51 protein-coding genes (2 of these 51 only partly in view) are annotated in these 56971 nt (G+C 70.0%); 31 read left to right on the top strand and 20 right to left on the bottom strand.

Annotated features, from left to right (window positions below; genetic code table 11):
- The 10 genes from ACGFSB_RS28140 to ACGFSB_RS28095 form a co-directional block, all read left to right on the top strand.
- A protein-coding gene (locus ACGFSB_RS28140) for a HAMP domain-containing protein (protein WP_393404861.1) crosses the window boundary here: on the top strand, positions 1-2141 show its 3' portion. 3376 nt of this gene lie to the left of the window's left edge; the window shows 2141 of its 5517 coding nt (coding positions 3377-5517); the start codon falls outside the window, past its left edge; it ends in the stop codon at positions 2139-2141.
- A gap of 244 nt (positions 2142-2385) precedes the next feature.
- Positions 2386-3069, top strand: coding sequence for a two-component system response regulator (locus ACGFSB_RS28135; protein WP_393404859.1), 684 nt, complete (start codon positions 2386-2388; stop codon positions 3067-3069).
- A 147-nt stretch (positions 3070-3216) separates the two neighbouring features.
- Positions 3217-5991, top strand: coding sequence for a DNA translocase FtsK (locus tag ACGFSB_RS28130; protein ID WP_393404857.1), 2775 nt, complete (start codon positions 3217-3219; stop codon positions 5989-5991).
- A 188-nt stretch (positions 5992-6179) separates the two neighbouring features.
- On the top strand, positions 6180-7067 hold the full coding sequence (locus ACGFSB_RS28125; protein WP_393404905.1) for a helix-turn-helix domain-containing protein: 888 nt from the start codon (positions 6180-6182) through the stop codon (positions 7065-7067).
- Positions 7068-7134: 67 nt separating this feature from the next.
- Positions 7135-8628 (top strand): 30S ribosomal protein S12 methylthiotransferase RimO, encoded by a 1494-nt coding sequence (gene rimO / locus ACGFSB_RS28120; RefSeq protein ID WP_393404855.1) that lies wholly within the window; start codon positions 7135-7137, stop codon positions 8626-8628.
- Positions 8625-9341: a CDP-diacylglycerol--glycerol-3-phosphate 3-phosphatidyltransferase gene (gene pgsA, locus ACGFSB_RS28115; RefSeq protein WP_393404852.1), complete on the top strand. Its 717-nt coding sequence runs from the start codon at positions 8625-8627 to the stop codon at positions 9339-9341. The genes rimO and pgsA overlap by 4 nt, the downstream gene beginning before the upstream one ends.
- A complete protein-coding gene (locus ACGFSB_RS28110; protein WP_393404850.1) occupies positions 9341-9901 on the top strand; it encodes a CinA family protein in 561 nt (186 codons plus the stop codon). Before pgsA ends, ACGFSB_RS28110 begins: the two co-directional genes overlap by 1 nt.
- Before the next feature lie 109 nt (positions 9902-10010).
- A complete protein-coding gene (locus ACGFSB_RS28105) occupies positions 10011-10385 on the top strand; it encodes a helix-turn-helix domain-containing protein (RefSeq protein ID WP_160507571.1) in 375 nt (124 codons plus the stop codon).
- 171 nt (positions 10386-10556) lie between these two features.
- Positions 10557-11027, top strand: a complete 471-nt coding sequence (locus ACGFSB_RS28100; protein WP_393404847.1) for a Dps family protein — start codon at positions 10557-10559, stop codon at positions 11025-11027.
- A gap of 185 nt (positions 11028-11212) precedes the next feature.
- On the top strand, positions 11213-11548 hold the full coding sequence (locus ACGFSB_RS28095; RefSeq protein ID WP_393404845.1) for a hypothetical protein: 336 nt from the start codon (positions 11213-11215) through the stop codon (positions 11546-11548).
- Here ACGFSB_RS28095 and ACGFSB_RS28090 read toward each other — a convergent pair.
- The 3 genes from ACGFSB_RS28090 to ACGFSB_RS28080 all read right to left on the bottom strand — a co-directional run bounded on the left by ACGFSB_RS28090 (position 11496) and on the right by ACGFSB_RS28080 (position 17973).
- The gene (locus ACGFSB_RS28090) at positions 11496-12317 is read right to left on the bottom strand and encodes an SDR family NAD(P)-dependent oxidoreductase (protein WP_393404843.1); all 822 of its coding nucleotides are present in this window, start codon (positions 12315-12317) and stop codon (positions 11496-11498) included. The genes ACGFSB_RS28095 and ACGFSB_RS28090 overlap by 53 nt on opposite strands.
- A gap of 56 nt (positions 12318-12373) precedes the next feature.
- Positions 12374-13174 (bottom strand): Fpg/Nei family DNA glycosylase, encoded by an 801-nt coding sequence (locus ACGFSB_RS28085; RefSeq protein ID WP_393404840.1) that lies wholly within the window; start codon positions 13172-13174, stop codon positions 12374-12376.
- A 101-nt stretch (positions 13175-13275) separates the two neighbouring features.
- Positions 13276-17973: an ATP-dependent helicase gene (locus ACGFSB_RS28080; RefSeq protein WP_393404837.1), complete on the bottom strand. Its 4698-nt coding sequence runs from the start codon at positions 17971-17973 to the stop codon at positions 13276-13278.
- A 79-nt stretch (positions 17974-18052) separates the two neighbouring features.
- Here ACGFSB_RS28080 and ACGFSB_RS28075 point away from each other — a divergent pair, with 79 nt between their 5' ends.
- Genes ACGFSB_RS28075 through ACGFSB_RS28065 form a run of 3 tightly spaced genes read left to right on the top strand, consistent with a single transcriptional unit; the run spans position 18053 to position 20174 of the window.
- Complete coding sequence (locus ACGFSB_RS28075; protein ID WP_393404835.1) at positions 18053-18994, top strand: AraC family transcriptional regulator; 942 nt, start codon at positions 18053-18055, stop codon at positions 18992-18994.
- Positions 18970-19869, top strand: coding sequence for an AzlC family ABC transporter permease (locus ACGFSB_RS28070; RefSeq protein ID WP_393404832.1), 900 nt, complete (start codon positions 18970-18972; stop codon positions 19867-19869). The genes ACGFSB_RS28075 and ACGFSB_RS28070 overlap by 25 nt, the downstream gene beginning before the upstream one ends.
- Positions 19866-20174, top strand: a complete 309-nt coding sequence (locus tag ACGFSB_RS28065) for an AzlD domain-containing protein (protein WP_393404830.1) — start codon at positions 19866-19868, stop codon at positions 20172-20174. The genes ACGFSB_RS28070 and ACGFSB_RS28065 overlap by 4 nt, the downstream gene beginning before the upstream one ends.
- Here ACGFSB_RS28065 and ACGFSB_RS28060 read toward each other — a convergent pair.
- Together ACGFSB_RS28060 and ACGFSB_RS28055 are read right to left on the bottom strand one after the other, a co-directional pair.
- Complete coding sequence (locus ACGFSB_RS28060) at positions 20164-21483, bottom strand: MFS transporter (RefSeq protein ID WP_393404827.1); 1320 nt, start codon at positions 21481-21483, stop codon at positions 20164-20166. The two genes, ACGFSB_RS28065 and ACGFSB_RS28060, sit on opposite strands and share 11 nt — an antisense overlap.
- Entirely contained in the window at positions 21480-22859 is a 1380-nt protein-coding gene (locus tag ACGFSB_RS28055; RefSeq protein WP_393404824.1) for an alkyl sulfatase dimerization domain-containing protein, read from the bottom strand. The genes ACGFSB_RS28060 and ACGFSB_RS28055 overlap by 4 nt, the downstream gene beginning before the upstream one ends.
- A 154-nt stretch (positions 22860-23013) precedes the next feature.
- On the opposite strand from ACGFSB_RS28055, the gene ACGFSB_RS28050 reads away from it, so the two are divergent.
- The gene (locus tag ACGFSB_RS28050; protein WP_393404821.1) at positions 23014-24213 is read left to right on the top strand and encodes a PucR family transcriptional regulator; all 1200 of its coding nucleotides are present in this window, start codon (positions 23014-23016) and stop codon (positions 24211-24213) included.
- Here the strand turns inward: ACGFSB_RS28050 and ACGFSB_RS28045 are convergent.
- Positions 24184-25140 carry a hypothetical protein gene (locus tag ACGFSB_RS28045; RefSeq protein ID WP_393404819.1) on the bottom strand — a complete coding sequence of 319 codons (957 nt, stop codon included), beginning with the start codon at positions 25138-25140 and terminating at the stop codon, positions 24184-24186. The two genes, ACGFSB_RS28050 and ACGFSB_RS28045, sit on opposite strands and share 30 nt — an antisense overlap.
- A 79-nt stretch (positions 25141-25219) precedes the next feature.
- On the opposite strand from ACGFSB_RS28045, the gene ACGFSB_RS28040 reads away from it, so the two are divergent.
- Positions 25220-25414, top strand: coding sequence for a DUF3046 domain-containing protein (locus ACGFSB_RS28040; RefSeq protein WP_393404817.1), 195 nt, complete (start codon positions 25220-25222; stop codon positions 25412-25414).
- Between the two features lie 104 nt (positions 25415-25518).
- Positions 25519-26826, top strand: a complete 1308-nt coding sequence (locus ACGFSB_RS28035) for an AI-2E family transporter (RefSeq protein ID WP_393404814.1) — start codon at positions 25519-25521, stop codon at positions 26824-26826.
- On the opposite strand, the gene ACGFSB_RS28030 is transcribed toward ACGFSB_RS28035, so the two are convergent.
- Complete coding sequence (locus tag ACGFSB_RS28030; protein ID WP_393404902.1) at positions 26820-27584, bottom strand: hypothetical protein; 765 nt, start codon at positions 27582-27584, stop codon at positions 26820-26822. The two genes, ACGFSB_RS28035 and ACGFSB_RS28030, sit on opposite strands and share 7 nt — an antisense overlap.
- A gap of 484 nt (positions 27585-28068) precedes the next feature.
- Here ACGFSB_RS28030 and recA point away from each other — a divergent pair, with 484 nt between their 5' ends.
- The 4 genes from recA to ACGFSB_RS28010 all read left to right on the top strand — a co-directional run bounded on the left by recA (position 28069) and on the right by ACGFSB_RS28010 (position 33407).
- On the top strand, positions 28069-29202 hold the full coding sequence (gene recA, locus ACGFSB_RS28025; protein ID WP_393404811.1) for a recombinase RecA: 1134 nt from the start codon (positions 28069-28071) through the stop codon (positions 29200-29202).
- A gap of 3 nt (positions 29203-29205) precedes the next feature.
- On the top strand, positions 29206-29958 hold the full coding sequence (gene recX, locus ACGFSB_RS28020; RefSeq protein ID WP_393404808.1) for a recombination regulator RecX: 753 nt from the start codon (positions 29206-29208) through the stop codon (positions 29956-29958).
- Positions 29959-30189: 231 nt separating this feature from the next.
- Complete coding sequence (locus ACGFSB_RS28015; RefSeq protein WP_393404806.1) at positions 30190-30867, top strand: helix-turn-helix domain-containing protein; 678 nt, start codon at positions 30190-30192, stop codon at positions 30865-30867.
- Complete coding sequence (locus tag ACGFSB_RS28010) at positions 30864-33407, top strand: FtsX-like permease family protein (protein WP_393404803.1); 2544 nt, start codon at positions 30864-30866, stop codon at positions 33405-33407. The genes ACGFSB_RS28015 and ACGFSB_RS28010 overlap by 4 nt, the downstream gene beginning before the upstream one ends.
- Before the next feature lie 9 nt (positions 33408-33416).
- Here the strand turns inward: ACGFSB_RS28010 and ACGFSB_RS28005 are convergent, their stop codons facing one another.
- From ACGFSB_RS28005 to ACGFSB_RS27970, 8 genes are all read right to left on the bottom strand, one after another.
- Positions 33417-33860 carry a rhodanese-like domain-containing protein gene (locus tag ACGFSB_RS28005; protein ID WP_393404800.1) on the bottom strand — a complete coding sequence of 148 codons (444 nt, stop codon included), beginning with the start codon at positions 33858-33860 and terminating at the stop codon, positions 33417-33419.
- Positions 33857-34354 (bottom strand): cysteine dioxygenase, encoded by a 498-nt coding sequence (locus tag ACGFSB_RS28000; RefSeq protein ID WP_393404798.1) that lies wholly within the window; start codon positions 34352-34354, stop codon positions 33857-33859. Before ACGFSB_RS28000 ends, ACGFSB_RS28005 begins: the two co-directional genes overlap by 4 nt.
- 127 nt (positions 34355-34481) lie before the next feature.
- Positions 34482-34553 (bottom strand): putative leader peptide, encoded by a 72-nt coding sequence (locus ACGFSB_RS27995; RefSeq protein WP_309544753.1) that lies wholly within the window; start codon positions 34551-34553, stop codon positions 34482-34484.
- 58 nt (positions 34554-34611) lie between these two features.
- Complete coding sequence (locus ACGFSB_RS27990; protein WP_393404796.1) at positions 34612-36264, bottom strand: FAD-dependent monooxygenase; 1653 nt, start codon at positions 36262-36264, stop codon at positions 34612-34614.
- Positions 36265-36533: 269 nt separating this feature from the next.
- Positions 36534-37454, bottom strand: coding sequence for an amino acid ABC transporter permease (locus ACGFSB_RS27985; protein ID WP_393404794.1), 921 nt, complete (start codon positions 37452-37454; stop codon positions 36534-36536).
- Positions 37451-38119 (bottom strand): amino acid ABC transporter permease, encoded by a 669-nt coding sequence (locus ACGFSB_RS27980; RefSeq protein WP_393404792.1) that lies wholly within the window; start codon positions 38117-38119, stop codon positions 37451-37453. Before ACGFSB_RS27980 ends, ACGFSB_RS27985 begins: the two co-directional genes overlap by 4 nt.
- Positions 38120-38231: 112 nt before the next feature.
- Positions 38232-39065 carry a glutamate ABC transporter substrate-binding protein gene (locus ACGFSB_RS27975; RefSeq protein WP_393404790.1) on the bottom strand — a complete coding sequence of 278 codons (834 nt, stop codon included), beginning with the start codon at positions 39063-39065 and terminating at the stop codon, positions 38232-38234.
- A 56-nt stretch (positions 39066-39121) separates the two neighbouring features.
- Positions 39122-39901, bottom strand: a complete 780-nt coding sequence (locus ACGFSB_RS27970; protein ID WP_160507590.1) for an amino acid ABC transporter ATP-binding protein — start codon at positions 39899-39901, stop codon at positions 39122-39124.
- 287 nt (positions 39902-40188) lie between these two features.
- Here ACGFSB_RS27970 and ACGFSB_RS27965 point away from each other — a divergent pair, with 287 nt between their 5' ends.
- Both ACGFSB_RS27965 and ACGFSB_RS27960 read left to right on the top strand, forming a co-directional pair.
- Entirely contained in the window at positions 40189-40878 is a 690-nt protein-coding gene (locus ACGFSB_RS27965; protein ID WP_393404786.1) for a response regulator transcription factor, read from the top strand.
- A gap of 16 nt (positions 40879-40894) precedes the next feature.
- Positions 40895-42310: an ATP-binding protein gene (locus ACGFSB_RS27960; RefSeq protein ID WP_393404784.1), complete on the top strand. Its 1416-nt coding sequence runs from the start codon at positions 40895-40897 to the stop codon at positions 42308-42310.
- A 15-nt stretch (positions 42311-42325) separates the two neighbouring features.
- Here ACGFSB_RS27960 and ACGFSB_RS27955 read toward each other — a convergent pair whose 3' ends face one another.
- Positions 42326-43321: a TAXI family TRAP transporter solute-binding subunit gene (locus tag ACGFSB_RS27955; protein WP_393404782.1), complete on the bottom strand. Its 996-nt coding sequence runs from the start codon at positions 43319-43321 to the stop codon at positions 42326-42328.
- 86 nt (positions 43322-43407) lie between these two features.
- On the opposite strand from ACGFSB_RS27955, the gene miaB reads away from it, so the two are divergent.
- The 3 genes from miaB (at position 43408) to ACGFSB_RS27940 (ending at position 46049) form a co-directional block, all read left to right on the top strand.
- Positions 43408-44928 (top strand): tRNA (N6-isopentenyl adenosine(37)-C2)-methylthiotransferase MiaB, encoded by a 1521-nt coding sequence (miaB, locus tag ACGFSB_RS27950; protein ID WP_393404780.1) that lies wholly within the window; start codon positions 43408-43410, stop codon positions 44926-44928.
- Between the two features lie 61 nt (positions 44929-44989).
- On the top strand, positions 44990-45274 hold the full coding sequence (locus ACGFSB_RS27945) for a hypothetical protein (protein WP_393404778.1): 285 nt from the start codon (positions 44990-44992) through the stop codon (positions 45272-45274).
- Between the two features lie 28 nt (positions 45275-45302).
- Complete coding sequence (locus tag ACGFSB_RS27940) at positions 45303-46049, top strand: class III extradiol dioxygenase subunit B-like domain-containing protein (protein WP_393404776.1); 747 nt, start codon at positions 45303-45305, stop codon at positions 46047-46049.
- A 135-nt stretch (positions 46050-46184) separates the two neighbouring features.
- Here ACGFSB_RS27940 and ACGFSB_RS27935 read toward each other — a convergent pair whose 3' ends face one another.
- Together ACGFSB_RS27935 and ACGFSB_RS27930 are read right to left on the bottom strand one after the other, a co-directional pair.
- Positions 46185-46454 carry an antitoxin gene (locus tag ACGFSB_RS27935; RefSeq protein WP_393404774.1) on the bottom strand — a complete coding sequence of 90 codons (270 nt, stop codon included), beginning with the start codon at positions 46452-46454 and terminating at the stop codon, positions 46185-46187.
- A 25-nt stretch (positions 46455-46479) separates the two neighbouring features.
- Positions 46480-46824, bottom strand: a complete 345-nt coding sequence (locus tag ACGFSB_RS27930) for a hypothetical protein (RefSeq protein ID WP_393404772.1) — start codon at positions 46822-46824, stop codon at positions 46480-46482.
- Positions 46825-47006: 182 nt separating this feature from the next.
- Here ACGFSB_RS27930 and miaA point away from each other — a divergent pair, with 182 nt between their 5' ends.
- The 6 genes from miaA (at position 47007) to hflX (ending at position 54977) form a co-directional block, all read left to right on the top strand.
- Entirely contained in the window at positions 47007-47945 is a 939-nt protein-coding gene (miaA, locus tag ACGFSB_RS27925; protein ID WP_393404770.1) for a tRNA (adenosine(37)-N6)-dimethylallyltransferase MiaA, read from the top strand.
- A gap of 101 nt (positions 47946-48046) precedes the next feature.
- Positions 48047-48508, top strand: coding sequence for a hypothetical protein (locus ACGFSB_RS27920; protein ID WP_393404768.1), 462 nt, complete (start codon positions 48047-48049; stop codon positions 48506-48508).
- 75 nt (positions 48509-48583) lie between these two features.
- A complete protein-coding gene (dapF, locus tag ACGFSB_RS27915; RefSeq protein ID WP_393404766.1) occupies positions 48584-49462 on the top strand; it encodes a diaminopimelate epimerase in 879 nt (292 codons plus the stop codon).
- A gap of 142 nt (positions 49463-49604) precedes the next feature.
- A complete protein-coding gene (locus tag ACGFSB_RS27910) occupies positions 49605-51755 on the top strand; it encodes a RelA/SpoT family protein (RefSeq protein ID WP_393404764.1) in 2151 nt (716 codons plus the stop codon).
- A 110-nt stretch (positions 51756-51865) separates the two neighbouring features.
- A complete protein-coding gene (locus ACGFSB_RS27905) occupies positions 51866-53353 on the top strand; it encodes a M1 family metallopeptidase (protein ID WP_393404762.1) in 1488 nt (495 codons plus the stop codon).
- A 124-nt stretch (positions 53354-53477) separates the two neighbouring features.
- Positions 53478-54977 carry a GTPase HflX gene (hflX, locus tag ACGFSB_RS27900; RefSeq protein ID WP_393404760.1) on the top strand — a complete coding sequence of 500 codons (1500 nt, stop codon included), beginning with the start codon at positions 53478-53480 and terminating at the stop codon, positions 54975-54977.
- A gap of 112 nt (positions 54978-55089) precedes the next feature.
- Here the strand turns inward: hflX and ACGFSB_RS27895 are convergent, their stop codons facing one another.
- The gene (locus tag ACGFSB_RS27895) at positions 55090-56301 is read right to left on the bottom strand and encodes a trypsin-like serine peptidase (RefSeq protein WP_393404758.1); all 1212 of its coding nucleotides are present in this window, start codon (positions 56299-56301) and stop codon (positions 55090-55092) included.
- Positions 56302-56535: 234 nt separating this feature from the next.
- Positions 56536-56971, bottom strand: partial view of a trypsin-like serine peptidase gene (locus tag ACGFSB_RS27890; RefSeq protein ID WP_393404756.1) — the end only. It continues 797 nt past the right edge of the window; 436 of the gene's 1233 nt are visible here — the last part of the coding sequence; the start codon falls outside the window, past its right edge; its stop codon occupies positions 56536-56538.

The raw sequence follows: 56971 nt of genomic DNA, 5'->3' as shown, positions 1-56971 counted from the left end.
TGCAGGGCCGCCGGGACCTGGCGGACGTCGCCTCTCTGATCATGAGCGAGCTGACGCCGGTGGTCTCCGCGCAGCACGGTGCCTTCTTCCTCGCGCTGCCCACGGACGACAGCGCGGAGCCGGGCGCCGAGCAGGGGGACGCGTACGAACTGCGCATGATGGGCAGTTACGGCTACTCCATGGGCTCCATGCCGACGTCCTTCCGGCCCGGCGAGACGCTCATCGGCACGGCGGCGCAGGAGCGGCGCACGATCCTCGTGGAGAACGCACCGTCCGGCTATCTGCGGATCGCGTCCGGGCTCGGCGAGGCGCCGCCCGCGCAAGTGATCGTGCTCCCGGTGCTCTTCGAAGGGACCGTCCTCGGAGTGATCGAGCTGGCCGCCTTCCAGGCGTTCACGCAGATCCAGAAGGACTTCCTCAGCCAGATCGCCGAGATGATCGCGACGAGCGTCAACACCATCAGCGTCAACACGAAGACCGAGGTGCTGCTGAGGCAGTCGCAGGAGCTCACCGAGCAACTGCGTGAACGGTCGGCGGAGTTGGAGAACCGGCAGAAGGCGCTGCAGGACTCCAACGCCGAACTGGAGGAGAAGGCCGAGCTGCTCGCCCAGCAGAACCGCGACATCGAGGTCAAGAACACCGAGATCGAAGAGGCCAGGCAGGTCCTGGAGGAGCGTGCCGAACAGCTCGCTGTCTCGATGCGCTACAAGTCCGAGTTCCTCGCGAACATGTCGCACGAGCTGCGTACGCCGCTCAACTCCCTGCTGATTCTGGCCAAGTTGCTGGCCGACAACGCAGACGCGAACCTCACCCCGAAGCAGGTGGAGTTCGCCGAGACGATCCACGGGGCGGGTTCGGACCTGCTGCAGCTCATCAACGACATCCTCGATCTGTCGAAGGTCGAGGCGGGCAAGATGGACGTCTCCCCGACGCGCATCGCCCTCGTCCAGCTCGTGGACTACGTAGAGGCCACTTTCCGTCCGCTGACCGCGGAGAAGGGGCTCGACTTCTCCGTACGTGTGTCTCCGGAGCTGCCCGCGACCCTCCACACGGACGAGCAGCGGCTCCTTCAGGTCCTGCGCAACCTCCTGTCCAACGCGGTGAAGTTCACCGACTCCGGAGCGGTCGAGCTGGTGATCCGGCATGCGAACGCCGATGTGCCCAACGCCATCCGCGAGCAGCTCCTGGAGGCGGGCTCTTTGCGGGACGCGGACGCGGATCTGATCGCCTTCTCGGTGAGTGACACCGGCATCGGGATCGCGGGCAGCAAGATGCGGGTCATCTTCGAGGCGTTCAAGCAGGCCGACGGAACGACGAGCAGGAAGTACGGCGGTACGGGTCTCGGGCTCTCCATCAGCCGGGAGATCGCGCGTCTCCTCGGCGGTGAGATCCACGCGGCGAGCGAGCCGGGCCGCGGCTCGACGTTCACGCTCTATTTGCCGCTGCACCCGAGCGAACTGCCGCCCCAGGGCTACGCGACGCTGACCCCGCTACCGGGAACGGCCTCACGGGCCGCCCTGGAGGAGGGCGCGTCCACGGCCGAGCAGCCGCCGCAGGGCGAGGAGACCACGCCGCCGCAGCTCGACGCGGCGCCGGGGCCGAGCACGCTCTTCCGGCGTCGCCGCCGCTCCCTGCCGGCTTCCTCCGGGCAGTCGGCAGCGCTGCCGGGGCAGAGCGCCGCGGGGTCCAAGGAGCAGCGGTCCCAGGAGCAGTGGCCGACCGTGGGGCAGCAGGAGGCGGCCGAGGCACGTCCCGGCTTCCAGTTCGGCGGCGAGAAGGTGCTCATCGTCGACGACGACATCCGGAACGTGTTCGCGCTCACCAGCGTCCTGGAGCAGCACGGGCTCTCGGTCCTGTACGCGGAGAACGGCCGTGAAGGCATCGAAGTCCTGGAGCAGCACGATGATGTGACGGTCGTGCTCATGGACATCATGATGCCGGAGATGGACGGGTACGCGACGACGACGGCGATCCGCAGGATGCCGCAGTTCGCCGGGCTCCCGATCATCGCGCTCACCGCCAAGGCCATGAAGGGCGACCGGGAGAAGGCCCTCGACTCCGGGGCTTCCGATTACGTTACGAAGCCGGTCGACCCGGATCATCTGCTCTCGGTGATGGAGCAGTGGATGCGCGGGGAGTGACCGAGAAGAGACTCCATTACGCGGAGTTGCTGACAGAGTGTGGCCGTAGCCGTGTAGAAGCGCGGTATTCGGGGAACCTTCTGGTCTCCCACCGCGTTTCTGCTACGTGCACGGTGACATCGCGGTGACAGGGTGTGGCGACAGGCGGGGTGCGGCTACCATGACCGGCACAAGGACGGACGGCGTAAGGGAGTCGTCCCCTGGGGCGGCGCCCGGTGTACCGCCGGGGCGAGGAGGGCGGGCCATGGTGCAGAAGGCCAAGATCCTCCTGGTCGATGACCGGCCGGAGAATCTGCTGGCGCTGGAGGCCATCCTCTCTGCGCTCGATCAGACCCTGGTGCGGGCATCGTCCGGGGAGGAAGCGCTCAAAGCACTACTCACGGACGACTTCGCGGTCATTCTGCTGGACGTCCAGATGCCAGGCATGGACGGTTTCGAAACCGCCGCGCACATCAAGCGGCGAGAACGGACCCGGGACATCCCGATCATCTTCCTCACCGCGATCAACCACGGCCCGCATCACACGTTCCGCGGTTACGCGGCGGGTGCGGTGGACTACATCTCCAAGCCGTTCGATCCGTGGGTGCTGCGCGCGAAGGTCTCGGTGTTCGTCGAGCTGTACATGAAGAACTGTCAACTGCGGGAGCAGGCGGCACTGCTGCGGCTCCAGCTCGAGGGCGGTGGCAAGTCCGCGGCGGGTGAAGCCAAGGAGCCCGCCGGGCTCCTCGCCGAGCTCTCCGCGCGCCTCGCGGCCGTCGAGGAACAGGCGGAAGCGCTGTCGAAGCAGCTGGACGACGACTCGGCGGACGCCGCAGCTGTCGCTACCGCTGCCCATCTCGAACGCAAACTCACCGGCCTGCGGCGGGCTCTTGACGCCCTGGAGCCGGGCACCGGCAGCGGTGCGCCCTCGGTGTCCTCGCAGAACTGAGCCTGCTGAGTCCGCGAGGGATGCCGAGCGGAGCCGGACCGGAGGCGGTGAACATCCGTCAGTTCACCGCCCCCACAAGGGCGACACAAAAGGGTGAAGCCGTAGGCACACGTGTCCGCAGTCGCCTCCACCGGTAACCTCAGACACATGGCCTCACGTCCGTCCGCAGCCAAGAAGACGCCCGCGAAGAAGGCGGCCGCGCCCACAAAGGCTCCGGCGAAGAAGGCCGCTGCCAAGAAACCGCCCGGCAAGAAGGCGCCGGCGAAGAGGGCACCCGCCAAGAAGGCCGCGGCGAAGAAGCCCGCGCCCAAGCCGGCCCCCAACCCTACAAACGGTGTGTACCGCCTCGTGCGGGCCCTCTGGCTCGGTGTCGCGCACAGCGTGGGCGCGCTGTTCCGCGGCATAGGGCGAGGCGCCAAGGGGCTCGACCCGGCGCATCGCAAGGACGGTCTCGCGCTGCTGCTGCTCGGTGTCGCGCTGATCGTCGCCGCGGGTACGTGGTCGAATCTGCGCGGTCCCGTGGGCGATCTCGTCGAGATGCTGGTGACCGGCGCGTTCGGCCGCCTCGATCTGCTGCTTCCGATACTGCTCGCGGTCATCGGCGTACGCCTGATCCGGCATCCCGAGAAGCCCGATGCGAACGGCCGCATCGTGATCGGCCTGTCCGCGCTCGTCATCGGTGTGCTCGGCCAGGTCCATATCGCCTGCGGTTCGCCCGCCCGTGACGACGGCATGGCGGCCATAAGGGACGCGGGCGGGCTCATCGGCTGGGGTGTGTCCACACCGCTGATCTTCACGATGGGCGAGATCCTCGCCGTACCGCTCCTTGCCCTCCTCACCGTCTTCGGGCTGCTCGTGGTCACGGCGACGCCCGTCAACGCCATCCCGCAGCGGCTGCGGCTGCTCGGCACCAAGCTCGGCATCGTCCAGGCGGAGCCCGAAGCGGCCGACGGCGAGTTCTCGGACGACGAGCGGTACGACGAGCAGTGGCGTGAGGCCCTGCCCGCCCGCTCACGCAGGCGCGCGGACGACGACGAGCAGTACGACCCGGATCAGGCCGAGGAGATGGCGCTCTCCAAGCGGCGCAGGCCCCGCAGGGCGTCCACACAGCCCGCTCTGCACCGACCGATGGACGCGGTGGACGTGGCGGCCGCCGCTGCCGCCGCCCTGGACGGCGCTGTCCTGCACGGGATGCCGCCGTCGCCACTGGTCGCCGACCTGACCCAGGGGGTCACCGGGGAGCGCGACGAGCAGCCCGCGGCGGCGACCGGCTCGGAGAGCTCCGTTCCGCTGCCGAGCGCACGCGGGACGGACAGCCCGCCGCCCGGCGTGCTGCGCAAGAAGCCCGGGGGTTCCGCCGACTCGGCCGTTCCGGACCTGACCAAGGGAGCCCCGGACAGGCCGCGGGACCTCCCGCCGCGGGCCGAGCAGCTCCAGCTCGCCGGGGACATCACGTACTCCCTGCCCGCGCTCGATCTGCTCGAGCGCGGCGGCCCCGGCAAGACCCGCAGCGCCGCCAACGACGCGGTCGTCGCCTCGCTCAGCACCGTCTTCACGGAGTTCAAGGTCGACGCGGCCGTCACCGGCTTCACCCGGGGCCCGACGGTCACGCGGTACGAGATCGAGCTCGGCCCCGCCGTGAAGGTCGAGAAGATCACGGCCCTGGCCAAGAACATCGCGTACGCGGTCGCCAGCCCCGACGTCCGCATCATCAGCCCCATCCCCGGCAAGTCCGCGGTCGGTATCGAGATCCCGAACACCGACCGCGAGATGGTCAACGTGGGCGACGTGCTGCGCCTCGCGGACGCGGCCGAGGACGACCACCCCATGCTGGTCGCGCTCGGCAAGGACGTCGAGGGCGGCTACGTCATGGCCAACATGGCGAAGATGCCGCACATCCTGGTCGCCGGAGCCACCGGTTCCGGCAAGTCGTCCTGCATCAACTGTCTGATCACGTCGATCATGATGCGGGCGACCCCCGAGGACGTACGGATGGTCCTCGTCGACCCCAAGCGTGTCGAGCTCACCGCGTACGAGGGCATCCCGCACCTGATCACGCCGATCATCACCAACCCGAAGCGGGCCGCCGAGGCGCTCCAGTGGGTCGTACGCGAGATGGATCTGCGCTACGACGACCTGGCGGCGTTCGGCTACCGGCACATCGACGACTTCAACAAGGCGATCCGCGACGGCAAGCTCAAGACGCCCGAGGGCAGCGAGCGGGAGCTCACCCCGTACCCGTATCTACTGGTGATCGTCGACGAGCTCGCCGACCTGATGATGGTCGCCCCGCGCGACGTCGAGGACTCGATCGTGCGCATCACGCAGCTCGCGCGCGCGGCGGGCATCCACCTGGTGCTTGCCACGCAGCGTCCTTCCGTGGACGTCGTGACCGGTCTGATCAAGGCGAACGTGCCCTCACGGCTCGCCTTCGCGACCTCCTCACTCGCCGACAGCCGCGTCATCCTCGACCAGCCGGGCGCCGAGAAGCTGATCGGCAAGGGCGACGGGCTCTTTCTGCCGATGGGCGCGAACAAGCCCACCCGAATGCAGGGCGCCTTCGTCACCGAGGACGAGATCCACGCGGTCGTCCAGCACTGCAAGGACCAGATGGCGCCCGTCTTCCGGGAGGACGTCACCGTCGGGACCAAGCAGAAGAAGGAGATCGACGAGGACATCGGCGATGACCTCGACCTGCTGTGCCAGGCCGCTGAGCTGGTGGTTTCCACACAGTTCGGGTCCACATCGATGCTCCAGCGCAAGCTGCGCGTCGGCTTCGCGAAGGCCGGAAGGCTCATGGACCTGATGGAATCGCGCGGCATCGTGGGCCCCAGCGAGGGGTCGAAGGCTCGTGACGTTCTTGTGCAGGGCGACGAACTGGATGGCGTGCTTGCCGTGATCCGCGGGGAGGCTCACCCATAAGGGAGCGGCAGGCAACCGTTTCCCTTCGGCATACGTCAAGTTGAGGGGAGGGACGGCACCATGGTCCACGATCAGGATGTCCGGCCATTCCGATGGCGTACAAAGTCCGTCGCCCAGTTGCCCCACCTTTTCTGAACCCCCCTAGACTGAACATCCAGCAGGTGGCTACACGCTCGAAAGGCGCCCCCGTGTCCATCGGCAACTCCCCTGAAGACGACCGCCCTTCAGACGACCGCCCTACAGAAGACCGGCGCGCCGACGACGGCCCGGCAGCTGAGCGTCCGGCGGACGACCGGCCCTCGATCGGCCGTGCGCTGCAGCAGGCGCGTGTCGACGCGGGCCTGACCGTCGACGAGATCAGTACGTCCACTCGGGTCCGCATCCCGATCGTGCACGCGATCGAGCAGGACGACTTCTCCCGATGTGGCGGCGATGTGTACGCCCGCGGTCACATCCGGACGCTCGCACGTGCCGTGGGCCTCGATCCCGCCCTCCTGCTGGCCCAGTACGACGAGGCGCACGGCGGCCGTCCGCCGGCGCCCACCCCGGCGGCGCCGCTCTTCGAGGCCGAGCGGATCAGGTCCGACCCGCGCCGGCCGAACTGGACCGCGGCCATGGTCGCCGCGATCGTCGCCGTGATCGGATTCGTCGGCTTCACCGCGTTCAGCGGCGGGGACGACGGGGACGGGTCGACGTCGCAGGTCGCCGAGGGCTCCACGCCCAGTGCCAGCAAGTCCGTCACCAAGCCGGCACCGGACAAGCCCGCCGACCCCAAGCCGGATCCGTCGGACAGCGCGATCGCGGGCGCCCCCAAGGACAAGGTCACGGTCAAGGTCAGCGCCCCGGACGGACGCAGCTGGATCTCGGCCAAGGATCACAACGGCCAGACCCTCTACGACGGCGTCCTCGAAGAGGGCAAGTCGAAGACCTTCCAGGACCAGCAGAAGATCGACCTGGTCCTCGGCGATGCGGGCGCGATCAAGCTGTTCGTGAACGGCAAGCCGGTCGACAACAAGTTCGAGCCCGGCCAGGTCGAGCGACTCACGTACACCAAGGGCGACCCCGAGGTCGGATAACCCTTGCGGCCACAGGCCCGGACCCTCGCGGCAGGGGCCCGGGCAGGGACGAAGTAGTCTTGAGACCATGCCCGAACGCCGTACCGTCGCCCTTGTCACTCTTGGCTGCGCCCGTAACGAGGTGGACTCGGAGGAGCTCGCAGGCCGCCTGGAGGCGGACGGCTGGCAGCTCGTCGAGGCCGCCGAAGACGCGGATGTCGCCGTAGTCAACACCTGTGGATTCGTCGAAGCCGCCAAGAAGGACTCCGTCGACGCCCTCCTGGAAGCCAATGACCTCAAGGGGCATGGCAAGACCCAGGCCGTCGTCGCCGTCGGCTGCATGGCCGAGCGGTACGGCAAGGAGCTCGCCGACGCCCTCCCCGAAGCCGATGGTGTCCTCGGCTTCGACGACTACTCCGACATCTCCAGCCGCCTGCAGACCATCCTCGGTGGCGGCAGTGTCGAGGCCCACACCCCGCGTGACCGGCGCAAGCTCCTGCCGATCAGCCCCGCCGAGCGGCAGGAGGCGGGCTCCGACGTCGCGCTTCCCGGGCACGCGCCCGTGGACCTGCCCGACGGCCTCGCGCCCGCCTCAGGGCCGCGTGCCCCGCTGCGCAGGCGCCTGGGCAACAACCCGGTCGCCTCGGTGAAACTGGCCTCCGGCTGCGACCGCCGCTGCTCGTTCTGCGCCATTCCCTCCTTCCGCGGGTCCTTCATCTCGCGGCGCCCCTCGGACGTCCTCGGTGAGACGCGCTGGCTGGCCGAACAGGGTGTCAAGGAGGTCATGCTCGTCTCCGAGAACAACACCTCGTACGGCAAGGACCTCGGTGACATCCGTCTCCTGGAGACGCTGCTTCCCGAGCTGGCCGCCGTCGACGGGATCGAGCGGGTGCGCGTCAGCTACCTGCAGCCCGCCGAGATGCGCCCCGGACTCATCGACGTACTGACGTCTACGGAGAAGGTCGCTCCGTACTTCGACCTGTCGTTCCAGCACTCCGCCCCCGGTGTGCTGCGGGCGATGCGGCGCTTCGGGGACACCGACCGGTTCCTCGAGCTTTTGGACACCATCCGTACGAAGGCTCCGCAGGCCGGTGTGCGGTCGAACTTCATCGTGGGCTTCCCGGGCGAGACCGACGCCGACGTGGACGAGCTCGAGCGGTTCCTCACGGGTGCGCGGCTGGACGCCATCGGCGTCTTCGGGTACTCCGACGAGGAGGGCACGGAAGCGGCGACGTACGACAAGAAGCTGGACCAGGACGTCGTCGACGAGCGGCTCGCGCGCATCTCACGGCTCGCCGAGGAACTGACCTCACAGCGCGCCGACGAGCGTCTCGGTGAGACCGTCGAGGTGCTTGTGGAGGCCGTGGACGAGGAGGACGGCGCGATCGGCCGGGCGGCTCACCAGGCGCCCGAGACGGACGGCCAGATCCGCTTCACGGGTGCCACGGGTGGGGACGGACCGCAGGTCGGTCGTATGGTCGTGGCAAAGGTGGTCGGCACGGAAGGCGTGGACCTGGTGGCTGAGTACAGCGAAATTCTGGAGGGCTCGCCCCGGATCCCGGCCGAGGAGGCGCGCAGATGACCGGTGTCCCGGCATCCGCGGCGGGCGGCTCCGGCGCGCAGGGCGCCAAGCCGGTGCGCGGCGGAAAGTTGGGCGCTGCGGCCGTCAATCAGGCCAGCGTGTGGAACGTCGCCAACCTGCTGACAGTCATCCGGCTGCTGCTCGTGCCGGGCTTCGTGATGCTGCTGCTGGCCGACGGCGGGTACGACCCGGCGTGGCGTGCGTGGGCCTGGGCGGCCTTCGCCGTCGCCATGATCACCGACCTCTTCGACGGGCATCTGGCGCGTACATACAACCTGGTCACGGACTTCGGGAAGATCGCTGACCCCATCGCCGACAAGGCGATCATGGGCGCCGCGCTGATCTGTCTCTCGTACCTCGGCGATCTGCCCTGGTGGGTGACGGGCGTCATTCTCGGACGTGAGCTCGGGATCACAGTGCTGCGGTTCTGGGTGATCCGCTTCGGTGTCATTCCGGCCAGTCGTGGCGGCAAGATGAAGACGCTCTGGCAGGGCACGGCCGCCGGGATGTACGTCCTGGCGCTGACCGGGCCGCTCGCCACGCTGCGGTTCTGGGTGATGGCGGTCGCCGTCGTCCTGACCGTGGTGACCGGGCTCGACTACATCCGGCAGGCCATCGTGCTGCGTCGGCTCGGGCTCGCGGAGGCGAAGGAAGCGGCGGCGGCATCCGCTTCGGCTTCGGCCTCCGGCGAGGGGGCTCGGGAGTCGTCGTGATGTCCGGCGGTCCGGCAGCGGAGGTTCTGCGCCTTCTTCAGGCGCGGGGCGAGACGCTGGCTGTCGCCGAATCGCTCACCGGCGGTCTCGTGGCCGCCGAGCTGACGGCGGTGCCGGGGGCCTCGAAGGTCTTCCGGGGGTCCGTGACGGCGTATGCGACCGCGCTGAAGCACGAGGTGCTCGGGGTCGACAGCACCCTGTTGGCCGAGCGTGGAGCCGTTGATGCCGATGTGGCGCTCGGGATGGCCGCCGGTGTGCGCGAGGTCATGGGCACGGACTGGGGGATCGCGACCACGGGGGTCGCGGGGCCGGATCCGCAGGACGGGCAGCCGGTCGGGACCGTGTTCGTGGCGGTGGAGGGGCCGGTTTCCACGGTCGGCGGCTCGGTTTGCGGGCTTCGCTCTGAGGGGAAAGTGGCCGCGCTGCGGTTGAACGGTGAGCGTTCGGACATTCGTATGGAGAGTGTACGGAGCGTGCTCACGCTGCTGCTCGAGCGGCTTTCCGGCGAACGTGCCGGGAATGGGCGGGCACAGGATACGGAACAGAACGGGGGGACTTGATGTTTGCAGCCCTGAGTGAACACGACATCGCTCCCCGCACGGCCGCCGCGCGAGGCGGTACGGTGGGGCGTGAAGGATGCGGCTACGCGGTCCGAGGAGGGAGCCACCGATGATTCTGCTCCGTCGCCTGCTGGGTGACGTGCTGCGTCGGCAGCGCCAGCGCCAGGGCCGTACTCTGCGCGAAGTCTCCTCGTCCGCCCGAGTCTCGCTCGGCTATCTTTCCGAGGTGGAGCGGGGGCAGAAGGAGGCATCCTCCGAGCTGCTTTCCGCGATCTGCGACGCGCTTGACGTACGGATGTCCGAGCTCATGCGTGAGGTGAGCGATGAGCTCTCCCTCGCCGAACTGGCTGCGTCGGCAGCGGCTACGGAACCGGTGCGCGCACCGGTTCGCCCGATGCTCAATTCCGTTTCGGTGAGCGGTGTGCCGCCGGAACGGGTGACGATCAAGGCGCCTGCGGAGGCGGTGGACGTCGTCGCTGCGTGATGCTGCGCCGACCGCGCACTGTCCACGCTATGTGAGCGCTCCGATGTGTCGAAGCCCCGGCCGGGTTACCGGTCGGGGCTTTCGTCTGCCCTGAGATGCCTGAATTGGTGCACTTGTGCCATTGTTGGTGGGGATTTTCGATTACGGGGATGCGTGAGCTTTGGAGGCTGCATGTACGTCGTGAAGAGCCCGCTGTCCGATGCGGATCTGAAGACGGTCTCGGACGCCCTGCAGGGCGCCCTTGTGGATCTGGTCGATCTCTCCCTGGTCGCCAAGCAGATCCACTGGAACGTGGTCGGACCGCGCTTCCGCTCCGTGCATCTGCAGCTCGACGAGGTCGTGGACACGGCGCGGCTGCACTCCGACACGGTGGCCGAGCGAGCCTCCACGCTCGGTGTCCCGCCCGATGGGCGGGCGGCGACGGTGGCGCGGAGCAGCGGCATCGGCGCGGTCTCCGAGGGCTGGGTCAAGGACGCGGACGCGGTGGGGACGCTCGTGGACGCGCTCGGTGCGGTGATCACGCGGATGCGGGAGAGGGTCGACACGACCGGTGAGGCGGACCCGGTGAGCCAGGACATCTTCATCGGGATCACGGCTGATCTGGAGAAGCATCACTGGATGTTCCAGGCGGAGAACGGTTGATGCCGGTGTTGATCCCGGTGGTCGCCGTGGCCGATGTCGGTGCAGTCGGCGGTGCCGATGTCGGTGCCGTTGTCGGGGTCGTTGTCGGGGTCGTGCCTCGTGTGCGCCGTGGTGCGCCCTCGCGCCGGGTGAAGCGGGGCATCTAGCGTCGACCGGGCGTCGAGCCTCGGGCGGAGGTGGTGGCCGTGGCATGGAGAGTCGTGCGGTGGGCGCCGGCTCTGGCGCTCGGTGCGCTCTGGTGGTGGGGCGTGCTGCGGCTGGCCCTCGCGCCTGACGCGGGGGTTCTGGAGGGGGCCGTCGCGGCCGGCGGGTGGGGGCTGAGCCTGCTGCCGGTGCACTGCGTGCCGAAGTCGCGGGCGGCGGGCGTCGCATCCCGGTCCGAGGAGCGGGCTCGGCGGTCGGACGGTGCTCTGCGGTGGCCCGGGGAGCGTACGGCCAAGGTCGCGTCCGATACCGCTGCCCGCGCCTTCACCAAGGCATGGCGACGCCGCCGTTCGGGCGGAGGATCTGGCCCGTCGTGAAGGCGGACGCGTCGGATGCCAGGTGCAGGACGGCGTGTGCGATGTCTTCCGGTTCGCCGACGCGGCCCAGGGGGGACATGCGGACCATGAGTCCTTCGGTGTGCGCCTGGGCGTCGGTGTCGTGGCGGTCGGTCATCGGGGTGCGGATCCAGCCGGGTGCGACGGCGTTGACCCGGATGCCGTGTGGGCCCACCTCGGTGGCGAGGGTCTTCGTGAGCTGGACGACCGCGGCTTTCGCCGCGCCGTAGCAGAGGAGGCCGGGGCCGCCGGTGTCCACGGCGCCCGAGGCCATGGTGATGATGCTGCCGGGGTGGCGGGATTCAACAGAGTCGGAGTCTGCGTTTGCGGTTGCCGATGCGTTTGCCGCGATCATCGCGCGGGCCGCGGCCTGGCAGGCGTACAGGACGCCCTTGAAGTTGATGTTCAGGACCCTGTCGAGGTCCTCGTCGAGGGTCTCCAGGACCGGGCTGTTGTGCATGATCCCGGCGATGGCGGCCATGACGTCCAGGCGGCCGGTGGCCGCGGCGGCGGTCGCGACGGCCTCGTCGACCTGAGCTCTGTCGGACACGTCCAGGGTGTGGATGTGCGCGGTGCCGCCCGCGGCCTTGATGAGCGTGGCCGTCTCGTGGAGTCCCTGGGTGTCGCGGTCGGCGCAGTGTACGGTGGCGCCCGCTTCCGCGAGGAGTACGGCCGAGGCCCGGCCGATTCCGCTGGCGGCGCCGGTGACGAATGCGGTGCGCCCGGTGAGGTCGTACGCCGTGAGGGGCATGACGGGACGGTACGGCTGAATCTGACGGGTCGTCAACTAGTGGGTGCGTGCCGGATTCAAGGGGTGGGGCCCTGCTGGCAAGAGGGGCACCAGTACGTGGGGCGGCTGCGGGAGCCGTCGCCCTGCTCGGCCGAGCGGATGGGGGTGCCGCAGCGCAGGCAGGGGCGGAGTGCGCGGCCGTAGACGTACAGGCGCTGGTCCGGGCGGGTGCGGCCTGTCGTGGTGCGGGCCGGGCGGTCGCGGTTGGCTTCCAGGAGTTTCTTGGCGAGGGCGGGGAGGCGGGAGGCCGTCTCGGCGGGGAGCTCACCGGTGGGGAGCCAGGGGGTGGCGCCCAGGATGAAGCAGAGCTCGCTCTTGTAGATGTTGCCGATGCCCGCGAGGTTGCGCTGGTCGAGCAGGGCTTCGCCGAGGGGGCGCTCGGGGGCGGCGAGGAGGTTGCGCAGGGCCTGCTCGGGGTCCCAGTCGGGGCCCAGGAGGTCGGGGCCGAGGTGGCCCACGGCCTTGTGTTCCTCGGTGGTGCGGAGGAGTTCGAGCACGGGCAGGCGGTAGCCGACGGCTGTGCGGTCGTCGGTGCCGAGGATCGCCCTGATCTGGTGACCGGGGCCCCCGCTCCAGCGCTCGCCCGGGTCGTACACCTTCCAGGAGCCGTCCATACGGAGGTGGGAGTGCAGGGTGAGGCCGCCCTCGAAGCGGGTGAGGAGGTGCTTGCCGCGCGGGGTGACGTCCAGGACGGTGCGCCCGGTGAGGTCGACGGTCGCGAGCTTCGGGACGCGGAGGTCGGAGCGCGTGACGGTGTGCCCGGCGAGGGCGGAGTGCAGACGCCGGGCTGCCTGGTGGACGGTGTCTCCTTCGGGCATGGGTCCAGGGTGGCATGTGGGGGTCAGGGGCGGGGCTGGGGCTGGTGGGTGAGGTCAAGGGTGGGCTGGGTCGGTGGGTCTGCGCTGGTGGTGGGGTGTCGCTACGCGCGCAGGCGCAGCCCACGGGGGGTGGCGAGGAAGCCTGCTCCCTCCAGGAGGGGGGCGAAGGGGGAGGTCAGGGCGGAGGCGCCGTTGATGCGCTCGACCGTGACGGTGCCGAGTGAGCCCGCTCGGGCCGCGGCGGCGAGGGCCTCGGCGGCCGTGTGCAGGCGGAGGTCTTCGGTGACGGGGGCGTCGTCCTGGGTCGCGGGCCAGGCCAGCAGGGTCTTGCCGCCGCGCTCCATGTAGAGGGTCAGTTCGCCGTCGACCAGGACGACCAGGGAGCCCGCCTTGCGGCCCGGTTTGTGGCCCGCGTCGGTGGGGGGCTCGGGCCAGGGCAGCGCGGCCCCGTACGCGTTGGCCGGGTCGGCGGCTGCCAGGACGATGGCCTGGGCTTCGGAGGGGCGTGGGGCGTAGCTCATGGAGGACGGTGAACTGTCCGTGCGCTCACGGGTGTTCGCCGCCGCGCGGAGCCGGTCCACCGCGCCGTCCATCGCGAACTGTGCGGCGCCGAGTCCCTCGACTACGTAGCCGCGCCGTGCCTGGCCGCTGTCCTCGAAGACCGACAGGACGCGATACGTCGCCGAGAAGCCGCCCTCGACGCCTTCGGCCGCGACCGCGCCGCGGGTCACCACGCCGTGCCGGTCCAGGAGGGTCCTGGCCAGGGCGTGGGCGCGCAGAGTGGGGTCGGCCTCGCGGGCGGGGAGCAGCGACCAGCGGCCGGCGACGGTCGGCGGGCCCGTTCGTGAGACGGGGCGGGCGGCGGCGGTCAGTGTGCCGTAGCGCCCGCGGGGGATCGTGCGCTTGGCGCGGTGGGCTGTGGCGCCCGCGGTGCGGCCCGAGCCGAGGAGTGAGCGCATCGGGGCGAGCGTGTCGTTCGTGAGCCGTCCGGACCAGGCCAGGTCCCAGATCACGTCGGCCAGTTGGGGGTCGGATGTCTCGGGATGGGTGGTGGCGCGGACCTGGTCGGCGATCTGCCGGAAGAACAGGCCGTACCCCCCGGAGAGGGTGTCCAGGACGGACTGGTGGAGCGCGGTGAGCTCCAGGGGGTGGGGCGGCGGCAGGAGCAGGGGCGCCGCGTCGGCCAGATAGAGGGAGACCCAGCCGTCCTTCCCGGGCAGGGATCCGGCTCCGGCCCACACCACCTCTCCGGCTGCGGTGAGTTCGTCGAGCATCGCCGGTCCGTAGCCGGAGACGCGGGAGGGAAGGACGAGTTTCTCCAGCGCGGACGCGGGAACCGTCGCTCCCTGCAACTGCTCGACGGCGCGCACAAGTCCGTCGACGCCCCGCAGGCCGTGCCCGCTCACGTTCTGCCATTGGGGCAGGAACTGGGCGAGCGCGGCGGGCGGCACCGGCTCCAGTTCGTGCCGCAGGGCCGCCAGAGAGCGGCGGCGCAGGCGGCGCAGGACGGTCGCGTCACACCACTCCTGGCCGATGCCCGCAGGATGGAACTCTCCTTGTACGACACGTCCGTTGGCGGCAAGGCGCTGCAGTGCCCCCTCGGTGACTGCCGCGCCCAGGCCGAAGCGGGTGGCGGCTGTGGCGGAGGTGAAGGGACCGTGCGTGCGGGCGAACCGGGCGATGAGGTCACCGAGGGGGTCCTTGACCGGCTCGGTGAACGCTTCGGGGACGCCGACGGGCAGTGCGGTGCCCAGCGCGTCGCGCAGGCGGCCCGCGTCCTCGATCGCCGCCCAGTGGTCGGCGCCGGCGATCCGGACGCGGATGGCGCGGCGGGCGGATGCCAGTTCCTGTGCCCAGTCGGGCTCGGCCCCGCGCTCGGCCAACTCGGCTTCCGTGAGCGGGCCGAGGAGGCGCAGCAGATCGGCGACGCCTTCGGCGTCCTTGACGCGGCGGTCCTCCGTGCGCCATTGAAGCTCCTGCTCCAGCTCCGCGAGGACGTCCGCGTCGAGCAGCTCGCGCAGCTCGGCCTGGCCGAGGAGCTCGGAGAGGAGCCGGGAGTCCAGGGAGAGGGCCGCCGCGCGCCGCTCGGCGAGCGGTGAGTCACCCTCGTACAAGAACTGCGCCACGTATCCGAACAGCAGTGAGCGTGCGAACGGGGACGGCTCCGGAGTGGTGACTTCGACGAGCCTGACCTTGCGGGACTCGATGTCGCCCATCAGTTCCGTGAGGCCGGGGACGTCGAAGACGTCCTGGAGGCACTCCCTGACCGCTTCCAGGACGATGGGGAACGAGCCGAACTCGCTGGCCACCTGGAGCAGTTGCGCGGCGCGTTGGCGCTGCTGCCACAGGGGTGTGCGCTTGCCGGGGCTGCGGCGCGGCAGCAGCAGCGCGCGGGCGGCGCACTCGCGGAAGCGCGAGGCGAACAGGGCCGAGCCGCCCACCTGGTCGGTGACGATCTGATTGACATCGCCCTTGTCGAAGGTGACGTCTGCCGCTCCTACAGGGGCTTTCTCGTTGTCGTACTCAAGGGACTGGGGGGTGGGCTCCTGGTCGAGGAGGTCCAGGCTCATCAGGTCGGCGTCGGGCAGGCGCAGCACGATGCCGTCGTCGGCGTGCATGACCTGTGCGTCCATGCCGTACCGCTCGGAGAGTTTGGAGGCGAGGGCGAGGGCCCACGGCGCGTGCACCTGCGCGCCGAACGGGGAGTGCACCACGACCCGCCAGTCGCCGAGCTCGTCGCGGAACCGCTCGACCACGATCGTGCGGTCGTCCGGGATGTGACCGCAGGCCTCACGCTGCTCGGCGAGGTACGTCAGGACGTTGTCGGCCGCCCAGTCGTCGAGCCCCGCGGCCAGCAGGCGCACGCGCGCGTCGTCGCGGGACAGGGAACCGACCTCCCGGAGGAACGCGCCCACCGCACGGCCCAGTTCGAGCGGTCGGCCCAGCTGGTCGCCCTTCCAGAAGGGGAGCCGTCCGGGCACGCCGGGGGCGGGGGAGACGAGCACGCGGTCGCGGGTGATGTCCTCGATGCGCCAGGAGCTGGTGCCGAGCGTGAAGACGTCGCCCACCCGGGATTCGTAGACCATCTCCTCGTCGAGCTCTCCGACGCGGCCGCCTCCCTTCTTGGGATCGGCGCCGGCGAGGAAGACTCCGAAGAGGCCGCGGTCGGGAATCGTGCCCCCGGAGGTGACCGCCAGGCGCTGCGCTCCCGGCCGCCCGGTGACAGTGCCTGCGATGCGGTCCCAGACCACGCGGGGGCGCAACTCCGCGAAGGCGTCCGACGGATAGCGGCCCGCCAGCATGTCCAGGACGGCCGTGAACGCCGACTCCGGGAGTGAGGCGAAGGATGCGGCCCGGCGGACCAGGGCAAGCAGGTCGTCGACCTGCCAGGTGTCGAGGGAGACCGTCGCGACGAGCTGCTGCGCCAGCACGTCCAGAGGATTGGCCGGAATGCGCAGGGACTCGATGGAGCCGGTCCGCATCCGCTCCGTGACGACGGCGGCCTGCACCAGGTCCCCTCGGTACTTGGGGAAGACGACGCCGGTGGAGACCGCGCCCACCTGGTGTCCTGCCCGGCCGACCCGCTGCAGCCCGGAGGCCACGGAGGGCGGCGACTCGACCTGGATCACCAGGTCGACCGCGCCCATGTCGATGCCGAGCTCCAGGCTGGACGTCGCGACGACGGCAGGCAGGCGGCCCGCCTTCAGGTCTTCCTCGACGAGCGCGCGCTGCTCCTTGGAGACCGAGCCGTGGTGAGCACGGGCGAGGACCGGAGGGGCGCCCTTGGCAGCCCCCGACTCGGCCATCAGCTCCGCGGGGGAGTGGTCCTCGGGGAGGGGCTCGCCCGTCGCGCGCTCGTACGCGATCTCGTTGAGCCGGTTGCACAGGCGCTCCGCGAGGCGGCGTGAGTTGGCGAAGACGATCGTCGAGCGGTGCGCCTGGACGAGATCGGTGATGCGCTCCTCGACGTGCGGCCAGATCGAGGGGCGCTCCGCGCTCTGCCCGGAGTCGGCCACCGGGGAGCCGCCCAGCTCCCCGAGGTCCTCGACCGGGACGACTACCGACAGGTCGAACTCCTTGCCGGACTTCGGCTGGACGATCTCCACCCTGCGCTGCGGGGACAGATAGCGCGCGACCTCGTCCACCGGACGGACCGTCGCCGACAGGCCGATACGGCGGGCGGGCCTGGGCAGCAGCTCGTCGAGCCGCTCCAGGGAGAGGGCGAGATGGGCGCCGCGCTTGGTGCTCGCGACGGCGTGCACCTCGTCGAGGATCACCGTCTCGATGCCTGTGAGCGCGTCCCGCGCGGCGGAGGTGAGCATCAGGAAGAGCGACTCGGGCGTGGTGATCAGGATGTCCGGGGGCCGGGTGGACAGGGCGCGGCGCTCGGCAGGCGGGGTGTCGCCCGAGCGGATACCGACCCGCACCTCGGGCTCGGGGAGGCCGAGGCGCACGGACTCCTGACGGATGCCGGTCAGCGGGCTGCGCAGATTGCGCTCCACGTCGACCGCGAGGGCCTTCAGCGGAGACACGTACAGCACGCGGCAGCGCTTCTTGGGGTCGGCGGGCGGCGGTGTCGAGGCCAGCTGGTCCAGGGCGGCGAGGAACGCGGCCAGCGTCTTGCCCGAGCCGGTCGGCGCTACGACCAGCACGTCCGAGCCCTCGCCGATGGCCTTCCACGCCCCCGCCTGGGCGGAGGTGGGCGCGGAGAAGGCCCCCGTGAACCAGCTGCGGGTCGCGGGGGAGAACCCATCAAGGGCGCTGAGGGCGCCGTGGGCGCTGGATGCGGACCTGACCATGACCCCATCGTGCACCCCGCCACTGACAACGGCGCCGACCTGCGGAAAAGGGTTTGCACGGCTGTCGCAGAATGGGGTCATGGCGGGTTCGGCGGAGCAGGCACGGCACTGGCGGTACGCGGAGTTGCCCGGGGTCGATCTGCTGCGGGCCCACTACATCCGCAAGACGTTCGTGCGGCACACCCACGAGCACTTCGTGATCGCCGCGATCGCCGAGGGCGTCGACGTCTTCCACCACGGCGGCGCCGATCAGCACGCCGGACCGGGAACCCTCGCCCTGATCAACCCCGACACCATGCACACGGGCCGGGCCGGTGTGCCCGAGGGCTGGGAGTACGGGGCGGTCTATCCGTCGCCGGAGCTGGTCACCGCCATCGCGGCCGAGACCACCAGTATCCGCGGGACCCCCGGCTTCATCCGTCCGGTGCTCGACGATCCGTACTCCGTGACCCTCGTCCACCGGGTGCTGCGTGCGGCGGAGGAGGGCAACGCGCTCGCCGCTGACACTTTCCTGCGGGTGGCCGTGACCAGGCTGCTGCGGCTGAACGGCGGACGCCTCCCTGAGCGCACCGTGCGCACGGCGGGAGCCGGGATCGCCGCACGCGCGCGTGGCGTCCTTGAGGAGGGGCTCGCCGACCCACCCAGCCTGGAGCGGCTCGCCACCGATCTCGGCGTCGGTCCCTTCGGCCTGCTGCGCGCCTTCCGCGACGCGTATGGGATGCCGCCGCACGCATGGCTCACCGACGCGCGTGTGCGCGCCGCGCGGCGCCTCCTGGACGCGGGAACGACGCCCGCCGAAGCGGCCGTCGCGGTCGGCTTCACGGACCAGCCGCACTTGAACCGGCACTTCACACGCATCGTGGGGGTGCCGCCCGGGGCGTACCAGCGCGAGCGCAGGAACGTACGCGAGCACAGGGACGTACGCGAGCGCAAGAACGTACGCGAGCGCAAGAACGTACAAGACGGGGAACGGGCCCTGCTCGTACCGTCCGGCGTGTGGCAGAACAGACGACCCCTGTAGACGAATCCGCCGGCGTTCCCGCAGACACGGGTGGAGCTGGACTCGGGCCGGGCGACCGCGCACCGGAGAAGGCCGACTCCGCTGTCGTCCGCGACGCACTCGGCGTCGGCATCGCCGTCGGACTCTCCGGTTTCGCCTTCGGAGTGACCTCGGCCGGAAGCGGCCTCACCGTCCTGCAGACCTGCGCGCTCAGCCTGCTGGTCTTCACCGGCGCCTCACAGTTCGCGCTGGTCGGCGCACTCGCGGGCGGCGGGAATCCGTTCACCGCGGCGGCGGGCGCCTTCTTCCTCGGCGTACGCAACGCGTTCTACGGACTGCGCCTTTCGCAGTTGCTTGCCCTCCCGCGCGCGGTGCGTCCCTTCGCCGCCCACTGGGTCATCGACGAGACGACCGCTGTCTCGCTCGCGCAGCCCACACGGCGTAGCGCCCGCATCGGCTTCACCGTCACGGGGCTGACCCTGTACGTCCTGTGGAACCTCACCACGCTCCTGGGCGCGCTCGGTGCCGAAGCGATCGGTGACACCGACGCGTGGGGGCTCGACGCGGCGGGGCCCGCGGTCTTCCTGGCGCTGCTCGCGCCGATGCTGCGTACGGCTACGGAGCGGGCCGTCGCGGGAATCGCCGTCCTCCTGGGGCTCGGTCTGCTGCCGGTGCTGCCTGCTGGGGTGCCGGTCCTGGTGGCCGCGCTCGCCGTGCCGGCCGTGCTCCACGTAGAGGGCCGCAAGGCCGCCACCAGGGACGTCGCACGCTCCGACGAAGCGGACGTCGCACGCTCCGACGAAGCGGACGTCGCACGCTCCGACGAAGCGGACGTCGCACGCTCCGACGAAGCGGAAGCCGCACGCTCCGACGAAGCCGGAGGGGAAGACCGTTGAACATCTGGATCGCGATCGGCGTGACCTTCGTCGGCTGCTACCTCGTCAAGCTCGCCGGCCTGCTGGTACCCGCGGGCGCCCTGGAGCGCCCGCTCGTCAAACGCATGGCCGCCCTGCTCCCCGTGGCGCTGCTCGCCGCGCTCACCGCCCAGCAGGCCTTCGCCGAGGGCCGGGTCCTTGAGCTCGACGCCAAGGCCGTGGGGCTCGCGGCGGCGGCCGTGGCGCTGGTGCTGCGCGCCCCCTTCCTCGTCGTCATCGGGGCGGCCGTGGTCGTCACCGCGGGGGTGCGGGCACTCACGGGCTGACCGCCACCGCCGTCCCTGGCGCCTCAGGGACCCCGAGACGCCGGGCTGTCCTCTCCGGACGGCAGAAGAGCGCCGCGAGGACGCCGGCGGCCAGCAGGAGGGCAGATGTCAGCAGCCAGCCGTGCTCGTAGCCTGCCGACACCGTGGCCGCGCGGTCCACCATGCCACCCAGAACCAAGGGGGACAGGATCCCGCCGAGCGCGTAGACGAAGGTCAGCACGCCGAGGACGAGGCCTCGTCGGGAGGGCGGTGTCATCCGTGCGCAGGACGTCGTGGCCACGGTGAGCATCACCATGGCCATGGCCATCGGGCCCATCATCAGCGGCACCTTGATCCACATGGACTCCGTCGTTCCGAACGTGGCTACGGCGCAGCCCGACACCGTCATGAGCAGCCCGGCTCCCGCGCCCACCGGCAGCCGGGCCGTGCCGCCCCGCCGCGCGGTGCGCTGCGCGAGCAGGCCGTGGACGAGCAGCACCGCGCCGTTGGCGAGGGCGCCCACGCCCACCAGCGTGCCCGCCTGATGGAGGTTCCAGCCGACGACGCTCTCCAAGTAGTCGGGTGACCACGTCAGCAGGGTGCTCATCAGCCAGTACGCCGCGAAGGCGCCGAAAGCGGCCGTCACGAAGGAGCCCGACAGAAGGATGCGGCGCAACGGGACGTTGTCCGCCTCTACGGAGGGCGCTCCTGCCGCTTCTACTGAGGGTGCTCCTGCCGTCGCGGCTGCCCCCTTGCCGACCGGCGGTGCGAGCGGCCCCTCCGCACCCCAGGTCCGCCAGACAGCCGCCCAGGCCAGGCCGACGAGACCCACCACGCCGAATGACCAGCGCCAGCCCCAGTGGGTGATCACCCAGGTCAGCACGGGCGAGGCGACAGCCACTCCGGCCGCCGCGCCGACCAGCAGGATCGCCGTCGGCAGCGCACGCTCGCGCTGCGGGAACCAGCCGTGCACGTGGTGCATGGCGACCGGCGATGCGGGCCCCTCGGCCGCGCCCAGCAGCACCCGCGTGGCCAGCAGGGTGCCGAACCCCGCCGCGCCCCACAGCATCGGCAGCTGGGCGGCCGACCACATCAGCGCGAGCACGAGGAGCAGCGGGGTCGTCCGCACCCTCCGGGTCAGCGCGGAGACCACGAGCGCCGCCACCGAGAACAGGGCGAAGAACGCCGACTGCGCGATGCCGAACTCCTGGCGGCTGATGCCGAAGTCCGCCCGGATCTCCGGTCCCGCGAGCCCCAGGACCGCCTTGTCGGCGAAGTTCACGACCATGAAGGCCAGGAGCAGCCACGTGGTCCGCCAGGCCCCGCTCACCCGCAGCAACCGTCTTCGTCGTCGACCACACCGACACTGATCGCCCCGGAGGCACGCTGGCGCCCCTCCGGAGTGCGCGTCAACTCCGTCTCCAGATCCGTGCCTTCGGCCACCGCGGCCGACTCTGCGGCCGCCCAGTTGAAGACGCCGCGCGCCATGGTCGATGTCTCCTGGAGTGCACGCAGCGCGTACACCTCGGCACGCACGCGTGCCACCTCGACGTCGCCCGGTGCGGCGAGGGCGGCCGTCTCTGCCAGATGCGCGGCAAGGCGCAGCTCGCCGTCGACCAGTAGCCGCGCCGCCCGCTGCGCCAGGACGTGGGCACCACCGGCGGCCTTCGCGAACTCGACGGCGACCGCAGCCTCCGGAGCGGGCTTGAGGTGCGCGGGATTCTGGTCGTACCAGCCGCCCCAGAGCCGCCAGAGGTTGCGTACGACGAACTCCGGTTCGTCATAGGCGGGATGGAGGTACGGCTTCGCGAGGAGTTCCTCAGGGACCTCCACACCGTGGATGACGGCGTCCAGGCGGTGCCCCGCGTTCATCAGCGCCCTGGTCTGCTCGCACAGCGACTCCAGGAGCCGCGCGGTGTCGTCGAGCGCCTGGTGCACGCGATCGGCGCCCACGATGGGGACGCCGTGGCCGGGGAGCAGCAGTTCGGCGCCGAGTTCCTGCATGGCGCGCAGGGCGTGCGCCCAGTCCTCCGGGTAGCGCTGCACCTTCTGGGGGTTGCCCGCGTTCGGCGAGTTCCAGATGAACAGGTCGCCCGTGCACAGCGTCTTGAGCTCCGGTATCCACACATAGGTGTGGTCGTCGGTCTCCCCGCGCGCGTGGACCAGCTCGAAGGTCAGCTCGCCGTGGCGCACGGTGTGGCGGTCCCGGTAGACGGTGTCGGGGTAGCGGTAGGTGGTGGGCCACTCCAGGGAGGGCACACCGAACTGCTTGCGGTTGATCCAGGAGTTGTACCCGGCGGTCCGGATGTAGCGGTCGAAGCGCGCGGTGACGCCTTCGTGGGCGATCACCTCCGGCGGTTCACCGCCCGTGGCCGCGGCCTCCTGGTCGAAGGGGAACACTCCGAAGACGTGGTCCACATGGCCGTGCGTGTACACCACGGAGCGGACAGGGCCCGCCCCGAAGCCGCCGACCGCGGTGTGCAATTGCTGCGCCGTACGGAAGTCGCCCGAGTCGACGAGCACCACCCCGTCGCCCGTGTCGAACACCGCGACATTCGCGAACGCCGGGAAGAACCCCACCCGTTCGCGCAGCCGCACCAGCTCGTCCCCGGTGTACGCGCCGGTGAGGTGGGCAAGGAGTGTCTCCTCGCTCCGCCAGACCCGGTCGATGTACTCGGAATAGTCCGCTGCCTTGTGCTCGGTCATGTCCGCGGCTCCTCGTGTGTGGTGTGCCGGATGGCCACAGCTCACGAGTTTCGGGCCCTGCTATGAGATCGAACACCGCCTCCGGTCACACACAGGTCCCGTGGGTAATGTGACGCGTCACAACCGCGACCCCGCTCCCGGGAGAGGAGACACCGTGGCGCTTTCCTCCGAAGCAAGGTCCCTCGCGGCGCGCTGCGAGCCCCGGGTCAATGAACTGGCGCGCCGGATGGCCCGCGAGTCGTTCGAGGAGCTGCCCGGTTATGCCGAGCTCCCCGACGATGTGAAGGACCTCGAGATAGCCGCGACCGCACGCCACGGAGTGCGCCTCTTCCTGCGCCACGTCACCGATCAGCCCGTCAGCCACCGGCTCTTCCGGGAGCGGGCCGCTCAGCGCGCGGAAGAAGGTATGCCGCTGCACCTGCTGCTGCGTACGCATGCCCTGGGGGTCTACGTCCTGTGGCAGGCGCTGCGCGACGTGGCACGTCCCGGCGAGGAAGCGGCCCTGGTCGAACTCGTCGACGTGCTGTTGCAGTCACACCCCGCCATCGTCGGGGCCGTGGCCGAGACCTACCTGGACGAGCGCTTCGCGCTGGAGGCCGAGCAGCGGGCCCAGCGGAGCTCCCTGGTGCGCGGTCTGCTCGACGGGATGGTGCCGCCCGGCCACGTGCTCCTCGGCCAACTGAGCCTCGCCGGTCCCGCGCTCGTCCTCGCGGTCGGCTTCGACGGAGCGCCCGCGGAAGGCCCAGTGGCGGTGCGGCGGCGTCTGCGGCGCGTACAGAGCGCCCTGGACCATGCCTTCGACGCAGAAGTCCTCGCGCTCCTCGAAGCCGACGGCGGCCGGGTCGTCGTGCCCAAGGAGTGCCGTCCTCCCGATGATCTGCCGCTCCGCTTGAGCAAGGTCTGCGACCTTCCCGTGCGCGTGGCCGCCGTGGACGCGGCCGGGCCCGAGGCCGTGACCGGCGCCGCGCGTACCGCGACGGAGATACTGCGCATCACGCGCGCGTGCGGGATGGCGCCGGGACTGCACCGCATGGACGACGTCCTGCTGGAGTACCACCTCTCCCGCCGCAACGAGAGCAGCCACCTCATCCGCGCCCTGCTCGACCCGGTCGCCGACCGACCCGAGCTGCTGGAGACGCTGCGCACCCACCTCGCCCATCAGCAGGAGCGCAGAGCGACCGCCGCAGCCCTCGGTCTGCACCCCAACACCGTCGACAACCGGCTCGCGAAGATCGGCGAACGCACGGGCATCGACCTGTCGGCGCCGCGCGGCATCGCACTCGCCATCGCGGCCCTGCTGCTGCGGGAGTCAGACGAAGCCTCGTCAGCCGATGGACCGCCCGTACGCCCGTAGCGTGCGCAGCGCCTCGATGGTGACCATCGGACGTGCTTCGAGAGCGGTGCCAGGCGCCCACTGCCGCCAGCGGACAGGCCAGCCGCCGTCCTCCTGCTGGTCCTGCTCGAGGTGGTCCAGGGAGCGGGCCAGCTCCTCATCCGTGAACCACGCGCGCGCGAGCGACTCGGGTGCCTTCGCGTAGTCGTAGACGAAATGGTGCTCTCCCGGTGCGTAGCCGGACGCGACCGGGTACGCGTCGAGGCGCTCGGGGTCGAGCGCCACGAGGCGCTGGTCCCGCGCGAGCCTGCCGAGCCGGTCGGCGGCCGCCTCCGCGCGCGGGCGGTCAGGTGCGCCGTCGAGGAAGGTGACGGCCGCCTGGATCTCGTACGGATGTGACTTCTCGAGGGACTCGACGGCGGCCCAGCAGAAGTCCGTGGCCCGGAACAGCCAGGCGTGCCACACCTCGTTGCGGTGCAGCAGGCCCACCACCGGCCCCGTGGCGAGGAGTTCGCTCGGCGGATCGTCCACCACCGGCACGAACGGCGCCGACGGATAGCCGCGCTGGCTCGGATGGATCGCAGGCAGGGCGCCGTCCGATGTCGACACCGAGGTCAGATAGCGGCACACACGCTCCACCCGCTGGCCGCCGCAGCGCCGGATCGAGTCCAGGACGCGCAGCGCATGCCCGGTGTGCAGGGGCTGGCTGACGGGGCCGCGCAGATCGGGCTCGAGCGCGTGGCCGTACCCGCCGTCCTCGTTGCCGTACGCGGCCAGGGCGGTCTCGACCGCGTCGGCGGCCTCGGCGGCACCGAGGCCGCCCGTGCCGCTCAGGAAGTGATACGCGAACCGCCGCTGCTCGAGGACACGCGCGGTGAGCCAGATGAAGTGCTCGGCACGTGCGACCGGTGAGAGCGCGGCGTGCGGGGATGCTCCGGTTTCGGCCATGCACAGACCGTAGGCCGGAAAGCCTCTTCGGTAAGCCCCCCGGGTCCGGCTGCACTCTCAAGGGCGCGATACTGAAGGCATGCGGTTGACGGTGTTCTGGGAGCGGATGGCGGACCACTTCGGAGCGGCGTACGCCGACTCCTTCGCTCGCGATCACGTGATGGCCGAGCTCGGTGGGCGAACCGTCCATCAAGCGCTGGACGCGGGGTGGGACGCCAAGGACGTCTGGCGCGTGGTGTGCGCGGCGATGGACGTACCGGCTGAAAGGCGCTGACCTGCGGACACTTCGCCGCCTTACGCCGGCCGCCACGAGCGCCGGTGAGCGCGAAGACGTGGGGGCGGCGGCCGAATGTCGGTGGCGTGGGCGAGACTGGCACCGTGGCATCGACAGACGAGACCGCGCAGGTCATTCAGGACGTAACTCCGCTCGGCACGGCGCCGCCCGCGCAGCCCCCGAACGGGGCCGAGGCAGGGCGCGGCGCAAGCATGCCGCGCTGGCTGCCACGCGCCATGGTGCTCGCCCTCGCGCTCATCGCCTGTTTCCAGCTGGGCAGTTGGGCCTTCCACCAGCTGACCGGGCTGCTGATCAACATCCTGATCGCGTTCTTCCTGGCGCTCGCGGTCGAGCCCGCGGTGAGCTGGATGGCCGCGCGCGGGCTGCGCAGGGGCTTCGCCACCTTCCTGGTCTTCCTCGGCGTGCTCATCGCGAGCGCGGGCTTCGTCACACTGATGGGGTCGATGCTCGCGGGCCAGATCGTGGACATGGTCGAGGACTTCCCCGACTACCTCGACAAGGTCATCAGCTGGATCAACCAGACGTTCCACACGGAGCTCTCGCGGGTCGAGGTCCAGGACAGCCTGGTCCACTCCGACTGGCTGCAGAAGTACGTGCAGAACAGCGCCAGCGGCGTCCTGGACGTATCGGCGCAGGTCCTCGGAGGCCTCTTCCAGCTCCTGACGGTCCTGCTGTTCTCGTTCTACTTCGCGGCCGACGGGCCGCGGCTGCGGCGCGCGCTCTGCTCCGTGCTGCCGCCCGCCCGGCAGGCCGAGGTGCTCCGGGCCTGGGAGATCGCGGTCGACAAGACCGGCGGCTATCTCTACTCGCGCGGCCTGATGGCGCTGATCTCCGGAGTCGCGCACTACATCCTGCTCGCGGCCCTCAGCGTGCCGTACGCACCCGTGCTCGCGGTCTGGGTCGGTCTGGTCTCGCAGTTCATCCCCACCATTGGCACGTACTTGGCGGGCGCGCTGCCGATGCTGATCGCCTTCACGGTCGATCCCTGGTACGCGCTGTGGGTGCTGATCTTCGTAGTGGTCTATCAGCAGTTCGAGAACTACGTACTGCAGCCCAAGCTCACCGCCAAGAGCGTGGACATCCATCCGGCGGTCGCTTTCGGGTCGGTCATCGCGGGCACGGCACTCCTCGGCGCGGTCGGCGCGCTGATCTCCATCCCGGCGGTCGCGACCCTGCAGGCGTTCCTGGGGGCGTACGTGAAGCGGTACGACGTCACGGACGACCCCCGCGTCCACGGGCACCGGAGCAGGGGCGGAGCATCCCTCATCGCGCGCGTGCGGCGTGCTCTGCAAGGACCGAACCAGCCGGGGGCGGCGTCGGAGGCGGAGGCTTCGGGTTCAGATTCCGCTTCGGGGTCGGGGCCGGATTCCGCTTCGGGCGAGCGTCAGTAGGTGATGATCGCCCAGACGCCGGCGGCGAGAACGGCCACCACGTAGCAGCCGACCGCCGCCGTCATCATCCGCTGCCGCGTCCGCTCGTCCCAGGGGGTGCGGGACAGCAGCCAGGCGAGCGCGGGCAGGACCAGGACGGCGTGCAGGCTCACTCCGTGCAGGGGCTTGAGCGCCGCTGTGGAGTGGTATGCCGACTCCTGGTGGCCGGTCCGGGTCAGGAACACGCCCCGCGCGATCATCGCGGCGCCCGACGCGAGGGCGACGAGCAGGATGGCGAAGCCGGACCGGAGCGCGAGCGGCATCCCCGTGGGTCCGCCGGGCCGGTGCCGGAAGGAGACGACCGCGAACGCCGACAGCAGGACGACGAGGATTCCGCCGCCCACCGCCAGGGACATGGACACCGCCGAGTCGAACCCGGTCTCCATGTTGAGATGCGAGGGCACCTTCCGCCACGCCTGAAGCGTGATTCCGCCGACCTCGAGGACGCAGTCCGCGGCGAAGAGAACGAGGAGCGCGGTCCGGGTACGGCTCCCCATGCGCAGATACGACGTCACCCAGACGACGGCGATCAGTGTCAGGCCGAAGGAGAGCCCGAAGGTGACGGGCTTGCGCCAGGAGACGGGGCCCTCCCATGGGCCACCGTCGACCGCGAAGACCAGCAGGTGCGCGAGGCCCGAGAGGATCAGGACGGCGCCGGTCGCGCAGCTGACGCGTTCGGCCGGGCGCGCGGAGCGCCACCGGGCGGTGAGCGAACCCATCCAGGCACGGACCGCCTTCGCGCCACCGATGCGCGGCACGGCGAGCGTGGCGGTGACGGTTCGATGAGGTGTTCCGGTGTGGCTTTCCATGAGAGCAAGCCTGTCGGGGAAGGCGCCCGTCGGTCGTCGTCCGGCCGAAGACACCGCCTGTACGCCCGGGGGAGTAGCCCCAGGGCGAGGAGGGGTAGGGGCATGACGCGGAGGGTCGGAGGGCGGATGTGCGCCCGGCGGACCGTTCCGCTCCGTACTCTCGGTGGAGCCGCGTGGTGCGCTTGACACCAAAATCGAACATCCATTCTCATTGGGTGTCTGGCGGCTTTTTCCCGGGGTTTTCGCGGGGGGATCCCTGGGGCTCCGGCGGATTTCGGCGGGGTGATCGCCTCGAGTTATCCACAGGCCGGACGGGCATCGGGGCGGATTGTCAGTGGCAGGCGCTAGCGTCATTGACGTGAAGCGATCGACACAAGCAAATCGGGTGGAACCCATGGCAGGAACCGACCGCGAGAAGGCACTCGAAGCCGCGCTCGCACAGATTGAACGACAGTTCGGCAAGGGCGCAGTGATGCGCATGGGCGAGCGGCCGAACGAGCCCATCGAGGTCATCCCCACCGGGTCGACCGCGCTCGACGTCGCGCTCGGCGTCGGCGGCATCCCGCGCGGCCGTGTGGTGGAGGTGTATGGACCGGAGGCCTCCGGTAAGACGACCCTGACCCTGCACGCCGTGGCCAATGCCCAGCGGGCGGGCGGCTCGGTGGCCTTCATCGACGCCGAGCACGCCCTCGACCCCGAGTATGCGAAGAAGCTCGGCGTCGACATCGACAACCTCATCCTGTCCCAGCCGGACAACGGCGAGCAGGCGCTCGAGATCGTCGACATGCTGGTCCGCTCCGGCGCCCTCGACCTGATCGTCATCGACTCCGTCGCGGCCCTGGTGCCGCGCGCGGAGATCGAGGGCGAGATGGGTGACTCGCACGTGGGTCTGCAGGCCCGCCTGATGAGCCAGGCGCTCCGGAAGATCACCAGCGCGCTCAACCAGTCCAAGACCACCGCGATCTTCATCAACCAGCTCCGCGAGAAGATCGGTGTGATGTTCGGCTCCCCGGAGACCACGACCGGTGGCCGCGCGCTGAAGTTCTACGCCTCGGTGCGTCTCGACATCCGCCGCATCGAGACCCTGAAGGACGGCACCGACGCGGTCGGCAACCGCACCCGCGTCAAGGTCGTCAAGAACAAGGTCGCGCCGCCCTTCAAGCAGGCCGAGTTCGACATCCTCTACGGCCATGGCATCAGCCGCGAGGGCGGCCTGATCGACATGGGCGTGGACAACGGCTTCGTCCGCAAGGCGGGCGCCTGGTACACGTACGAAGGCGACCAGCTCGGTCAGGGCAAGGAGAACGCCCGTAACTTCCTGAAGGACAACCCCGATCTCGCCGACGAGATCGAGAAGAAGATCAAGGAGAAGCTGGGCGTCGGCGTGAAGCCGAAGACGGAGGAGCCGACCGCTGAGCCGGGCAAGGACGCGGCGGGTGCGCCTGGCGCGGCCGATGACGCCGCCAAGACGGTGCCCGCACCGGCGGCCAAGGCCACCAAGCCCAAGGCCGTCGCGGCCAAGAGCTAGCCCATGACGCGGCGAACCGACTGGGCGGACGTCGCCCCTGAGTACCACACCGACCCCGCGAGTCAGGGCCTCGCGGACGGTGGGGATCAGGGCGGCGCCGATCAGAGTGGTGACGGCACCGGCTTCCGCGGAGGCGGCGGCCGGAGCAAGGGCCGTCGCCGACGACGTGGCGGCTTCGGTGACGGTCAGGGCAGTGGTCATCAGGACAGCGGCCCCCCTTCCTCGTCGAGGGCCGAGAAGGGGGAGCCGCCTACGGAGGATCCGGGTGAGCGGGCACGGGCGATCTGTCTGCGCCTGCTCACCGGGACCCCACGCACGCGCAAACAGCTGGCGGACGCGCTGCGCAAGCGGGAGATCCCGGAGGATGTGGCGGAGGAAGTACTGACCCGCTTCGAAGAGGTCGGCCTGATCAACGACGGAGCCTTCGCGGGCGCGTGGGTGGAGTCCCGGCACCACGGCCGGGGCCTGGCCAGACGAGCACTCGCGCAGGAGCTGCGTACGAAAGGCGTGGACGCCATGCTGATCGAGGAGGCCGTCGGACAGCTCGATTCGGAGCAGGAGGAAGCGACCGCACGCGAGCTCGTCGCCCGAAAGCTCCGCTCCACGCGGGGCCTCGACCGCGACAAGCGGCTGCGACGCCTCGCGAGCATGCTCGCCCGCAAGGGTTACTCGGAAGGCCTGGCGCTCCGGATCGTCCGGCAGGCACTCGAGGAAGAGGGCGAGGACACGGGGGACTTGGAGTACGACGGGGGTTGAGCTGACCAGGGCCCTCGCGGGGGTGGGGCTCAGGTCGGGGCCGGGCAGTGCGGTGCGAACCGCGGGCCCGGCCCTTTCGTGTTTCGCGTTTTGCGGGTGCCGAGGGGGGTGAGTCCCTGCGAGGCGGCCCATCAACTCCCCTTCTCCTCCCAGGGGGTGGGGTTAACCCCCCACTGAAGACGCCGGTCCACCGGACTGCAAAGGAACCTGTGCACAGGCGACTGTGTACGCATGGCAAAGGAACCCGGCACGACCGACGGCGCCCCGGAGGAACTGAGCGACCTCCGCGTCCTCAAGGCGCTCGCGCAGCCACGGCGGCAGCAGATGCTGCAGCACCTCACCGTGCACGGCCCGGCCACCTCCGCGACGCTCGCAAGGGCTCTCGACCTCAACACCGGGGCCACCAGTTACCACCTGCGCGAACTCGCCCGCTACGGCTTCGTCGAGGAGACCACGGGGACGGGAACTGAGACGGGGACGGGCGCTGGGCATGGACGCGAACGCTGGTGGCGTGCGATCCCCGGCGACCGGCGCTTCCCGCCGCGCAGCAAGCAGAACGCCGAGACGCGGCTCGTCATGGACGAGCTGAACCACCTCTCGTACGCCGCCGACCTGGAGCTCTTCGAGCAATTGCAGCGGGACGCCGGCCCCGAACCGGGCGAGTGGGCCGATGCGTTTCCGTACTCGCGCGGCACGATCCGGCTGACGCTCCCCGAACTCCGCGAGTTCTTCGAGGAGTACATCGCCCTGCTCAACCGCTACAAGCGCCCCGACGCCGAAACGCCGGCCGACGCCCGCACCGTGCTCACCCGGCTCCTGGCCTTCCCCGCGCCCGCGCCGACCGACGAACCCACACCGACCGACGAACCCGCGCCCACCCACACCCCTGAGCCCGAGGCGACACCATGATGCTGCGCTACGCACTGCAGACCGTCCGAGACCGGAAGGGTGGCTTCCTCGGTGCCTTCCTGGCGCTGATGTGTGCCGCCGCGCTCATCACGGCTTGCGGCACCCTCCTGGAGACCGGCCTGCGCGGCACCATCCGGACCGAGCGCTACGCCGCGGCCCCCGTGATCGTCTCCGCCGACCAGAACGTCCACCAGACCACGGTCAAGCACAAGAAGGGCAAGACCAAGGTCAAGCACAAGGCCAAGCCGATCGCCGAGCGAGCCTGGCTGGCGGACGGCATCGCGCACAAGCTCAAAGGCGTGCCGGGAGTCGGCAGAGTCGTCCCTGAACTCACCTTCCTCGCCGCGCCGTTGACCCCGGCCGCCGCAGACCTCACAGACAAGACCGTGTACGGCCACGCCTGGCAGTCGGCCGCGCTGACCCCCTTCCTCCTCGACGAGGGCAAGGCCCCGCGCGCCGCAGCCGACCTCGTCATCGACCGCGACTTCGCCGAGCGCGCCCACCTCAAGACCGGCGACCGCCTCACCGTCCAGTCGACGCAGGCCCCGCGCACCTATCGCATCACCGGTGTCGCGGCCCCCGCCGAAGCCGCCCTGCCCCACCAGACGTCGCTCTTCTTCTCCACGGGAGAGGCCGAGCGGCTCGCCGCGCACCCCGGCCAGGTCACCACTCTCGGCGTCGTACCGGCCAAGGGCGTCGGCACTGGCGACCTCAAGCAGGCGGTCGCAGATGCCCTCGTCGGTACGAAGGCGCAGGTCAGCACCGGCGACGAACGTGGACCCGTGGAGTTCCTCGACGCGGCGGGCGCCCGCGTCAAACTGGTCAGCATGGGCGGCGCGATGGGCGGCACCTCCCTCCTCGTCGCCATCCTCGTGGTCGTCGGCACCTTCGCCCTCTCCGTGCAGCAGCGCCACCGCGAACTGGCCCTGCTCCGCGCCATCGCCGCCACCCCGAAGCAGATCCGCGGGCTCCTCGGCCGCGAGGCCCTGATCGTCGGTGCGGCGGCGGGCATCGTCGGCTCGCTCGCCGGAATCCCGCTCGGCGGCTGGCTGCACGGCAAGTTCGTGGACCTGGGTGCCGTCCCCGCCACTCTGGAGCGGACCGTGAGCATCTTCCCGCTCCTCGCCGCGGTGGGCACGACGCTGCTCGGAGCCTGGGCAGCCGCCCGTATATCGGCGCGCCGCATCGCCCGTATCCGCCCGGCCGAAGCCCTCGCGGAAGCGAGCGTCGGGCGTGCCGGGCTGCCGTTGAGCCGCATCGTCGCGGGGCTCGTCGTCCTCGCCGGAGGCGTCGTGCTCGTCGCCGTGCTCAGCGTGCTGCGCACCGAGCCCGCGTCGACCCCCGTGACGTTCCTGGCCGTGGTGGTCCTCTCCTCCGCCGTCGCGCTCCTCGGCCCTCTCGTGGTCAGGGCCGCGGCAGCCGTCCTGCGCGGTCCGCTGCGGCTCTCCGGCCCCGGCGGCCGCCTCGCGCACGCCAACCTCCGAGGCAACGCCGCCCGGATGGCGGCAGCCGTCACCCCGCTCGCCCTCCTCACCGGCATGACCTGCACCGTCCTGTTCGTCCAGCCCACCCTCGGTGACGCGGCCCGCGCACAGGCCCGCGAGGGCATCCGCGCCGACTGGGTCCTCGCGGCACAGGGGCCCGGGGTCCCGGCTCAGGCCGCGCGGAAGCTGCGTACGACCGAAGGCGTCGACGCCGCCACCGAGGTCGTCCGCACCACCGTGCGCGTGGGGCTCGACAAGTACCCGGCGCAGGGCGTCACCACGGCCGGTCTCACCCGCACCTGGGACCCGGATGTCACCGCCGGATCCCTGAAGGGCTTCGGCAAGGCCGACGTGGCCGTCAGCGAACTGGCCGCCGACCAGCTCAACTTGAAGCCCGGCAGCACTCTGAAGCTCACGCTCGGCGACGGCACGAAGACCACACTCAAGGTCAGCGCCGTGTACGCACGCGGGCTCGGGTTCGGAGATCTGACCATGGCGCACGACCTGGTTGCCCGCCACGTCGACAACCCGCTCGCTGCCACAGTCCTGATCAAGAGCGACCGTACGCAAGGAGAACTCGCGGCAGGTGTCGAGAAGTTCCCGGGTGTACGGGTCCTCGCTCCGGCCGCCGCCGACCGTCTCCAGGCCGAGAGCCGACAGGCGAACGCCGAGGTGAACTACCTGGCCATGGGCCTCATTCTGGCCTTCACCGCGATCGCCGTCGTCAACACCCTCGCGATGTCGGTCTCCGAGCGCATCCGCGAGTTCGCGATGCTGCGTCTCGCGGGTGCCAGCCGCCGCCAGGTCCTCGGCATGTTGCGCACCGAAGCGCTGTCCGTGCTGCTCATCGGCACCGTCATCGGCAGCGGTGTCGCGCTCGCCGTCCTGACCGCCTTCAGCGTCGGAATGACCGGCAGCGCGGCGCCTTCGGTCATTCCCTTGGCGTACGTCTCCGTGGTGGCTGTCGCCGCTCTCCTCGCCCTCACCGCGACCGCGCTCCCTGGCCGCGCCGCGCTGAAGCCGCGCCCGGTCACGGTGGCGACGGCCAAGGAGTGAGCGGAGCACTCACCCTGCGGCGGGAGGCCCGGCGGTCACAGGAGGCCCGGCGGCCACAGGAAGTCCCGCCGCCTTCCACGCCTGGAATCCGCCGACGAGGTCAGTCGCGTGCCGCAGCCCCAACTGCCGCAAGGAGACGGCCGCGAGGCTCGACGCGTAGCCCTCGTTGCAGACCACCACGACCCGCAGGTCGTGGCCGACGGCCTCCGCGGCGCGGTGACTGCCCTGCGGGTCGAGACGCCACTCCAGTTCATTGCGCTCGACGACGAGCGCGCCGGGGATCAGGCCGTCACGTTCACGCAGGGCCGCGTACCGGATGTCGACCAGGAGTCCCCCCGCGGCAGCGGTGTCGCGCGCCTCTTCGGGAGTGACCCGGTCGAGATCGCGCCGCACGCGCTCCAGCAACTCATCGATGCCTACGGGGCGTTCACCTGTGGTGGGATGCTCACTCACTGCCAGTCCTCCGGGCGCTCCACGGACTCGAGGCGCAGGATCGCGCCCGTGCGGCTGTAGCGGCGGATGCGGGGCAGCGGCGGATAGTAGGCGTGTACGGAGACGGCGTGCTCGCTCGTGGACTCGTTCAGGACCTCATGCACGTGGTTCTGCCCGAAGGCCCTGCCCTTGCCGACCGTCAACTCCCGTTCGCGATCCACCCCTTCGGTGAGCTCCAGGGTCTTCCAGCCGTCGGTGGGCAGCCGGGCGGCGAGCGAGTTCTCCCTGAGGGTGCCCGCGGCGGTGAGGAAGGCACCGACCGATTCGGCGTGGTCGTGCCAGCCGGTGCCGGTGCCCGGCGGCCAGCCGATCAGCCAGGCTTCGCTGCCGCCCGGTCCATCGAGACGCAGCCAGGTGCGGCCCTCGGGGTCGAGCGGCAGGGAGGCGATGAGCTCGGGGTCGGCGGCGCTACGGCGTACGAAATCGAGGAGCTCCGCGGCGGTGGGTGCGGTCACCGCTGAGGAGGCAGGCGTAGCAGAGGCAGACGTGGCGGAGGCAGAAGTAGACACGGGGACCCGTCCTGGAAGTTCGCGGAAGCGCGCGCCGAGGGAACGGCAACGCGCTGTGGAGACGAGGGCGAATTCAGCAGGACGGACGACACACGCAGCCCGCATAGCGGACGAGGTCCATATGGACCCTCCGCCACAGGCGCACATCGGTGTCGGTCACGTTTCGGAGTAGACCATGACGCTGCGTGCCGGTCAACTCCTTCTCACTGTGTGGTCGGCCGACTCGCGGCGGCCGTACTCTCCTCCTTTTCCGCTGCCTCCGCGCTGTCCGCACGCCGCTTCGGCACCGCTCCTCCCAGCGCCGCCTCCGCCGCCGTATACAACTCGGCGGGGCGCACGCCGCTCAGTGCGGTGACCAGGTGGCCGTCGGGTCGGATGAGCAGCACCGAGTGCGCGGCGGCCCCCGGGTAACTCTCCGCGACGAGCAGTTCGGCGGGGTGCGGCAGCGCCGTGACGGCGGCGGCGAGACGGGGCATGATCCCGGCCGTCACCCAGTGTCGCCGCTCCCACACCACCGTGCCGGGCGCGACGAGGAGGACGAGCAGCTGCCCTAGGCCGAGCCGGTCCCGCAGGTACACCAATTCCCCGTCGGGCGCCGTCACCGGCACGTCGGCGACCGGCGCACCCGGCTCCGTGCCCACCGCGGTCTCGGACTCGGAGGGCGCGGGCGCCAACGGTGATTCCGCGTACGAGCCGGGCGCACCGAGAGGGCCGCGCCCCACATGGCCGTCCGTGAGGAGCATGTCGTACCCGCGCGCCGTCCCCGGCACGTACGCGCGCAGCCCTCCGCCGCCCCGCAGTATCGGCAGCGACTGGTCGGCGGCGCGCAGGCGCGCGGCGACGGAGGCCCGCCGCTCCGCCTGATAGCTGTCGAGCAGGGAGCTCCGCGCGCCGTGCCCACCGTGGTGCCAGGCGAGCGCCAGTTTCCAGGCGAGGTTGTCAGCGTCCCGCAGTCCTTCGTCGAGCCCTTGCGTACCGAGCGCGCCGAGCAGATGCGCGGCATCCCCCGCGAGGAAGGCACGGCCGACCCGCCACCGGCGGGCCAGCCGGTGGTGGACGGTGTGCACGCCCGTGTCGAGCAGTTCGTACGGCGGCGTGGATCCTCCGCACCAGCCCGCGAGGGTCTCGCGGATGCGCACCACGAGCGCGTCGGGCGTCACGAGCTCACCGCGTGGCGGCAGCAGCCAGTCGAGCCGCCACACCCTGCCGGCGAGCGGACGGCCCGTCACCTCGGTGCCACCGCCGCGCCACGGAGGCATCCGATGCAACAACGCCTCGCCGGGACTCGGAAGTTCCGTACGCAGCGCGGCCACGGCGTGTCGCTCGACAGCCGTACGCCCGGGAAAGCGGATGTCGAGCAGCTTGCGCACCGTGGACCGCGGCCCGTCGCAGCCCACCAGATAACTGCCGCGCCACCAGGTGTCCTTGGGCCCGCGCGTATGGGCGGTGAGCCCGGACGCGTCCTGCTCCAGGGAGTCGAGCTTGCTCTCCACCGCGACTTTCACAAGCCGCTCTTCGGCGATGGCCGCGCGCAGGGCGCCGGTCAGCACATGCTGGGGCACATGCAACGGAGCCGGTGCCTCATCACTGAACGTGAGCTCCCGCATCAGCTGCTTGCGCCGCAGGGACCGCAAGCCGGTCCACCGCGCGCCGGACTCCTGGTCACCGAACGAGTGACCTGCGAGCCGCTCCACGAGGGCCGCGGTGTCATCCCGCAGGATGACGGTCCGCGCGGGCCTTTGTTCGTCCTTACCGGGCCCTTCGTCGAGGACGACCGTGGGTACGGAGTGACGCGCGAGAGCCAGGGCGAGCGTGAGCCCTACGGGCCCCGCGCCGACGACGATCACCGGGTCCACAGTGCGTACCCTCCCGCCGCGAGGGCCGGGGAGCGCTGGACGTACGTACAGAAACTGGCAGTTGGAGCCCGGTGCACGATCACAGAACGTATGCAACCCATCGGCAGGTACCCGCGTCAAGTTGCCGGTCTGCTGCTGCGGCGTGAGGGTGAGCGTACGAGTGATGAGGCGGGCTGTGGAGCTCTTAGGAGCCCGTCGTGAACGCCCTGGGGGCTGCCGTCCGTCCGGACGGCAGCCCCCAGGGTTGCCTGCGTGTCACGGTTGTGCGGTCAGGCGCCGCCTCCGCTGTTCTCACCGTGGTCCATCCGGATCGTCTTGGGACCGATCGTCTCCAGGTTGTCGAGAGCCTCGGGACCCACCACAGCTCCCGTGCTCTTCTTGGATCGCCGCATCCTCCGCTCCAGCCAGGACGCCAGGCTGGTGATCAGCAGGTTCAGCACGATGTAGATCAACGCGACCACGATGAAGCTGGGGATGACGCTCGCGTAGTACGACGCCGCCGTCTTCCGCCCGTTGAGCAGCTCGGCGAAGCTGAGCACCGCGCCGCCAAGTGCGGTGTCCTTGACGATGACGACGAGTTGGCTGACGAGCGCCGGGAGCATGGCGGTCACGGACTGCGGAAGCAGCACGCTCGCCATCGTCTGGCCCTTGCGCAGGCCGATCGCCTTGGCAGCCTCTGTCTGTCCCTTGGGCAGCGACAGAATGCCTGCCCGTACGATCTCGGCAAGCACCGAGGCGTTGTAGAGCACCAGGCCCGTGACCACCGCGTACATCGGGCGTGAGTCGACGCTGATGTCGGAGGACGTCGAGTAGAACTGGTTGGCGAAGACCATCAGGATCAGCACCGGGATCGCCCGGAAGAACTCGACGACCACTGCGGCAGGAATCCTGACCCATCGGTGATCGGAGAGCCGCGCGATTCCGAAGAGCGCGCCCAGCGGAAGGCCGATCACCATCGCGAGACCCGCGGCCTTCAGGGTGTTGGCGAGCCCTGGCAGCAGGTACGTCGTCCACGACTCGGAGTCCGCGAGCCAGGGCTGCCACTTGGCCCATTCCAGCTGCCCCTTGTCGGACATGGCGCCCCAGACCCACCAGATTCCCAGCAGCAGCAGAACCAGGAAGAGCACGGAGAGCAGGACGTTCCGCCGTTTGGCACGGGGCCCGGGAGCGTCATACAGGACGGAGGTCATCGCTTCACCGCCAGACGCTTGCCGAGCCACCCGAGTATGAGGCCCGTCGGCAGGGTCAGCACCACGAACCCGAAGGCGAACACCGCGGTGATGAGGAACAACTGCGCCTCATTCTCGATCATTTCCTTCATCAGCAGAGCCGCCTCCGCCACGCCGATGGCCGCCGCGACCGTGGTGTTCTTGGTCAGGGCGATCAGTACGTTGGTGAGGGGGCCGATCACGGAGCGGAAAGCCTGCGGCAGCACGATGAGACCGAGGACTTGGCTGAAGCTCAGTCCGAGGGCGCGTGCGGCTTCCGCCTGGCCCACCGGCACCGTGTTGATGCCGGACCGCACCGCCTCGCACACGAACGCCGCCGTGTAGGCACCGAGGCTGAGCACCGCGAGACGGAAGGTCATGACGTCGACGTCGTTGCCCGCGCCCAGGGTGATGCCGAAGACGTCGGCAAGGCCCAGCGAGCTGAACACGATGATGACGGTCAGCGGGATGTTCCGCACGATGTTGACGTATGCGGTACCGAACCAGCGCATGACCGGAACCGGGCTGACCCGGAAGGCGGCCAGCAGGGTGCCCCAGACCAAGGAACCGACTCCTGCGAAGACGGTGAGCTTCACCGTCATCCAGAAGGCCTTGAGCAAGTCGTAGTCTTCAAGAAAGTCGAACACGATCTCCCGCGCTCTCGCATGTGGTGATGGCGAGGTACGCCGCCGCGCTCAAGCGGCGGCGTACCGGCGTGTGCCTGTCAGTGGACCGGCTTCAGGAGCCGCTCCCACGAGGTCACTTGACGATGTCGCCGATCTTCGGGGCGGGCTCGTTCTTGTAGTTGGCCGGACCGAAGTTCTTCTTGACGGCCTTGTCCCAGGACTTGTCCGTGACCATCTTCTCGAGGGCCTTGTTGATCTTGTCCTTGAGCTTGGTGTCGCCCTTCTTGACGCCGATGCCGTAGTTCTCGTTGGTCAGCTTCAGGCCGGCGAGCTTGAACTTGCCCTTGTACTGCTCCTGCGCCGCGTAGCCCGCGAGGATTGAGTCGTCGGTGGTCAGCGCGTCGATGGTGCCGCTGCCGAGGCCGTCGATGCACTCGGAGTAGGTGCTGTTCTGGCGCAGCTGGGCCTTCGGCGCGATCGACTTCTTGACGTTCTGCGCCGAAGTGGAGCCGGTGACCGAGCAGAGCTTCTTGCCGTTGAGGTCCGTGCCCTTGGTGATCTTGTCATCGGACCGGACGAGCAGGTCCTGGTGGGCAAGGAGGTACGGCCCGGCGAAGTCGACCTTCTTCTCGCGCTCGTCGTTGATGGAGTACGACGCCGCGATGAACTTGACGTCACCGCGCTGCAGGGCGGTCTCACGGTCGGCGCTGGGAGTTTCCTTCCACTCGATGTCGCCGGCGTCGTAGCCGAGCTCCTTGGCGACGTACGTCGCGACATCGACGTCGAAACCGGTGTAGCCGTCCGGTGTCTTCAGGCCGACACCCGGCTGGTCGAACTTGATGCCGATGGTGATCTTCTTGCCACCGCCGGAACTCTTGTCGTCCTTGTCGTCCGAACCACACGCGGTGGCGGTGACGGCGAGCGCGAGTACTACGGCTGCCGCGGAGGCGACTTTGCGAGCCTTCATGGTGAACATCCTTTGTGTCGGCAGAAGAGGGTTGAGACGCAGGAGAGCGTCATGCGTCAGTGGTGAAGGATCTTCGACAGGAAGTCCTTGGCCCGGTCGCTGCGCGGGTTGCTGAAGAACTGGTCAGGCACGGCCTCTTCGACGATCCGGCCGTCCGCCATGAACACGACGCGGTTGGCCGCGGACCTGGCGAAGCCCATCTCGTGGGTGACCACGACCATGGTCATGCCGTCACGCGCGAGCTGCTGCATGACCTCGAGGACCTCGTTGATCATCTCCGGGTCGAGCGCCGATGTGGGCTCGTCGAAGAGCATCACCTTGGGGTCCATCGCCAACGCGCGGGCGATCGCCACGCGTTGCTGCTGGCCGCCGGAGAGCTGCGCGGGGTACTTGTCGGCCTGCGAGGCGACACCCACGCGGTCCAGGAGACCACGTGCCTTTGTCTCTGCTTCCGCCTTGGACGTCTTGCGCACCTTGATCTGGCCCAGCATCACGTTCTCGAGCACGGTCTTGTGCGCGAAAAGGTTGAACGACTGGAAGACCATGCCCACGTCCGCACGGAGACGGGCCAGCTCCTTGCCCTCTTGGGGCAGCGGCTTGCCGTCGATCGAGATGTCTCCCGACTCGACCGTCTCCAAGCGGTTGATGGCGCGGCACAGTGTCGACTTGCCCGACCCGGAGGGGCCGATCACGACGACGACCTCACCGCGGGTGATGGTCAGGTCGATGTCCTGGAGGACGTGCAGAGCGCCGAAGTGCTTGTTGACGTTCTTCAGCACGACCAGGTCGTCCGCCCCGGGCGGTATGGCGTCCTTGGTCACCGATACTTCGGTCACGGCTTGTAGCTCCATCCTCCTCGGTTGGGAGGACAGTAATAACCCGGTGCGACCAGCGTCATTACATCTGAGGGGAAATTGAGCATAACGATCCGGCCGCAACCGGACACTACGTGTGAAGGGGACGCCCCGGCGCGTACCGGCTCCATAACGGAACGTGCCCGTGACCCGAACCCTCTTGACGCGGTCCTTATCCATCGGAGTGGATGCCTTGGTGCCTACGCACGCGCGCATACCGGCCATCGGCGAGCGCGAACGGAACGACCGATGAACCGGAGGGGGCCCGCATGAGACTGCTCCTCGTCGAGGACGACGATCACGTGGCCGCCGCCCTGTCCGCGGTCCTGGCCAGGCACGGCTTCGATGTCGTGCACGCGCGCAGCGGCGAGGAAGCGCTGAAGGCCCTGCTGCCCGGTGAAACGGCACCCTTCGGAGTCGTACTCCTCGATCTGGGGCTGCCCGACCAGGACGGCTACGAGGTGTGCGGAAAGATCCGCAAACGTGGGTCGACGCCCGTGATCATGGTGACGGCGCGTGCCGACGTACGCTCCCGCATCCATGGGCTGAATCTCGGAGCGGATGACTACGTAGTGAAGCCGTACGACACCGGCGAGCTGATCGCCCGCATCCACGCGGTCATTCGGCGCCCTCCGTCCGGCGCCGCGGCGGGTCCCGCCGAGGATGCGCTGCGTCTGGGGTCCGTACGCATCGAACTGCCCACCCGGCAGGTCAGCGTGGATGGTTCGACAGTCCAGCTGACCCGCAAGGAGTTCGATCTCCTTGCGCTCCTCGCGCAGCGGCCCGGCGTCGTGTTCCGCCGGGAGCAGATCATCAGCGAGGTGTGGCGCACCAGCTGGGAGGGGACGGGGCGCACCCTTGAGGTGCATGTCGCCTCCCTGCGCTCCAAGTTGCACATGCCGGCCCTGATCGAGACCGTTCGAGGCGTGGGCTACCGGCTCGTCGCCCCGGCCGCGTAGCCAGTAGCGAGCTCAGGTGCGCTCTCGCCTTCTCCCGCTGCTCATCGTCCTCATGGCGGGTGTGCTGCTCGCGCTCGGCTTCCCGCTCGCGGTGAGTGTGGCGGCGGCACAGCAGCAGAAGGTGGTCGTCGACCGCATCGACGACACGGCACGGTTTGCGGCGCTCGCGCAGTTCGTCACCAAACGTCCTACTGGATCGCGTACGCAGGACAAGGACGAACGGCGCGAAACCCTCCAGACCGAACTCGACTACTACCACGAGGTGTACGGGATCAAGGCGGGAGTCTTCTTCCGGGACCGTGAGCCCATGGCTCACGCCCCGGGGGACTGGTTCCTGCCCCCCAGGGGTGCCGAGATGCGGGAGGCCTTCGAGGAGGCCCTCAGGTCCCGCGGGAGCCACGATCCCGGCCAGGTGTGGCCCTGGCAGCGCGGCCGGCTCGTCGTCGCCTCTCCGGTGATCAGGGACGGGGACGTCATCGCCGTCGTCGTGACCGAATCGCCTACGGGACACATGCGTTCGAAGACGCTCCAGGGGTGGCTGCTCATCGGCGCAGGTGAGTCGGCGGCGATGCTGCTCGCCGTCGGCGCCGCGTTGCGGCTCACCGGCTGGGTGCTGCGACCCGTGCGGGTCCTTGACGCGACCACGCACGACATCGCGACCGGGCGCCTGAAGTCGCGGGTGGCGGCAGCGGGCGGGCCGCCGGAACTCAGGCGCCTCGCCCGGTCGTTCAACGAGATGGCCGACAACGTCCAGGACGTCCTGGAACAGCAGCGCGCCTTCGTCGCCGACGCCTCGCACCAACTGCGCAACCCGCTCTCCGCCCTGCTGCTCCGCATCGAACTGCTCGCCCTCGAACTCCCGGAGGGGAACGAGGAGATCGCCTCCGTACGTACCGAGGGCAAACGCCTCGCCCAGGTCCTCGACGACCTCCTCGGCCTCGCGCTTGCCGAGCACGCCGCGGCCGACCTGCGGCTCACCGACATCGGTGAGCTCGCGGCCGAACGGGTCGGGGCCTGGCGGCCGCTCGCCGGGGAGCGTGGGGTGCGGCTGACGGGGGCGTGCCCGGCGACCACCGGCTGGGCCGATCCGATCGCCCTGTCCAGCGCCTTGGACGCGGTGATCGACAACGCGCTCAAGTTCACTCCCGAGGGCGAGGAGGTGCGGGTGGAGGTCTCCGGGAACGGTGAGCGGACGACCATTGTGATCACGGACGGCGGCCCCGGCCTCACGGAGGACGAACTCGCCCGTATCGGCGACCGCTTCTGGCGCAGCAACCGCCACCAGAACGTGCAGGGTTCCGGCCTCGGCCTGTCCATCTCGCGGGCCCTGCTCACCGCGGGCGGCGGCTCCATCGCGTACGAGCAGCACGAGCCGCACGGCCTGCGGGTGACCGTCAGTGTCCCGCGCGGCGAGCCCGTCCCCGCGGGCTGACACGAAACCTGAGGGCTACGGCTTGACCGACTGGTAGTAGCGGCGTGCACCCTCGTGGAGGGTGAGCGGGTCCGTGTAAAGCGCCGTCCGCAGGTCCACCAGCTGGGCCGCGTGCACCTGATCGCCGATGTGGTCGCGGCTGTCGATCACCGTGCGGGTCAGCCCCTCCGTGAGCTTCGGGTCCGCCCGGTCCGTGGTGACCAGGAGGTTCGCCACGGCCAGGGTCGGTACGGCGTCGTTCTGCTGGGCGGCGGGATAGGCGTCGGCGGGCATCACCGCCGCCCGGTAGTAGCGGGAGGCTCCGCCCTGCTTGTGCAGAGCGTCCACGAGGGCGCCGAGCGGGACGAGGCGGACATCGAGCTCTGTGGAGAGCTCCGCCACAGTGAGGGTCGGTAGTCCGCCCGACCAGAAGAAGGCGTCGATGTCGCCCTTCTTAAGAAGATCGGGTGCCGTGTCGATACCGGAGTCCACCGACGTGAGGTCCTTGTCGGGATCGAGGCCGGCGGCCTTGAGCACCCGGTCCGCTATCAGCCGCACACCCGAGCGCGGCTGCCCCACGGCCACCTTCTTGCCCCGCAGGTCCTGCGCCTTGCCGATGCCGGACGAGCGCCGCACGACGAGCTGGACGTAGTCGTCGTACAGCCGCGCACAGCCCCGCAGCCGCTCCGCGCCGGGGCCGCCCTCCAGGCGGTACTTCTCGACGGCGTCGGCCGCCGCGACGGTGAAGTCGGCCTTCCCGGTGGCCACCCGCGCGACGTTCTGCTGGGACCCCTGGCTGTTGAGCAGCTTGACGTCCACGTTGGGCATGTCATGGGAGACAGCGGTCCGCAGGAGCTTGCCGTACCGCTCGTACACCGCGTTCTTCACGCCCGTGCTGAACGTCATTCGGCCCGACGGAGAGTCGTCGCCCATCGGCACGAGCCACCACATCAAGAGCCCGAACGCCGCGAAGGCGGCGGCCGCGCCCTGGAGTGCGCGGCGCCGGCTGAGGTGGGGGAGTGCCTTGAACATGCGCGCGATCCTGCCAGGCCACTCACCGTAATGGCCAGGGTCGAGCTCCCGGCGGGAACACTTCAGCGACCGCCTACCCTTGTCACATGAGCAGCGGCGACCGGGAACAGGCAGTGGGCGTTAAAGGAACGTACGAGGTACGCACTTACGGGTGCCAGATGAACGTCCACGATTCGGAGCGCCTCTCCGGTCTTCTCGAGGGCGCCGGATATGAACGCGCGCCCGAGGGCTCGGACGGTGACGCCGACGTGGTCGTCTTCAACACGTGCGCCGTGCGGGAGAACGCCGACAACCGTCTGTACGGCAATCTCGGCCGCCTGGCGCCGATGAAGACCAAGCGGCCCGGCATGCAGATCGCCGTCGGCGGCTGCCTGGCCCAGAAGGATCGCGACACCATCGTGAAGAAGGCGCCCTGGGTGGACGTCGTCTTCGGGACGCACAACATCGGCAAGCTGCCCGTCCTCCTGGAGCGCGCCCGCGTGCAGGAAGAGGCACAGGTCGAGATCGCCGAGTCGCTCGAAGCGTTCCCCTCGACGCTGCCCACACGCCGCGAGAGCGCGTACGCGGCGTGGGTGTCCATCTCCGTGGGCTGCAACAACACCTGCACGTTCTGCATCGTGCCCGCCCTGCGCGGCAAAGAGAAGGACCGCAGGACCGGCGACATCCTCGCCGAGATCGAGGCGCTCGTCGGCGAGGGTGTCTCCGAGATCACCCTGCTCGGGCAGAACGTGAACGCGTACGGCTCGGACATCGGCGACCGCGAGGCCTTCAGCAAGCTCCTGCGGGCCTGCGGGAAGATCGAGGGCCTGGAGCGCGTGCGCTTCACGTCCCCGCACCCGCGTGACTTCACGGACGACGTGATCGCCGCCATGGCCGAGACCCCGAACGTGATGCCGCAGCTGCACATGCCGCTCCAGTCGGGCTCGGACCCGATCCTGAAGGCGATGCGCCGCTCGTACCGCCAGGACCGCTTCCTCGGCATCATCGAGAAGGTCCGCGCCGCCATGCCCGACGCGGCGATCTCCACCGACATCATCGTCGGCTTCCCCGGGGAGACCGAGGAGGATTTCGAGCAGACGATGCACGCGGTCCGCGAGGCCCGCTTCGCCAACGCCTTCACCTTCCAGTACTCCAAGCGCCCCGGGACGCCCGCGGCGACCATGGAGGGGCAGATCCCCAAGGAGGTCGTGCAGGCGCGCTACATGCGCCTGGCCGCCCTCCAGGAGGAGATCTCCTGGGACGAGAACAAGAAGCAGGTCGGCAGGACTCTCGAACTGATGGTGGCCGAGGGCGAGGGCCGCAAGGACGGTGCCACCCACCGCCTCTCCGGACGCGCCCCCGACAGCCGCCTGGTCCACTTCACCAAGCCGGACACCGAGGTCCGCCCAGGTGACGTCGTGACGGTCGAGATCACCTACGCGGCACCGCACCACCTCCTCGCCGAGGGGCCCGTCCTGAACGTGCGCCCCACGCGCGCGGGTGACGCCTGGGAGAAGCGCAACGCCGAGGCGGCGGCCAAGCCCGTCGGCGTGATGCTGGGGCTCCCCAAGGTGGGCGCCCCCGAGCCGCTGCCGGTGGCCTCCGGAAGCGGCTGCGGCTGCGACTGACCAGGGGTCGGCGGACAACGGGCGGGCAGTGGACAACGGGGGACGGTCGGGGGACGGGCTGATGGCGCGCTGGGCGTTGATGATGGAGAACCCACCGGGGCCGGGGGCGTGGCATCTGTTCGAGCTGATGGCCACGGTGGACGGCACGCGTGAGGAAGCGGTGGAGCGGTTCGCCGAGTTCGTGCGCCTGTACCGCCCCAAGCACCCGCGCTATCCCGTACGGATGCGGCGCTACCGCACAGCCGACGGCTGGATGCTGATCGGCGACGGATCGTCCGGGGGTTCCTTCCCGTACCGCTTCTCGATCTCCGAGCTGGAGTGGGACTCGGGACCGATCGCCTACTAGCGCGCGTGCGCGCGTTACGCTGCGGATCATGCTTGTCGCCGCAGCCGTCTGCCCCTGCCCACCCCTGCTCGTACCCGAGGTCGCCGCGGGCGCCGCCCCCGAACTGGACGCCGCGCGTGCCGCGTGCATGGACGCCATCGGGGTGCTCGCCGCCTCGCGGCCCGACCGGCTCGTCGTGGTCGGCCCCGCCGAGCAGAGCGGGCGCGGCACGCACGCGCAGGGCGCCCGCGGGACGTTCCGGGGCTTTGGCGTGGACCTCGATGTACGCCTTGGACGCTCTGTCGGCGACGGAGTGAACGATGCGGCGGGCTCCTCGGCCGATGAGGCGGAGCGCCGGCTTCCGCCCTCGCTCGCCGTCGCCGGATGGCTGCTCGACCGTACGGAGTGGTCGGCCGCCCCACTGGAAGGGCTCGGAGTGGGGGAACCTCTGGCGGCCGAGCGGTGTATTCAAGTGGGAGGGGACATCGCGGCACGGGCCGACCGTGTGGCCCTGCTGGTGATGGGCGACGCCAGCGCGTGCCGCACGCTGAAGGCGCCGGGGTATCTCGACGGGCGCGCGGCAGGGTTCGACGCGGAGGTCGCGCTTGCGCTGGGAGCGGCGGACATCGAGGTACTGAAGGGTCTTGACGAGGAGCTTGCGTACGAGCTGAAGGCGGCGGGACGGGCGCCGTGGCAGGTGCTCGCGGGCGCGGCCGACGGCGCGGGCCTGAGCGGCGAGCTGCTCTACGAGGACGCGCCGTACGGCGTCGGGTATCTGGTGGCTGCCTGGTCGTAGCGGTCGCTGGGACCGCGCTGGGCCAGGCCCGCACGGACCGCCGGACGCACGGCGACGGCCGTGGAGCTGGTGGCGCTCCACGGCCGTCCGCCGCTGTTGTTCAGCCGATGCCTGAAAGCTGACTCAGCCGGTGCTTCAGGGAGCAGGAGGGGGCGTCGGAGGGGCAGTGCCACCGCCCGCGTCCTTGCCCTCGTCGGGTGTCGCGGCGAGCCGGTCCACGGCATCCTTCGCCTTGCCCCTACCCGTCTGGATCTTGTCGCTGTACTTGCCCTTGGTCTTGTCGTCGACCACCTTCGCGGCCTTGTCGAGACCCTGGTCGATCTTGTCCCCGTGCTGCTGCGCGAGGTCTGCGACCTTGTCCTTCGCCGGGGCGAGCTTGTCTTTCAGGCTTTGCAGGAAGCCCATGGGTTACCTTCCCTCGCTGGGAGAGTCACTTGCGGGCGCCTTCGTCGGCTTCGTCGTTGTCGGCGGCCTTCTCCGCGGACTGCTGCTTCGGGATCTCCACATTCTCCGCGGCAGCCGCTTCGGTGCTCTCCGCCTTGTCCTTGGTATCGGCCTTGTCGTCGACCTCGGCGTCAGCCTTGGCGTCGGTCTTGGCCTCGGCCTCGGTGTCGTCCTCGATGGATTCGGCCTTGGCCTCCTCCTTGCCGGTTTCGGCGTCGGGGGACTCCTCTGCCGCTTCCGGCTCGGCTGTCGGGGTGCCGACCGCCGCCTCGGTTGTTGACGCCTCTTCCGTGTCCTTGGACTTCCTACGGAACCGTGCAAAAACGCCCATATCTACTCCATACGTTACTCGTGTGGGCGAAATCCCGCGCCGCCCGGTGCGCCCTGTTGCGCCGACCGGGTCGCCGGTCCTCGAAACCGGCGGCCGGAACCTCGCAACAGGCAACGACCCTGGACCTGTGCCGTCACGTAGCTCATTCGGGAAGTGGCCGCAGGGTTTGCGAGACTGGGGCGGTGAGTAGTGCAGCTCCCGCCCCGCGGGTCATCGCCGTCGTCGGGCCGACCGCGGCAGGAAAGTCCGATCTGGGCGTTTTCCTCGCCCAGCGTCTCGGCGGCGAAGTCGTCAACGCCGACTCCATGCAGCTCTACAAAGGGATGGATATCGGGACCGCCAAGCTGACGTTGGAAGAGCGCGACAGTGTGCCGCACCACCTCCTCGACGTCTGGGATGTCACGGAGGCGGCGAGCGTCGCCGAGTACCAGAAGCTGGCCCGCGCGGAGATCGACCGTCTCCTGGCCGACGGGCGCTGGCCGATCCTGGTCGGGGGCTCCGGGCTGTACGTCAGGGGTGCCGTCGACCATCTGGAGTTCCCCGGCACCGACCCCGCCGTGCGGGCCCGCCTGGAGGAGGAGCTCGCGGTGCAGGGCTCCGGAGTGCTGCACACCCGCCTCGCCGCCGCCGACCCCGGAGCGGCCCAGGCGATCCTCCCCAGCAACGGCCGCCGGATCGTCCGCGCCCTCGAAGTCATCGAGATCACCGGCAAACCCTTCACCGCCAACCTCCCCGGCCACGACTCCGTCTACGACACCGTCCAGATCGGCGTCGACGTAGGCCGCCCCGAGCTCGACGGACGCATCGCCACGCGCGTGGACCGCATGTGGGACGCGGGCCTGGTCGATGAGGTGCATGCGCTGGAGGCCGTCGGGTTGCGCGAGGGGCGTACGGCGTCGCGTGCGCTCGGGTACCAGCAGGTGCTCGCGGCGCTCGCGGGGGAGTGCACCGACGACGAGGCGCGCGCTGAGACCGTGCGTGCCACCAAGCGCTTCGCGCGCCGTCAGGACTCGTGGTTCCGACGCGATCCCCGGGTGCACTGGATCAGTGGCGCCATGGCCGATCGAGGGGAACTCCCAGGACGGGCACTGGCGTTGGTCGAACGAGCGGTCACAGCCTGATCACGTGATGGCATCGGGACGCTCCGGCGGTCATCCCGGCCCCTGACGCCGTGCCATCATCGACCATCGATCGACCAGTGGAGTCCGAGGCGGGAGGGCGGATGGCGATGGAGGCCGGCCCTCGTGACACCGCGCATGACGGCGGCGAGCTGACCCCGGACGGCCCTGACGGGGCACCGGACGGCGTGACCGACGACGGTCCCGGCGCGGACGACATGACCGTCGCCGAGGTCGAGGTCGAACTGCGCCCGCAGCGCCGCCTGCGCCTCTGGCAGCTCGCGCCCATCGTCATCCTGGCCGCTGCCGGCTCGCTGATGTTCGCCTTCCCGCTTGCCTTCGAGTTCGGTGACGGCGGCGCCGTCGTCGCCATGCTCGGGCTTCTGATCAGTAGCTGCGCCGCGGGCTGGGGCATGATGGCCGCGCGCCGCGTGGGGCACACCTGGCCGGGACTGCCCGAGCGCGGCTCCGGAGGCCGCCCGGACTGGCGGATCGTCTCCGCGTACGCCCTGGTGTTCCTGGCCGCGGCCGTCCTCGCCGTGTGGCGCGTCGCACGCCTTCGCTGACACCGTCGTACGAGGTCAGGGTGCTGATGGGCACCGTAGCGGCCGAGTGTCGTAGCCACCCCGTACGATCGAGGAATGAGCACGCGGATCGCCTTCCTCAAGGGGCACGGGACCGAGAACGACTTCGTGATCGTCCCGGATCCCGACAACGCCATCGAGCTGCCCCCGGCCGCTGTCGCCGCCCTGTGCGACCGCCGTGCGGGCATCGGGGGCGACGGTCTGCTGCATGTCGTACGGTCCGCGGCGCACCCCGAGGCGCGGCATCTGGCGGCCGGGGCCGAGTGGTTCATGGACTACCGCAACGGCGACGGTTCGATCGCCGAGATGTGCGGCAATGGAGTGCGCGTCTTCGCTCGATATCTGCAGCGCGCCGGTCTCGCGGGCGAGGGTGACCTGGCCATCGCGACCCGTGGTGGCGTGAAGACCGTGCACATCGCCAAGGCCGCGGCGGGCGGGGACATCACCGTCGGCATGGGCAAGGCGCTCTTCCCCGAAGGGGACGTCACCGTCTCCGTGGCCGATCACCACTGGCCCGCGCGCAACGTGAACATGGGCAATCCACATGCGGTCGCATTCGTGTACGACCTGGCCGACGCGGGCACCCTGTACGACCCGCCGCTTTTCAGCCCCGCTGCCGCCTACCCGGACGGTGTGAACGTCGAGTTCGTCGTCGACCGAGGCCCGCGGCACGTAGCCATGCGGGTGCACGAGCGCGGCGCGGGCGAGACGCGTTCGTGCGGCACGGGCGCGTGCGCCGTCGCCGTCGCGGCGGCCCGCAGGGACGGGGCGGACCCCGCGGCCACCGGTTCGCCGGTCACGTACACCGTCGATCTGCCCGGCGGGAGCCTGGTGATCACCGAGCGGCCCGACGGCGAGATCGAGATGACGGGTCCCGCGGTGATCGTCGCCGAAGGCGAGATCGACGCGGAATGGCTCGAAACTGTAAACCCGTGAACTGTCGCTCGAATGGGTGATCCGTTTCACGCTCGGCGAGAGGCGGTCAGCGGCGCGTGGTGGGCTCGGTAGCATCAAGCACCGGCCCGGACGGAGCACGCCGTCGTCCGCTCACCGCCGGTCGGAGCAGCCGGAGGTGCCCATGAGTGCGGAGGCTACAAACCCTGCGATGCCAGGCCCTGTGACGCCCGGAGCGCAGCGCAGGCGCGGTCTTCCGCGGCTTGACCTGCGCAGGCTCGGTCGGGCGGCCCTCCTCGGGTCCACCGCCCGGGACCGCCTTCCGGATGCGATCGGCCATGTGGCGGAAGCCCATCGCGGCCACTATCCGGACGCGGATCTGGAGCCGTTGCGGCGTGCGTGGGTCCTCGCGGAGTCCTCCCACCGCGGCCAGATGCGCAAGAGCGGTGAGCCGTACATCACACATCCGCTCGCGGTGACCCTGATCCTCGCCCAACTGGGCGCGGAGACCACGACCTTGACCGCCTCCCTGCTCCACGACACCGTCGAGGACACGGACGTGACGCTCGACCAGGTGCGTACGGAGTTCGGCGACGACGTCTGCTATCTGGTCGACGGGGTCACGAAGCTGGAAAAGGTCGACTACGGAGCGGCCGCCGAGCCCGAGACCTTCCGCAAGATGCTCGTGGCCACGGGCAACGACGTACGCGTCATGTCGATCAAGCTGGCCGACCGCCTGCACAACATGCGCACGCTCGGCGTGATGCGCCCCGAGAAGCAGGCCCGGATCGCCAAGGTGACCCGGGACGTGCTCATTCCGCTCGCCGAGCGCCTCGGAGTGCAGGCGCTCAAGACCGAGCTGGAGGATCTCGTCTTCGCGATCCTCCACCCGGAGGAGTACTCCCGGGTCCAAGAGCTGATCGCGGCCAACGCGGTGAGCGGCGGCGACCCGCTGGAGGGGACGGCCGACGACGTCCGCGCGGTGCTGCGCGAGGCGGGCATTGCGGCCGAAGTCCTCATCAGGCCACGGCATTTCGTCTCCGTCCACCGGGTGCACCGCAAACGCGGCGAACTGCGCCCGGCGAACTTCGGACGGCTCCTGGTCCTGGTGAACGAGGACGCGGACTGCTACGGAGTCCTCGGCGAGCTGCACACGTGCTTCACGCCCGTGGTCTCGGAGTTCAAGGACTTCATCGCCGTACCGAAGTTCAACCTCTACCAATCGCTGCACACGGCCGTGGCCCGCCCGGACGGCGAGGTCGCCGAAGTCCTCATCCGCACGCACCAGATGCACAAGGTGGCCGAGGCCGGAGTCGTCGCCCTGCGCAATCCGTACGCTCCTCCTTCGGAGGAGCAGTCCGATGCCGGTCCCGACGCCCCTTCCGATGATGCGGCCGACGGCGAGCGCGCGGACCCGACCCGGCCCGGCTGGCTCTCCCGCCTCCTCGACTGGCAGGAAGCCGCCCCCGATCCGGACACGTTCTGGTCCACGCTCCGCGAAGACCTCGCCCAGGACCGGGAGATCGCCGTCTTCCGCCCCGACGGCGGCACGCTGGGGCTGCCCGCTGGAGCGAGCTGTGTGGACGCCGCGTACGCCCAGTACGGCGAGGACGCCCACGCCTGCATCGGAGCGCGCGTGAACGGGCGCCTTGCGACGCTGAGCACGGTCCTGCGGGACGGCGACACGGTGCAGCTGCTCATGGGGCAGGACGCGGCGTCCGGCCCCTCCCGCGAGTGGCTCGACCACGCGCGCACGCCCGGCGCGCGGATCGCCATCCGGCGCTGGCTCACGACTCACCCCGTGCCCGCGGCGACTCCTGCGGCGTCGGCCCCGGAGAAGCCCGCGCCTCCGCCGCAGACGTCCGACTTCCCCCGCCCCGCCGCGGCCAACGCGGTCGTCGACAGGGAGGGCGCGAGCGTCCGGCTCGCCGGTTGTTGTACGCCCGTGCCGCCCGACGAGGTGACCGCCTTCGCGGTGCGCGGTGGCGTGGTCACCGTGCACCGTGTCGAGTGCCCCGCGGTCGCGCGCATGAAGGAGGTGGGGCGCGCGGAGGTCGGAGTGCGCTGGGGGGACAGCGCGGAGTGCCGGGTCACGCTGATCGCCGAGTCGTTCGGGAGGGCGCATCTGCTGGCCGACCTCACCGAAGCCATCGCCCTCGAAGGGGTCGAGGTCATGTCGGCGACCGTCGAGCCGCCGACCCAGCAGCGGGTGCGCCACACGTACACGCTGCAACTCCCGGACGCGGCCCACCTTCCGGGGCTGATGCGCGCGATGCGTGCGGTGCCCGGGGTGTACGACGTCAGCCGCGCCCAGCACGCGGCGGCCACTCCGTAGTGGTCCGGTAGGGGAGCAGTCGGCGCCACAGCCGCCTACTGACGACTCGTTCGAGTGGCGTGACGCGCGCCGATACCGGTACGGAAGCTCCGCGCTGATAGCGGTAGTTCATGCTGCTCACCCCCCGGGTCAAGGCCTCGCGGCCGAAGACTCTTCGCATCGGGACCGCGCTCCTGGCCGCGGCCACCTCCGCCACTCTCCTCGCCGCGAGCGCGCCCTCACCGGCCAAGCCGCTCGGCATCGGCGACCGGCTCTTCCCGCACCTGGGCAATCCCGGGTACGACGTCACCTCGTACGACATCGCTCTCACCTACCGCGGCGACAACAAGAAGCCGCTCGACGCCGTGACGGTGATCGACGCACGCACGACCGACGCGCTGGAGCGGGTCAACCTCGACTTCGCCCACGGCAAGGTCCGCTCCGTCGACGTCAATGGCGCACGCGCCCGCTTCCAGTCCACCGGTGAGGACCTGGTCGTCACGCCGTCGCGGCCGCTCGGCCGGGGTGAGCCGATGCGGATCACCGTCCGGCACACCAGTGACCCCGCGCCCACGAAGGACCAGGACGGCGGTTGGCTGCCCACCGCTGACGGGCTCGCCATGGCCAACCAGGCCGACGCCGGGCACCGCGTGTTCCCGTGCAACGACCACCCCGCGGACAAGGCGATGTTCACGTTCCGCATCACCACGCCCAAGGGGCTCACCGCCGTCGCCAACGGCTTCCCCGTCGCCACGGCGCACACCGGGTCCACCACGACCCGGGCCTTCCGCACCCGCCACCCCATGGCGACGGAACTGGCGCAGGTGTCCATCGGCCGCTCCACCGTGGTGCACCGCACCGGGCCGCACGGCCTCCCCATGCGCGATGTGGTGCCCACGAAGGACCGCAAGGCCATGGAACGCTGGCTGAAGAAGTCGCCCGCCCAGATCGGCTGGATGGAGAAGAAGGTCGGGCGCTACCCCTTCGAGACGTACGGCGTGCTGATGGCTCATGCGCAGACCGGCTTCGAACTCGAGACGCAGACCCTCTCTCTCTTCGAGAGAGACCTGTTCAAGCGTCCCGAGTTCCCCGAGTGGTACGTGGACTCGATCATGGTGCACGAGCTGGCGCACCAGTGGTTCGGCGACAGCGTGAGCCCGAGCTCGTGGTCCGACCTCTGGCTCAACGAAGGACATGCCACCTGGTACGAAGCGCTCTTCGCCGAGGAGAAGGCGAAGAAGCCCCTCGAGAAGCGGATGCGCGAGGCCTACCGGGAGTCGGACGGCTGGCGTGCCGCCGGCGGACCGCCGGCCGCTCCGAAGGGGCCCGCGCCGGGGCAGAAGATCAGCATCTTCCGGCCCGTGGTGTACGACGGCAGCGCGCTGGTGCTCTACGCCCTGCGACAGGAGATCGGGTACCGGAACTTCGACCGCCTCGAGCGGGACTGGGTGCGCACCTACCGGGACGGGAACGCGACGACCGCGGACTTCGTACGCCTCGCCTCAACGACAGCGGGGCGCGACCTGAGCGGATTCTTCGATGCCTGGTTGTACGGCAAGAAGACGCCGCCGATGCCCGGCCATCCGGACTGGCGTAAAGCGGCGCCCGCCGGGAAATAACCCACGTGACGAGACGGGCCGTTCCGTGCAACCATCTTCAGGTCGGCGCGGGCCGGCCCCGGGGAATCTCGGGGCGGCCCCGAGCGTTGAGCTCTATGACGAACCCCATCGACGTAAGGATCCAATGACCTCCTCTTCTTCCCCTTCCCAGGACGCGCAGAGCCTCGCGCAGAACTACCCCGAAGGTCTTCGGGCCGATGCCCTGATGGAAGAGGACGTCGCCTGGAGCCACGGACACGACGGAGAGCGGGACGGCGAACAGCTCGACCGCTCCGAGCGCGCGGCCCTGCGCCGCGTCGCGGGCCTCTCCACCGAGCTCGAGGACGTCACCGAAGTCGAGTACCGACAGCTCCGTCTGGAGCGAGTCGTGCTCGTCGGTGTATGGACCTCGGGCACAGTGCAGGACGCGGAGAACTCGGTCGCCGAGCTGGCCGCCCTCGCCGAGACGGCGGGCGCGCTCGTGCTCGATGGCGTCATCCAGCGCCGCGACAAGCCCGACCCGGCCACGTACATCGGATCCGGCAAGGCCCTCGAGCTGCGCGACATCGTCCTCGAAACCGGGGCCGACACCGTCGTCTGTGACGGTGAGCTGAGCCCTGGCCAGCTGATTCACCTCGAAGACGTCGTCAAGGTCAAGGTGGTCGACAGGACGGCCCTGATCCTCGACATCTTCGCTCAGCACGCCAAGTCCCGAGAGGGCAAGGCGCAGGTCGCTCTTGCCCAGATGCAGTACATGCTCCCGCGGCTCCGCGGTTGGGGTCAGTCGCTCTCCCGTCAGATGGGCGGCGGCGGATCCAGCGGTGGCGGCGGCATGGCGACCCGTGGTCCCGGTGAGACCAAGATCGAGACGGACCGCCGTCGGATCCGCGAGAAGATGGCGAAGATGCGCCGGGAGATCGCGGAGATGAAGACGGGCCGCGAGATCAAGCGCCAGGAGCGCAAGCGCAACAAGGTGCCTTCGGTCGCGATCGCCGGCTACACGAACGCGGGCAAGTCCTCCCTGCTCAACCGCCTCACGGGCGCGGGCGTCCTGGTGGAGAACTCGCTGTTCGCCACCCTCGACCCGACCGTGCGCCGGGCCGAGACGCCGAGCGGCCGGATCTACACTTTGGCCGACACCGTCGGGTTCGTACGGCATCTGCCGCACCACCTCGTCGAGGCGTTCCGCTCCACGATGGAGGAGGTCGGCGAGTCCGACCTGATCCTGCACGTGGTGGACGGTTCGCACCCGGTCCCGGAGGAGCAGTTGGCCGCCGTGCGCGAGGTGATCCGCGATGTGGGCGCGACCGACGTGCCCGAGATCGTGATCGTCAACAAGGCGGACGCGGCCGATCCGCTGGTCCTCCAGCGCCTGCTGCGCAACGAGAAGCACGCGATCGCGGTCTCCGCCCGCACGGGCGCGGGCATCGAAGAGCTGCTCGCGCTGATCGACGCCGAGCTGCCGCGGCCCGAGGTCGAGATCGAGGCCCTCGTGCCGTACACGCACGGCCAGCTGATCTCGCGCGCACATGCCGAGGGCGAGGTGCTCTCCGAGGAGCACACTGCCGAGGGCACGCTGCTCAAGGCGCGGGTGCACGAGGAACTGGCGGCGGATCTCACGCCGTACGTCCCGGTCGCCGGCTGAAGGTAAGCCCGGACAGGCGTAGTTCACGCGGTTCACGCGGTTCACGCGGCGAAGGCCCGCCCCCTCTCATAGGGGGCGGGCCTTCGTCATGCCATGAGGTGTCGATGAGCGGCTACTTGGAACCGTACTTCTTGCTCATCATGTCGTAGACCTGCTCGGCGCCCTTGCCCAGCTGCGGTCCGGCCAGCCAGGTGTTCTCGGCCGGGCCGATCGAGGTGTTCGAGACGAGGCGGGTCTTGTCACCCACCATCCGGAACCAGCCGCCACCGGACGAACCGCCGGTCATGGTGCAGCCGATGCGGTACATCGTCGGCTGGGCGGACGTCAGCGAGAGACGGCCCGGCTTGTCGATGCACTTGTGCATGATCTGGCCGTCGAACGGGGGAGCGGCGGGGTAGCCCCAGGCGCCCATGGAGCTCACGCTCTGCGTCGACGGAGTCGAGAAGTCGACGTCAAGCGCGTTGCCGACCGTCTCCTCGAGGGACTTGGAACCCTGCTCGGGCTTCACGTGCAGCACGGCATAGTCGTACGGCGCACCGGCACCGCCTGATTCGGCACCCTGGTCGATCCACTCGGCGGAGGTCGAGACCCAGTCGGCCCAGTACTGGCCGTACGGGGCGACCTCCTGCGGGGCGGCGTTGCTCACCTCGGCCTCGGACTTGCCCAGGTCGTTGTACGAGGGCACGAAGGTGATGTTGCGGTACCAGCCACCCTCGGCGCCGGCGTGCACACAGTGGCCCGCGGTCCACACGAGGTTGGACTTGCCCGGGTTGCGCGGGTCCTTGACGACCGTGCCGGAGCAGACCATCGAGCCCGCGGGAGCGTCGAAGAAGATCTTTCCGACCGGGGCGGCGTTCTCGTGGTACGGCGTCTTCTCGCGCTTGGCCTGGACCGGCGACGGCTCGGGGTCGGTCGCGCCTTGGTCGGCGGGGGCGTCCTTCGCGGCGATCGTCTTGTTCGGGTCCTTGGCGTCCTTCATCCGCTTGGGCTTCCACAGCCCTTCGATGACCGGGTTGACGAAGTCCTTGGCCTCCCGCAGCCATTCCTTGTCGAAGTTCTTCCAGCCACCGTTCTTCCACTTGTCCGGGTCGATGCCGTGCTTCTTCAGCTTGTCGGCGAGGTCGCTGGGCAACTGGGCGTCGGAGCCGGTGTCGGAGCCCTTGTCCGACCCCTGGGAAGTGCCGGAATCCGGCTTGTCGCTGGCCTTGTCGTCGCTCGGGCCACAGGCCGTGGCGGTGAGCGCGAGAGTCGCGGCGAGCCCGGTGGTGGCGAGTGCGAGACGCCGTCCGCGACTGCGCGCGAAGGGCGCACGAGTGGAACGCATGGTGCTGTAAACCCCCGAATAGAAACTGCGTGTCATTGCTGCGATTGTTCAATTGCCATGTACGTGTCATGTGGCGGATCGGAGGCTCCAGGAGCTCCCCGCCGGTGCAACACCCCACTATGCCTCGGTGATTGGGGACGTACGGAGGCGGGGTCGTGAAGGTTTCCGGGACCCCGCCTCCGTACAACAGGCGACTGAACGACTACTTGGCTGAGCGACTCTTGGCTTGAGCGACTACTTGTCGGCGAACTTCTTGCTGACCGAGCCGTAGACGCCCTTGGCTTCCTTGCCCAGGCGCGGACCGGCCAGCCAGCCGGCCGTCACCGGGCCGATGGAGGTGTTGGACACCAGGGAGGGCTGGCCGTTCGAGCCCTTGGCGACCCAGCCACCGCCGGACGAACCGCCGGTCATCGTGCAGCCGATGCGGTACATCGTCGGGTCGGGCTTGCTGATCGAGAGCCGGCCCGGCTTGTCGGCGCACTGGAACGCCTTCTGGCCGTCGAACGGCGGAGCGGCCGGGTAGCCGGTCGCCGTCATGTCGGCGATCTGGGGCACCGCCGGGGCGTTGAAGTCCACCGGAAGCGCCGAACCGACCTGCTCCTCGAGGGACTTGCCCTCGCTGCCCTTCTCCGGCGTCACGTGGATGACCGCGAAGTCGTACGGCGCGCCC

The sequence above is a fragment of the Streptomyces sp. NPDC048441 genome, from assembly GCF_043200235.1.
Classification (GTDB): Bacteria; Actinomycetota; Actinomycetes; order Streptomycetales; family Streptomycetaceae; genus Streptomyces.
This window is presented reverse-complemented; position numbering and strand designations above follow the sequence as displayed.

What these genes read in the sequence shown, in the direction of transcription:
- ACGFSB_RS27910 (WP_393404764.1), top strand. Translation starts at nt 49,605, where the DNA reads ATGAGTGCGGAGGCTACAAACCCTGCGATGCCAGGCCCTGTGACGCCC.
- recA (WP_393404811.1), top strand. Translation starts at nt 28,069, where the DNA reads ATGGCAGGAACCGACCGCGAGAAGGCACTCGAAGCCGCGCTCGCACAG.
- ACGFSB_RS28080 (WP_393404837.1), bottom strand. Translation starts at nt 17,973, where the DNA reads ATGGTCAGGTCCGCATCCAGCGCCCACGGCGCCCTCAGCGCCCTTGAT.
- ACGFSB_RS28015 (WP_393404806.1), top strand. Translation starts at nt 30,190, where the DNA reads ATGGCAAAGGAACCCGGCACGACCGACGGCGCCCCGGAGGAACTGAGC.
- ACGFSB_RS27935 (WP_393404774.1), bottom strand. Translation starts at nt 46,454, where the DNA reads ATGGGCTTCCTGCAAAGCCTGAAAGACAAGCTCGCCCCGGCGAAGGAC.
- ACGFSB_RS27985 (WP_393404794.1), bottom strand. Translation starts at nt 37,454, where the DNA reads ATGACCTCCGTCCTGTATGACGCTCCCGGGCCCCGTGCCAAACGGCGG.
- ACGFSB_RS27920 (WP_393404768.1), top strand. Translation starts at nt 48,047, where the DNA reads ATGGCGATGGAGGCCGGCCCTCGTGACACCGCGCATGACGGCGGCGAG.
- ACGFSB_RS28040 (WP_393404817.1), top strand. Translation starts at nt 25,220, where the DNA reads ATGCGGTTGACGGTGTTCTGGGAGCGGATGGCGGACCACTTCGGAGCG.
- ACGFSB_RS27930 (WP_393404772.1), bottom strand. Translation starts at nt 46,824, where the DNA reads ATGGGCGTTTTTGCACGGTTCCGTAGGAAGTCCAAGGACACGGAAGAG.
- ACGFSB_RS28110 (WP_393404850.1), top strand. Translation starts at nt 9,341, where the DNA reads ATGTCCGGCGGTCCGGCAGCGGAGGTTCTGCGCCTTCTTCAGGCGCGG.
- miaB (WP_393404780.1), top strand. Translation starts at nt 43,408, where the DNA reads ATGAGCAGCGGCGACCGGGAACAGGCAGTGGGCGTTAAAGGAACGTAC.
- ACGFSB_RS28100 (WP_393404847.1), top strand. Translation starts at nt 10,557, where the DNA reads ATGTACGTCGTGAAGAGCCCGCTGTCCGATGCGGATCTGAAGACGGTC.
- pgsA (WP_393404852.1), top strand. Translation starts at nt 8,625, where the DNA reads ATGACCGGTGTCCCGGCATCCGCGGCGGGCGGCTCCGGCGCGCAGGGC.
- ACGFSB_RS28030 (WP_393404902.1), bottom strand. Translation starts at nt 27,584, where the DNA reads ATGGGTTCGCTCACCGCCCGGTGGCGCTCCGCGCGCCCGGCCGAACGC.
- ACGFSB_RS27955 (WP_393404782.1), bottom strand. Translation starts at nt 43,321, where the DNA reads ATGTTCAAGGCACTCCCCCACCTCAGCCGGCGCCGCGCACTCCAGGGC.
- ACGFSB_RS28105 (WP_160507571.1), top strand. Translation starts at nt 10,011, where the DNA reads ATGATTCTGCTCCGTCGCCTGCTGGGTGACGTGCTGCGTCGGCAGCGC.
- ACGFSB_RS28055 (WP_393404824.1), bottom strand. Translation starts at nt 22,859, where the DNA reads ATGACCGAGCACAAGGCAGCGGACTATTCCGAGTACATCGACCGGGTC.
- ACGFSB_RS28085 (WP_393404840.1), bottom strand. Translation starts at nt 13,174, where the DNA reads ATGCCCGAAGGAGACACCGTCCACCAGGCAGCCCGGCGTCTGCACTCC.
- ACGFSB_RS27895 (WP_393404758.1), bottom strand. Translation starts at nt 56,301, where the DNA reads ATGCGTTCCACTCGTGCGCCCTTCGCGCGCAGTCGCGGACGGCGTCTC.
- dapF (WP_393404766.1), top strand. Translation starts at nt 48,584, where the DNA reads ATGAGCACGCGGATCGCCTTCCTCAAGGGGCACGGGACCGAGAACGAC.
- ACGFSB_RS27940 (WP_393404776.1), top strand. Translation starts at nt 45,303, where the DNA reads ATGCTTGTCGCCGCAGCCGTCTGCCCCTGCCCACCCCTGCTCGTACCC.
- hflX (WP_393404760.1), top strand. Translation starts at nt 53,478, where the DNA reads ATGACCTCCTCTTCTTCCCCTTCCCAGGACGCGCAGAGCCTCGCGCAG.
- rimO (WP_393404855.1), top strand. Translation starts at nt 7,135, where the DNA reads ATGCCCGAACGCCGTACCGTCGCCCTTGTCACTCTTGGCTGCGCCCGT.
- ACGFSB_RS28010 (WP_393404803.1), top strand. Translation starts at nt 30,864, where the DNA reads ATGATGCTGCGCTACGCACTGCAGACCGTCCGAGACCGGAAGGGTGGC.
- ACGFSB_RS27975 (WP_393404790.1), bottom strand. Translation starts at nt 39,065, where the DNA reads ATGAAGGCTCGCAAAGTCGCCTCCGCGGCAGCCGTAGTACTCGCGCTC.
- ACGFSB_RS28090 (WP_393404843.1), bottom strand. Translation starts at nt 12,317, where the DNA reads ATGCCCCTCACGGCGTACGACCTCACCGGGCGCACCGCATTCGTCACC.
- recX (WP_393404808.1), top strand. Translation starts at nt 29,206, where the DNA reads ATGACGCGGCGAACCGACTGGGCGGACGTCGCCCCTGAGTACCACACC.
- ACGFSB_RS28130 (WP_393404857.1), top strand. Translation starts at nt 3,217, where the DNA reads ATGGCCTCACGTCCGTCCGCAGCCAAGAAGACGCCCGCGAAGAAGGCG.
- ACGFSB_RS27965 (WP_393404786.1), top strand. Translation starts at nt 40,189, where the DNA reads ATGAGACTGCTCCTCGTCGAGGACGACGATCACGTGGCCGCCGCCCTG.
- ACGFSB_RS27905 (WP_393404762.1), top strand. Translation starts at nt 51,866, where the DNA reads ATGCTGCTCACCCCCCGGGTCAAGGCCTCGCGGCCGAAGACTCTTCGC.
- ACGFSB_RS28045 (WP_393404819.1), bottom strand. Translation starts at nt 25,140, where the DNA reads ATGGCCGAAACCGGAGCATCCCCGCACGCCGCGCTCTCACCGGTCGCA.
- ACGFSB_RS27945 (WP_393404778.1), top strand. Translation starts at nt 44,990, where the DNA reads ATGGCGCGCTGGGCGTTGATGATGGAGAACCCACCGGGGCCGGGGGCG.
- ACGFSB_RS28135 (WP_393404859.1), top strand. Translation starts at nt 2,386, where the DNA reads ATGGTGCAGAAGGCCAAGATCCTCCTGGTCGATGACCGGCCGGAGAAT.
- ACGFSB_RS28075 (WP_393404835.1), top strand. Translation starts at nt 18,053, where the DNA reads ATGGCGGGTTCGGCGGAGCAGGCACGGCACTGGCGGTACGCGGAGTTG.